This is a genomic window from Legionellales bacterium, assembly GCA_026125385.1.
GTDB lineage: Bacteria > Pseudomonadota > Gammaproteobacteria > JAHCLG01 > JAHCLG01 > JAHCLG01.
Window position 1 is genome coordinate 57,672 of sequence record JAHCLG010000005.1, and the last position, 57,671, is coordinate 115,342.

Annotated in this window: 44 protein-coding genes and 3 tRNA genes (2 of these 47 cut by a window edge); 35 read left to right on the plus strand and 12 right to left on the minus strand. The window is 40.2% G+C overall.

The window, feature by feature from the left end; genetic code table 11:
- A protein-coding gene (locus tag KIT27_03180; protein MCW5588647.1) for an amino acid adenylation domain-containing protein crosses the window boundary here: on the minus strand, positions 1-6,109 show its start. Its footprint begins 10,514 nt before the window's first position; the window shows 6,109 of its 16,623 coding nt (coding positions 1-6,109); the start codon lies at positions 6,107-6,109; its stop codon lies beyond the left edge, outside the window.
- Between the two features lie 75 nt (positions 6,110-6,184).
- A complete protein-coding gene (locus KIT27_03185) occupies positions 6,185-7,570 on the minus strand; it encodes a hypothetical protein (protein MCW5588648.1) in 1,386 nt (461 codons plus the stop codon).
- Positions 7,571-7,728: 158 nt separating this feature from the next.
- On the opposite strand from KIT27_03185, the gene KIT27_03190 reads away from it, so the two are divergent.
- Entirely contained in the window at positions 7,729-8,880 is a 1,152-nt protein-coding gene (locus KIT27_03190) for an ATP-binding protein (protein MCW5588649.1), read from the plus strand.
- Here KIT27_03190 and KIT27_03195 read toward each other — a convergent pair.
- The 3 genes from KIT27_03195 to KIT27_03205 all read right to left on the minus strand — a co-directional run bounded on the left by KIT27_03195 (position 8,856) and on the right by KIT27_03205 (position 11,126).
- Positions 8,856-9,719 (minus strand): DUF2520 domain-containing protein, encoded by an 864-nt coding sequence (locus KIT27_03195; protein MCW5588650.1) that lies wholly within the window; start codon positions 9,717-9,719, stop codon positions 8,856-8,858. The genes KIT27_03190 and KIT27_03195 overlap by 25 nt on opposite strands.
- A 32-nt stretch (positions 9,720-9,751) precedes the next feature.
- Positions 9,752-9,827 (minus strand) — tRNA-Asn (locus tag KIT27_03200).
- A gap of 102 nt (positions 9,828-9,929) precedes the next feature.
- A complete protein-coding gene (locus KIT27_03205) occupies positions 9,930-11,126 on the minus strand; it encodes a pyridoxal phosphate-dependent aminotransferase (protein ID MCW5588651.1) in 1,197 nt (398 codons plus the stop codon).
- Positions 11,127-11,312: 186 nt separating this feature from the next.
- On the opposite strand from KIT27_03205, the gene uvrB reads away from it, so the two are divergent.
- The 5 genes from uvrB (at position 11,313) to lysS (ending at position 17,137) form a co-directional block, all read left to right on the plus strand.
- Positions 11,313-13,322, plus strand: a complete 2,010-nt coding sequence (uvrB, locus tag KIT27_03210) for an excinuclease ABC subunit UvrB (GenBank protein MCW5588652.1) — start codon at positions 11,313-11,315, stop codon at positions 13,320-13,322.
- Positions 13,323-13,360: 38 nt separating this feature from the next.
- Positions 13,361-13,435 (plus strand) — tRNA-Val (locus KIT27_03215).
- Positions 13,436-13,483: 48 nt separating this feature from the next.
- Entirely contained in the window at positions 13,484-14,059 is a 576-nt protein-coding gene (locus KIT27_03220; GenBank protein MCW5588653.1) for a hypothetical protein, read from the plus strand.
- 481 nt (positions 14,060-14,540) lie between these two features.
- Positions 14,541-15,639, plus strand: a protein-coding gene (prfB, locus tag KIT27_03225; GenBank protein ID MCW5588654.1) for a peptide chain release factor 2 whose coding sequence is annotated in 2 segments (ribosomal slippage) — positions 14,541-14,615 and positions 14,617-15,639 — 1,098 coding nt in all. Because the reading frame shifts where the segments join, the coding sequence is not laid out codon by codon here.
- Between the two features lie 4 nt (positions 15,640-15,643).
- Positions 15,644-17,137: a lysine--tRNA ligase gene (gene lysS, locus KIT27_03230; GenBank protein ID MCW5588655.1), complete on the plus strand. Its 1,494-nt coding sequence runs from the start codon at positions 15,644-15,646 to the stop codon at positions 17,135-17,137.
- Between the two features lie 37 nt (positions 17,138-17,174).
- Here the strand turns inward: lysS and nadB are convergent, their stop codons facing one another.
- Both nadB and KIT27_03240 read right to left on the minus strand, forming a co-directional pair.
- A complete protein-coding gene (gene nadB, locus KIT27_03235; GenBank protein ID MCW5588656.1) occupies positions 17,175-18,707 on the minus strand; it encodes an L-aspartate oxidase in 1,533 nt (510 codons plus the stop codon).
- 166 nt (positions 18,708-18,873) lie between these two features.
- A complete protein-coding gene (locus KIT27_03240) occupies positions 18,874-20,781 on the minus strand; it encodes a hypothetical protein (protein MCW5588657.1) in 1,908 nt (635 codons plus the stop codon).
- A 589-nt stretch (positions 20,782-21,370) separates the two neighbouring features.
- Between KIT27_03240 and rpoE the strand changes: the two genes are divergently transcribed.
- From rpoE to KIT27_03300, 12 genes are all read left to right on the plus strand, one after another.
- Positions 21,371-21,952, plus strand: coding sequence for an RNA polymerase sigma factor RpoE (rpoE, locus tag KIT27_03245; GenBank protein MCW5588658.1), 582 nt, complete (start codon positions 21,371-21,373; stop codon positions 21,950-21,952).
- A 2-nt stretch (positions 21,953-21,954) separates the two neighbouring features.
- Positions 21,955-22,293, plus strand: coding sequence for a sigma-E factor negative regulatory protein (locus KIT27_03250; protein MCW5588659.1), 339 nt, complete (start codon positions 21,955-21,957; stop codon positions 22,291-22,293).
- 88 nt (positions 22,294-22,381) lie between these two features.
- A complete protein-coding gene (locus tag KIT27_03255) occupies positions 22,382-23,851 on the plus strand; it encodes a peptide MFS transporter (GenBank protein MCW5588660.1) in 1,470 nt (489 codons plus the stop codon).
- A gap of 298 nt (positions 23,852-24,149) precedes the next feature.
- Positions 24,150-25,943 (plus strand): translation elongation factor 4, encoded by a 1,794-nt coding sequence (gene lepA / locus KIT27_03260; protein MCW5588661.1) that lies wholly within the window; start codon positions 24,150-24,152, stop codon positions 25,941-25,943.
- A gap of 25 nt (positions 25,944-25,968) precedes the next feature.
- Positions 25,969-26,349, plus strand: a complete 381-nt coding sequence (locus KIT27_03265; GenBank protein ID MCW5588662.1) for a DUF4845 domain-containing protein — start codon at positions 25,969-25,971, stop codon at positions 26,347-26,349.
- A complete protein-coding gene (gene rnc / locus KIT27_03270; protein ID MCW5588663.1) occupies positions 26,346-27,023 on the plus strand; it encodes a ribonuclease III in 678 nt (225 codons plus the stop codon). Before KIT27_03265 ends, rnc begins: the two co-directional genes overlap by 4 nt.
- Positions 27,024-27,025: 2 nt before the next feature.
- Positions 27,026-27,916, plus strand: coding sequence for a GTPase Era (gene era, locus KIT27_03275; GenBank protein MCW5588664.1), 891 nt, complete (start codon positions 27,026-27,028; stop codon positions 27,914-27,916).
- Positions 27,916-28,632 carry a DNA repair protein RecO gene (recO, locus tag KIT27_03280; protein MCW5588665.1) on the plus strand — a complete coding sequence of 239 codons (717 nt, stop codon included), beginning with the start codon at positions 27,916-27,918 and terminating at the stop codon, positions 28,630-28,632. The genes era and recO overlap by 1 nt, the downstream gene beginning before the upstream one ends.
- The gene (pdxJ, locus tag KIT27_03285; GenBank protein MCW5588666.1) at positions 28,629-29,366 is read left to right on the plus strand and encodes a pyridoxine 5'-phosphate synthase; all 738 of its coding nucleotides are present in this window, start codon (positions 28,629-28,631) and stop codon (positions 29,364-29,366) included. The genes recO and pdxJ overlap by 4 nt, the downstream gene beginning before the upstream one ends.
- Positions 29,363-30,637, plus strand: coding sequence for an anhydro-N-acetylmuramic acid kinase (locus KIT27_03290; GenBank protein MCW5588667.1), 1,275 nt, complete (start codon positions 29,363-29,365; stop codon positions 30,635-30,637). The genes pdxJ and KIT27_03290 overlap by 4 nt, the downstream gene beginning before the upstream one ends.
- Positions 30,638-30,700: 63 nt before the next feature.
- Complete coding sequence (locus tag KIT27_03295; GenBank protein MCW5588668.1) at positions 30,701-32,911, plus strand: hypothetical protein; 2,211 nt, start codon at positions 30,701-30,703, stop codon at positions 32,909-32,911.
- Positions 32,912-33,065: 154 nt separating this feature from the next.
- Positions 33,066-33,142, plus strand: a tRNA-Asp gene (locus KIT27_03300).
- Between the two features lie 238 nt (positions 33,143-33,380).
- Here the strand turns inward: KIT27_03300 and KIT27_03305 are convergent.
- Complete coding sequence (locus tag KIT27_03305; GenBank protein ID MCW5588669.1) at positions 33,381-34,364, minus strand: DUF2156 domain-containing protein; 984 nt, start codon at positions 34,362-34,364, stop codon at positions 33,381-33,383.
- 149 nt (positions 34,365-34,513) lie between these two features.
- Here KIT27_03305 and KIT27_03310 point away from each other — a divergent pair, with 149 nt between their 5' ends.
- The 8 genes from KIT27_03310 (at position 34,514) to lolD (ending at position 45,732) form a co-directional block, all read left to right on the plus strand.
- A complete protein-coding gene (locus KIT27_03310) occupies positions 34,514-36,406 on the plus strand; it encodes a SurA N-terminal domain-containing protein (GenBank protein MCW5588670.1) in 1,893 nt (630 codons plus the stop codon).
- Between the two features lie 192 nt (positions 36,407-36,598).
- Positions 36,599-36,940 (plus strand): DUF3301 domain-containing protein, encoded by a 342-nt coding sequence (locus tag KIT27_03315; GenBank protein MCW5588671.1) that lies wholly within the window; start codon positions 36,599-36,601, stop codon positions 36,938-36,940.
- A 67-nt stretch (positions 36,941-37,007) separates the two neighbouring features.
- Positions 37,008-39,170: an ABC transporter substrate-binding protein gene (locus KIT27_03320; protein ID MCW5588672.1), complete on the plus strand. Its 2,163-nt coding sequence runs from the start codon at positions 37,008-37,010 to the stop codon at positions 39,168-39,170.
- On the plus strand, positions 39,164-40,141 hold the full coding sequence (locus KIT27_03325; protein MCW5588673.1) for an ABC transporter permease: 978 nt from the start codon (positions 39,164-39,166) through the stop codon (positions 40,139-40,141). The genes KIT27_03320 and KIT27_03325 overlap by 7 nt, the downstream gene beginning before the upstream one ends.
- Before the next feature lie 12 nt (positions 40,142-40,153).
- Positions 40,154-41,554, plus strand: a complete 1,401-nt coding sequence (locus tag KIT27_03330; GenBank protein ID MCW5588674.1) for an ABC transporter permease — start codon at positions 40,154-40,156, stop codon at positions 41,552-41,554.
- Between the two features lie 11 nt (positions 41,555-41,565).
- Positions 41,566-43,608, plus strand: a complete 2,043-nt coding sequence (locus KIT27_03335) for an ABC transporter ATP-binding protein (GenBank protein MCW5588675.1) — start codon at positions 41,566-41,568, stop codon at positions 43,606-43,608.
- 203 nt (positions 43,609-43,811) lie between these two features.
- Positions 43,812-45,065, plus strand: coding sequence for a lipoprotein-releasing ABC transporter permease subunit (locus KIT27_03340; protein ID MCW5588676.1), 1,254 nt, complete (start codon positions 43,812-43,814; stop codon positions 45,063-45,065).
- Positions 45,058-45,732 carry a lipoprotein-releasing ABC transporter ATP-binding protein LolD gene (gene lolD / locus KIT27_03345; GenBank protein ID MCW5588677.1) on the plus strand — a complete coding sequence of 225 codons (675 nt, stop codon included), beginning with the start codon at positions 45,058-45,060 and terminating at the stop codon, positions 45,730-45,732. The genes KIT27_03340 and lolD overlap by 8 nt, the downstream gene beginning before the upstream one ends.
- On the opposite strand, the gene KIT27_03350 is transcribed toward lolD, so the two are convergent.
- Positions 45,724-46,248 carry a DUF2062 domain-containing protein gene (locus KIT27_03350; protein ID MCW5588678.1) on the minus strand — a complete coding sequence of 175 codons (525 nt, stop codon included), beginning with the start codon at positions 46,246-46,248 and terminating at the stop codon, positions 45,724-45,726. The two genes, lolD and KIT27_03350, sit on opposite strands and share 9 nt — an antisense overlap.
- A gap of 79 nt (positions 46,249-46,327) precedes the next feature.
- Here KIT27_03350 and KIT27_03355 point away from each other — a divergent pair, with 79 nt between their 5' ends.
- On the plus strand, positions 46,328-48,577 hold the full coding sequence (locus tag KIT27_03355; protein ID MCW5588679.1) for a DNA internalization-related competence protein ComEC/Rec2: 2,250 nt from the start codon (positions 46,328-46,330) through the stop codon (positions 48,575-48,577).
- Between the two features lie 360 nt (positions 48,578-48,937).
- A complete protein-coding gene (locus KIT27_03360; GenBank protein ID MCW5588680.1) occupies positions 48,938-49,606 on the plus strand; it encodes a murein L,D-transpeptidase catalytic domain family protein in 669 nt (222 codons plus the stop codon).
- Positions 49,607-49,699: 93 nt separating this feature from the next.
- On the opposite strand, the gene KIT27_03365 is transcribed toward KIT27_03360, so the two are convergent.
- The 3 genes from KIT27_03365 to KIT27_03375 all read right to left on the minus strand — a co-directional run bounded on the left by KIT27_03365 (position 49,700) and on the right by KIT27_03375 (position 52,459).
- Positions 49,700-50,437, minus strand: coding sequence for a phosphodiester glycosidase family protein (locus KIT27_03365; GenBank protein ID MCW5588681.1), 738 nt, complete (start codon positions 50,435-50,437; stop codon positions 49,700-49,702).
- A 159-nt stretch (positions 50,438-50,596) separates the two neighbouring features.
- Positions 50,597-50,983, minus strand: a complete 387-nt coding sequence (locus KIT27_03370; protein MCW5588682.1) for a hypothetical protein — start codon at positions 50,981-50,983, stop codon at positions 50,597-50,599.
- Positions 50,984-51,049: 66 nt separating this feature from the next.
- Complete coding sequence (locus tag KIT27_03375) at positions 51,050-52,459, minus strand: flagellar hook-length control protein FliK (protein ID MCW5588683.1); 1,410 nt, start codon at positions 52,457-52,459, stop codon at positions 51,050-51,052.
- A gap of 366 nt (positions 52,460-52,825) precedes the next feature.
- On the opposite strand from KIT27_03375, the gene flgB reads away from it, so the two are divergent.
- The 7 genes in view from flgB to flgH are tightly spaced (at most 44 nt apart) and all read left to right on the plus strand, a layout consistent with a single transcriptional unit that may run on beyond the window.
- A complete protein-coding gene (gene flgB / locus KIT27_03380; protein ID MCW5588684.1) occupies positions 52,826-53,233 on the plus strand; it encodes a flagellar basal body rod protein FlgB in 408 nt (135 codons plus the stop codon).
- 5 nt (positions 53,234-53,238) lie between these two features.
- Complete coding sequence (gene flgC, locus KIT27_03385; GenBank protein ID MCW5588685.1) at positions 53,239-53,670, plus strand: flagellar basal body rod protein FlgC; 432 nt, start codon at positions 53,239-53,241, stop codon at positions 53,668-53,670.
- 44 nt (positions 53,671-53,714) lie between these two features.
- Positions 53,715-54,383: a hypothetical protein gene (locus KIT27_03390; protein MCW5588686.1), complete on the plus strand. Its 669-nt coding sequence runs from the start codon at positions 53,715-53,717 to the stop codon at positions 54,381-54,383.
- A gap of 33 nt (positions 54,384-54,416) precedes the next feature.
- Positions 54,417-55,655, plus strand: a complete 1,239-nt coding sequence (locus tag KIT27_03395; protein MCW5588687.1) for a flagellar hook protein FlgE — start codon at positions 54,417-54,419, stop codon at positions 55,653-55,655.
- Between the two features lie 15 nt (positions 55,656-55,670).
- Complete coding sequence (locus tag KIT27_03400; GenBank protein MCW5588688.1) at positions 55,671-56,408, plus strand: flagellar basal body rod protein FlgF; 738 nt, start codon at positions 55,671-55,673, stop codon at positions 56,406-56,408.
- Between the two features lie 10 nt (positions 56,409-56,418).
- Positions 56,419-57,210 carry a flagellar basal-body rod protein FlgG gene (gene flgG / locus KIT27_03405; protein MCW5588689.1) on the plus strand — a complete coding sequence of 264 codons (792 nt, stop codon included), beginning with the start codon at positions 56,419-56,421 and terminating at the stop codon, positions 57,208-57,210.
- An 11-nt stretch (positions 57,211-57,221) separates the two neighbouring features.
- Positions 57,222-57,671, plus strand: the 5' portion of a protein-coding gene (gene flgH / locus KIT27_03410) for a flagellar basal body L-ring protein FlgH (protein MCW5588690.1). It continues 240 nt past the right edge of the window; only the first 450 of its 690 coding nucleotides appear in the window; it begins with the start codon at positions 57,222-57,224; the stop codon falls past the right edge of the window.

Consider the following 57,671-nt stretch of genomic DNA (forward strand, 5'->3'; position numbering starts at 1 on the left):
GAATGGTTGTGAGCGGTTGCTGTTGGGTTAATACTTCTGCTAATTGCTCAATGGTGGGAAATTGGAAGATCCATTTTAATTCACATTCTTTATGTAATTGATTGCGAATTTGCGCACATAATTTTAAGACTAAAATCGAATGGCCACCGAGTTTGAAAAAATGATCACGAATACCAATGCGTTCGACTTTTAATAATGTTTGCCAAATCTCGCATAGTTGTGTTTCTAATTGATTGCGTGGAGCGACATACTCAGTTTGTGCCGTTATTATAGGTTCGGGTAAGGCTTTGCGATTAACTTTGCCGGTTGGTGAAAGTGGAATGGCATCGATTTTCATGAAATGGGCGGGGATCATGTAATCGGCTAATTGGGTGGCTAAAAATTGTTTTAACAAATTGGTATCGAGAGAATTATCCGCGACATAATACGCCACTAATTGTTTATCGCCTGCAATTAATTTCACCGCGACACAGGCTTGAAGTATCTCAGGATGTTTTTGTAAACACGCTTCAATTTCTCCAAGCTCAATGCGAAATCCGCGAATTTTCACTTGATCGTCAATGCGACCTAAATAATCAATTTCACCATTGGCAAGCCGTCGTACTAAATCGCCACTGCGATAGAGTCGAGCGTTGGGATCGTCAGCAAAAGGATGAGGAATAAATTTCTCTTGAGTTAATTCATCGCGGTGTAAATAGCCGCGCGCTAAACCTTCGCCTCCAATACACAATTCACCGGCCACATTAATGGGAACGGGTTGAAGTTCACTGTTTAAGACATAATATTGGCGATTAATAATCGGCGTACCAATGGTGACACGCTCAAAGGGTTTACACACTTTGCAACTGGAAAAAATGGTCGATTCAGTTGGGCCATAACCATTGACATAATAATAACGCGCCGCCCATTTATCCATTAATTCTTGCGGGCACGCTTCACCGCCGGTGGATAAACATTCTAAATCGGGTAGTTCACACACTTCGGCTGTGGCTAATAAGGTGGGCGGTAAAAAAGTATGCGTGATTTTTTTATTCCGTAAAATATCGGTGATGAGTTGTTGCGGGGGTAATTCATCGGGCGCAAGTAAAATTAAACTGGCACCATGCGCGAGGGTGGTTGCCCATTCTAATACTGAGGCATCGAAATTAATCGAAGCAAATTGCAACATGCGTGCTCGCGGATGAAATTTAAAAACATCAATAATATGCGTGACAAAATCGGTTAATGAATGATGTTCGATTAATGCGCCTTTGGGTTTACCCGTGGAACCTGAGGTATAAATAATATACGCCAAATGTTGAGGATGGATCACGCGATTTAAATTATCATGATTAAACGAGTTTAAATTCAGGGTATCCAGTGCAATAATTTTTTGAGGATCACACGGCAAACTGTGTAATTTTGCGGTAAGTGTTTGCTCGGAAATAATTAATGCGGCATTAGAATCTTCCACCATGAATTGCAGGCGATCGGTTGGATAATTCGGATCGAGTGGTACGTATGCCGCTCCCGTTTTTAAAATGGCTAATAAGCTAATAAATAAATTAAGACTTCGCGGTAAACACACGCCAATCACGGTATCGGGTGCAATAGTGCCTAAGTGTTGTTGTAAATAATGTGCGAGTTGATTGGCTTGTTGATTTAATTGTTGATAGGTTAAATGGTGTTGTTTAATTTCTAACGCAATATTATTAGGAAATTGTTGAGCGTTTTCTTCAAATAAATCAATCAATGTTTTTTGTGAATCATACTCACGTTGAGTTTGATTGCAGTCGTATATTAACCATTGATATTCTGCGGGTGATATAAACTGAATGCGGCTGACTGGCTGTTCCGCATGGGTAATAAATTGCTGCAAAATAATTTGATAATGTTCGGCTAAACGTTGAATGCTTTCTGTTTTAAATAATGCCGTATTAAAATTAAAGGTCCCTGAAAGCGTATTATTACGCTCTTCAATAAAAAGACTTAAATCGTAGAGTGATAAGGGAAAATATTCATCAACAGCAAGGCTTTTTAACTTACTATCTCCAAAATCTAAATGTGGTTCGCCAAAAGTTTGTAGCGTAAATAAGACTTGGAATAAAGGATGACGACTTTGATCTTGGCTTATGTTAAGTGCTTCGACTAAATATTCAAAAGGAATATCTTGATTTAGCTGTGCTTCTAAAATCGTCGATTTGACTTTTTGTAAGAGATCAATTCCACTCTCTTGAGAGAGAATGGTTTGTCTTAATACCAAGGTATTAATAAAACAGCCAATAATATTCTCAATTTGAGGATAATGACGATTCGAGGTAGGGGAAGCAATGAGAAGATCGTCTTGGCGGCAATAATGATAGAGTAAAATATAAAATGCCGTGATTAAGGTCATATAAAGAGTACAACCTTGTTTTTCACTAAATTCAATTGCCAATTGAGTTAATTCATTGGGTAAGACAAAATAATGATAACTGCCGTGGTAGCTAATTTGATTGGGGCGTGGATAATCCGTGGGTAGCGTTAATGTTTCGTAATTAGCAAGTTGTCTGCGCCAATAGGCGAGTTGATCTTGCAATAATTCTTGTTGTAAATAATGCTTTTGCCATTTAGCAAAATCGACATAGCGAATTGGAATTTTAGGTAATTTTAACGTTTCGTGTTGCGCAAAAAATCGATAAAACGCTTGCCATTCTTGCTGCAAAATATCCATCGACCAACCATCAATCGCAATATGATGGATGACTAAAACTAAATAGCGTCGCTGATTAACATGGTAACAGTGAGCAAAAATAGGTAATTCTTGGGATAAATTAAAACAATGCTGAACATCTTGAGTGAAATAGTCTCGAAGTGTTGCCGCACTGACGTGAAATTCGGCAATCGTTAGCGTTTCTTGGGTAATAATTTGATAGACATCACCTTGTTCATCTTCCCGATATATCGTGCGCAGTATCGGATGGCGTTCAACCACGGCATTTAAGGCATTTTGTAAATGGGATATTTGGATCGCTGGTTCAATTTCATAAATATAAGGAATATTATAAGTGGTACTGCGATGTTCGTATTGTTGAATAAACCATAAGCGTTGTTGAGAATACGATAATTCCAATGGTTGATTATCAGCAATTTTAGGAATATTAATGGCTTGTTGTTGATGGGCTATGGCTTTACTTAATTCAGCAATGCTAGGATATTTAAACAAGGTTTTAATATCACATGTTTTTCCTAACTGTTGGGTGATGAGCGAACACAGGCGAATGCCCATGAGTGATTGCCCTCCCAGTGAAAAAAAATTACTTTCCGTTGAAATCTGTGCCATGCCAAACACTTCTTCAAAACATTCGGCAATTTTGCGTTCAGTTTCATTGCGTGGTGGTGTATAAGATTTTTGGCGTAATTCACTCTTGGGTTTGGGTAAGGCTTTGCGATCTACTTTTCCATTAATAGTTAAAGGAATAGAATCTAGGCGAATATAAAAACTGGGTAACATATATTTTGGTAAATATTGTGCGACCCATTTCGTCAAATTTTTTGAGCTGATGGTGTCTTGTGCCACGTAATACGCCACAATGTGTTTGCTATTTCCTTGTTCTTGCACAATAACAATTGCGTGTTCAATATCTTCATGTAACATGAGTACCGATTCAATGGCGCTTAATTCGATTCTAAATCCATGAATTTTGACTTGAAAATCATTGCGCCCGCAATACTCTAAGGTACCATCGGTTTGCCAACGGACTAAATCGCCCGTTTTATATAAATACTGAAAATCAGGGTGATTATCGTGATTAAATGGATTAGGAATAAAACTTTTTTCGGATAACTCGGGTTTATCTTTGTAGCCGCGCGCTAATCCTAAGCCACTTACGTATAATTCTCCAATCACGGCAATCGGGACGGGTTGTAATTTTTCATCTAGTACGTAACAATGTGTTCCCGTCAGCGGACGGCCGATGCAACTGGGTGAATCATCTTGGGTTAAATAATGAAAAGTGCAACAGACGGTCGCTTCTGTTGGGCCATATAAATTTAAAAATCGTGTTTGTTTAGCCCAAAATTGTAAGGTTTCTGCATCACTCGCTTCACCACCGGATTCTAAAACGCGCAAAGCCACTAAAGGTTTTTTGGGTAATAAGCGCATCATCGCGGGCGGAATTAACGCGGTGGTGATGCGATGTTGCGCCATAAATTGATATAAACCTTCCGCAGAAAGCCGCTCGTTTTCACTGATCACATAAATCGCTGCACCTAATGCGAGCGTGACTAAAATATCGGGAATGGAAGCGTCAAAATTCAATGAGCTATATTGTAAACGGCGATCAAAACTGTTGATCCCCACTTCATGACGATAAAATTCAATTAAATTGGCCACACTGTGATGTTCAATCATCACGCCTTTGGGTGTGCCTGTCGTGCCTGAGGTATAAATAATATAAGCTAATGCAGAAGGATTGATGGTTAAATAGTTATTTGTCGTTTTACCATCGCTTTTTTCCGGTAGCGTTTCTAACGCAATTAATTTTTGAGCTTGTGCTTGTAAGGTGATGCGCTTTTCAATAATGGCTTGCTGACTAATGATTAATTTCGCGGCGGAATCTTCAATAATATAATCCAATTGTTTTTCAGGAGTAATGCTGGCAAGTGGAATGTAGGCGGCTTGCGTTTTTAAAATAGCGAGAATTGCAACCACCATCGCCCAATTTTTTTCCGTGCAAATTAACATGGTATCGTCAGCGCTGATGGGACGTTGATAGATTGAATAAAAATGATGAGAGAGGGCTTGTGCCCAGGTATTTGAAAGCTCATCCAATTCGCGAAAAGTAAATGACTTTCCTGAAAAATACAGTGCTTCTGCACTTGGTTGTTGTTGAACTTGATGATAAAAATAATGTAGAAAATCGGGATATGTTAATGAATATTGAATATCGGCATGAGAAAATTGTTGGGTAACTAGCTGATATTCTGTATCCGACATAAATACATGTTCGATGATCGCACGCTCAGGTTCTGCAAAAAGATTATGCCAAAGTCGCGTAAAATAATCTTGCAAATATTGCATATAGCTAGGATTGAAACAATTATTTTTATAATTAAATTGAATTATAAGGCGTTGTTGCTGTTGCTCAATTTCAATATGTAAATCACAACCCGATAGATATGCGCGAGGTTGATAGTAGGGCGCTAGTTTTTCTAAACTCAATGCCGTGTGTCGGGTTATGCCAAAACTTAACCCAATATTAGAAAAACGATCGCTTTGTAAAAATTGCTGGTGGCGTTGCAGTTCTTGCAAAATCTCATGAGTGCTAAAGAGATTATTGATAGTTTGAGAGTGCTGAAATTGTTGTTGGCAGAGTTGCAGGACTTCATGAAAAGAATAGTGATTTTTAATTTGCACATGGCCTGGAAAAAATAAATTTTCAGTGTGAGCGTGCAATTGAAAAGGCAATAATAAATCTTCTTGTCGCGATATCCGCGCAAATAAAATCGACCACGTGGCATAGACCGCGAGGAAAGCATCGTTATTATCGTGGGTTAAATACTGGAGCACAGAGTGAGTTAGCGGGATTTCAAAGCGATGGATGGCATTTTGCAGTGGAGATTTAGCCGGCATCAAAGGGATATCAATTCGTTCTTGCACATCACAAAATTGAGTTGCGCAAAAGTTTTGGAGTGCTTCAGCATGATCGGGGTTAGCATTGGGGCGTGAAGGTTTTAATGCTAACGTCATAATCATAGGATGAAAAACTAAAATTAATTGCGTATCCTCTTCGGTAGTAAATAAGCCAAAGCGATATAAGGGTGCTTGTTTAAGATCAAACGTTCGTTGAATGAATTCATCGATTAATTGCGGACGGCGCGTGTGGTCACACTCCAGAATCATTAATTCAAAGTCAGTTTGTACGGCTTGATAATATAGCTGATGGTGATTTTCATAAAACTGCACTTGCCATTCTGATTTAGAATCCAGCATTTTTTTCAATTCGTTTCCAATCTGAGTGAGATTAAAATCGTTACTCAAAGAATATTGATAAACTAAGTGATGATCGGCAGGTTGCTCGTACCAAAAATAATCGCAATAGGAGGGAGCAAGTTTAGCGACTAGGGGATCAAACGCGGATGACGACATAGAAACTCCAGCTTGATAAGCAATTGCAGGCGCCATTCTAGCGTGTTGCTGAACAAAGTAAAGCCTTTCTCAATCCTAAGATCGATGCCGTAATTGAGTAGAGTCGACAACACTTTGTGTTTTTGCCGCTTGTGGTTCTGCTGCTTGTGGTTCTGCTGCTTGTGGTTCTGCCGCTTGTGGTTCTGCCGCTGGTGGTTCTTCCGCTGGTGGTTTTAACACATCAGCAACTGTTCCAGGCCTAAATGGGACCCCAGTTTGTACTAAAGCGGCACCGCCAAAGGCTAGCGGAATAATATCTTTAGAAAGCGTTTTACTGGGTAAATCAGGCTTTGCAGCATCGGCAACCACCGCCATAATGCCCTCGCGAGTATTAACGCAATTGGAACTGATTACACGTACAACACGCGACAGGGGATTTTCTTCGGTGTCACTTAAATGACTTTCGAACACCCTCTTACGATGATCCAAACAAATTTCTATACTATGCAATAAAATACCTCCGCCTAACAACCGATGTTCCATCAGCGGGTGGTGATTGGTTAATCCCGTTTCAGTCGCAATAATAGCGGGTGGGGAGGCGTATAGTTCTGCAATTTTATCGGCATCAACATCGTCACCTACCTCATATCCGCCAGCAGGGATCACCGGAGTGCGCAGCAGGCGTGCTAATCGAGTTAATAACGTTGCATCTTCTGGCAGGGGACGTGGATAGCTGGGATCAATAGATGAGGGAAAGGTTTTAGCAATCACACTTAATAGCGGTTGTCGACCGCATTGCGCAGAAATTAAAAGATTATGAACAACATCGCGTTCGGGATTATAAACTTGAAAAGTGCCGAGATCGACAATGACATTTTCATGCAAGGACGTCGCGTGATCGCTGATTTCTCCCACAATGGTTTGAAATTCGGGTAATGTCAAAGGACCAAGACTTTTAGGTAACGAAAAGAAAAATTCACTCGTGACAACTACCGCCGCCGTATTGCGCTTATCATCTTTTACCCGTGGTTTATCATCAATTACCTCAATGCATTCTTTGGCAAATCGATGCTGTGCTAGATCCATAATTTGAGTGGCAGTTTGAATCATGTCTCTTTTTTCTTTTGCGCGATCACGCCGCCAAGGTCTTTCTTCAAAACGACCATGGCTCGGCGAACTGGTTTCAGGATCATAATCTGGGGTTACCGTGATGGGCAGAATGGCAATTTCTTCATTACGTCGTAATTGTTCTTCATACATGCGGTTTAAGCGTAAGGCCATTTGCGCTGGCATGTCTTTAATTCCCATTAGTTCTAAACAATGGAAATGTGGCCGAGAAACTCGGGTTGTTAGATCCTCAACTCGGACTCTTGATGCTGCCACAGAAGGAATAATCGCAGCAGAAGATGAGGAATGTGCTTCGCGAAAGGAACGGCTAGTGGTTCTTAGCAAACGAGCAATTCGGCTAGGCGGTACTGTCATAATGCAATCTCTTCAACAAATTTATAAGGATAGCATAAGAATAGCCTAAAAAATCGCGATTGGTATTCGCGATTTTTGCCTAAAATAGAGATTTCTGATTGCGATTTTGAACAAAATACGCTAACTTTATAATCAATACAGGGTCTTCAGGAAATCGTATGTTTACGCGCTTACTTTATCTCGATAAAAACTCTCAACACAGTGTCTTTTTGTTTGGTCCTCGCGGAACGGGAAAAACTTCCTGGTTAAAAGAGCATTTTAAGGAAGCGCTGTATTTCGATTTATTAAATGACGATCTTTATACCGAATTCTCTGCTCGACCAACGCGTTTGAATGACAAAATTCCTTCTTCGTATCAAGGCTGGGTTATTTTAGATGAAGTGCAAAAAATACCAGCAATTTTGAACGAGGTGCATCGCTTAATTGAAGGGCGCGGCTTGCGATTTATTTTAACCGGTTCGAGTGCTCGCAAATTAAAAGCCCAAGGCGTAAATTTATTGGCAGGAAGGGCGCTCACTTATTATCTTCATCCCTTAACCTGTCGGGAATTAGGCGCAACATTTAATCTTCATCAATCGTTGTTGTTTGGACATTTACCAATGGCCATTATGAGCCAAGAAACGCAAAAATATTTATCGAGTTATGTTGCCACTTATTTACGAGAAGAAGTGTTGCAAGAGAGCTTAACCCGTAATATTGCTTTATTTACACGGTTTTTAGAAACCGCCAGTTTTTCGCAAGGTGAAATATTAAACTACACGGCGATCAGTCGTGAAATTGCTAGTAATCGTCATACTGTGACTAATTTTTTTGAAATATTAGAAGATTTATTAATCGCCTATCGTTTACCGGTATTCAATAAACGTGCTAAACGGGAATTAGTAAATTCCCCTAAATTTTATTATTTCGATACCGGTGTTTATCGGACGATAAGACCACAAGGGCCGCTCGATAGTCCAGCAGAAATTGATGGCGCTGCGTTAGAAACGTTATTTTTACAAGAAGCAAAAGCTTACAACGATTATTTTGAATGGGGTTACACAATAAGCTATTGGCGCACCCGCGATCAAAAAGAAGTGGATTTTGTGTTATATGGTAAAAAAGGATTTTTTGCATTTGAAATAAAACGCAAGACACGCCTTGATCAGCATGATTTTAAAGGTTTAAAAATATTCGGCGAAGATTATCCTGAAGCAAGGTTATATTTGTTATACGGAGGCAATGAATCTTATTATGAAGGGGATATTCAAGTATTACCATTTGTGAAAGCGTTGCCCATGTTGGATCAACTATTAGGCTCAGCGAAATAGGCTAATAGTTTTTCTTTTTGTTCTGAATTTAACGCAGTCATTTCAAGCGTAATTAATCCTAAGGCTTGGTAAAAATGTTTGAGTGATGGTGAGAGGGCGGCAAGATGCGCTTTAATGGTTTCTATATCGCCGCGCATTAAAGGGCCAGTCAGCGCCTCGTGCGGATGTTTTGCAGCAGCGAGGTTTTGCAAAGTGCCTTGCATCAGATTCAAGACGATGCGCTGCGCTACGGAGGATTCAATTCCCGCGTTTACTAAACAGGTTAGGCTGGTGTTAAATAAAGTGACTAAATAATTAGAAGCAAACACCGTTCCTGCATGATACAAATGTTTGGTGGCAGCAGAAATTCTAAACGGGATTGAACCAAAGGCGGTAAATAAATCGGTTAATCGCATGAGTGCTTGTTCATCGCCTTCTAGCGCACAAAACGTTCCTTCGTAATTAAGCATACTGCGTTGCGGATCGGCAACACTCCTGATGGGGTGGGCTGAAGCGATAAAAACAGATTGAGTTTTTAACGGCGTTAAAATAGTAGAGGATAAACTGCCACTGCAATGTAACACAATGGTGTTTGGTGCTAGTTGTTTAGAAGAGGCTAATTGTGTTACGCAAGCCTCAATGGCATCATCGTTAGTGGTAATAAAAATAATATTGCAAGAGGGTAGCGTGCTAATGCTTTGGTATGCTTGGCCTTCGCCAATAAATTCAATCGCGCGGTTAGCAGATTCCAGGGTTTGATTATGAATGCCAAGAAGCGTTCCTAGCTTTTTAGAAACGATAAGACGTCCTAACGTTTTACCCAAACGTCCTGCGCCGATGATACAAAATGTGGGTTTCATGCCAATCTCGATGGGAAAATAAGCGATTAATTTGGCTCCCCGAGACGGGCTTGAACCGCCGACCCAGTGATTAACAGTCACTTGCTCTACCGACTGAGCTATCGGGGAACTCATTTCAATCGAGGCGCTATAGTACTGAGCTCACACAATTACGTCAATGATTTTTTTTAGCGCCGATTAAAAATAACGCGCCGGATCAATTTTAATTTCCTATCGAGTAAGCTGTGATAAGCCTTGCTGCAAACGTTGAATGGCATCGGCTAAAGTGGCTTCACTACAAGCAAATGATAAACGAATGCTGCCTGGCATGCCAAACGCGCTGCCTGGGACAATCGCGAGACCTTGATGGTCTAAAAGAAAATTCGCGAAATCGACATCGTCATGGATGGTTTTAGTGTGTTTGATGGCTTCCGTAATCGAGGGAAAACTATAAAAAGTGCCTTGTGAGGGCAAGCAATGAATACCTGCGATCGCTTGCAATTGTGGAATTAAAAAATCGTGCCGTTGTTGAAAGGCTTTGTTCATGGTCTTCACACAATCTTGTGATTCAGATAAGGCGGCAACAGTGGCGGCTTGCGCAATTGAGCAAGGATTCGAGGTGCTTTGCGATTGCATTTTCGTCATGGCGGCAATAATGGCTTCAGGTCCGGCACAATAACCAATGCGCCATCCTGTCATGGCATAGGATTTTGACACGCCGTTGATGACAATGGTGCGATCGTTTAATTCTTCACACGCCATGGCGATATTGATAAAAGGCTCTGCACTCCACAGAATATGCTCATAAATATCATCGCTGGCGATCATAATTTGCGGATGTTCAATTAATACTTCAGCTAAGGCTTGGAGTTCTTGTTGGGTATATACCATCCCTGTAGGATTAGAGGGACTATTTAATATTAATAATCGCGTTTTCGGCGTAATGGCGGCCTCCAATTGATGCGGCTTAATTTTATAGTGCTGCTCGATACCCGCGCTAATAATCACGGGTTCTCCATTCATGCATTTCACAATATCAGGATAAGAAACCCAATAGGGTGCAGGAATAATTACTTCATCGCCAGGGTTAATAAGGACTTGGGCTAAATTAAAAATACAATGTTTCGCACCATTGCTGACGAGAATTTGATTAGGCGTATAGGTTAATTGATTTTCGCGCGCGAATTTATTGACAATCGCCTGTTTTAATTCTGGTGTTCCACCTACCGCGGTATATTTCGTTTTGCCATCATGCATGGCTTTATTTGCCGCTTCTTTGATATGATCGGGCGTGTCAAAATCGGGCTCTCCCACGCCAAGATTAATAATATTATGACCTTGTGCTTGCAGTTGTTGCGCTTTAGCGCTGACCGCTAAAGTGGCAGAGGGTTTAATCCGCGCAACGCGATCGGCAAGATGATAATGCATGATGTTATCCTGTAGGATAGTAGAATAGAGGTTTTGATCATACCGAGTTTTTTTAAGAAGCCAAGATGAAAATTAATAATTTATTTGCTTGACAAGTGAGCGAATTTTATTTTTTAGAGTCATCCCTAAATCGAGTCGTGAATGATATACTCACGCCATGAATAGTCAGATTTTATTTTTTTAACGATGGAAAAATCATTTGCCGTTATTTCTACCTATCAACCTGCAGGCGATCAACCTCAAGCCATTGCAAAATTAGTTAATGGTTTGGAACAAGGCTTAGCTCACCAAACGCTATTAGGTGTGACGGGTTCCGGTAAAACGTTTACGATGGCAAAAGTATTAGAAGCCGTGCAACGACCCGCACTTATCATGGCACCCAATAAAACTCTGGCGGCGCAATTATACGGCGAAATGAAAGCTTTTTTTCCGCACAATGCTGTGGAATATTTTGTTTCGTATTACGACTATTATCAACCAGAAGCCTATGTTCCCAGCAGCGATACTTACATCGAAAAAGATGCCTCCATTAATGACCACATCGAACAAATGCGTTTATCGGCTACAAAAGCCATTTTAGAACGGCGTGACGCGATTATTGTTGCCACCGTTTCGGCGATCTACGGTTTAGGTGCCCCAGAAACCTATTTAAACATGGTATTGCATTTATCGCGCGGTCACACGTTGGATCAGCGTGCATTGTTGCGGCGTTTAGCTGAAATGCAATATACGCGTAATGATATGGCTTTTCAGCGCGCTACCTATCGTGTGCATGGTGATGTGATTGATATTTTTCCCGCCGACAGTGAAAATGAAGCGGTACGAGTAGAATTATTCGATGAAGAAATTGAAAGTCTTGCGCTATTTGATCCACTCACGGGAGAAATTAAACAAAAAATTCCTCGCGTCACTATTTTTCCGAAAACCCATTACGTCACCCCGCGCGATACCTTATTAAAAGCGGTAGACGATATTAAAATCGAATTAAAAGATCGGTTGCAACAATTACATCATCATCAAAAATTAGTGGAAGCGCAACGATTAGAACAGCGCACGCAATACGATATTGAAATGATGGTAGAGCTGGGCTATTGCTCAGGCATTGAAAATTATTCCCGATATTTATCGGGACGGCAAAGCGGAGAACCACCGCCCACCTTAATCGATTATTTACCCAAAGATGCGATCATGATCATCGATGAATCGCATGTCACCATTCCACAAATTGGCGGCATGTATCGTGGCGATCGCGCCCGCAAAGAAACCTTAGTTGAATATGGTTTTCGTTTGCCATCGGCATTGGATAATCGTCCTTTACGTTTTGAAGAATTTCAACAATTAACCGGCCAATGCATTTATGTTTCAGCAACGCCCAGTGATTACGAAAAAAATTGCTCGGGTCAAATCGTTGAACAAGTGGTGCGCCCCACAGGCTTAGTCGATCCCTTGGTTGACATTCGTCCGGTGGCAACGCAGGTTGACGATTTGTTATCGGAAATTAATCTAAGAGTAAATCATCATCAGCGCATTTTAGTCACCACCTTAACCAAACGCATGGCAGAAGATTTAACCGGCTATTTAGCCGAACACAATATTCGCGTGCGTTATTTGCATTCCGATATTGATACCGTAGAACGCGTCGAAATTATTCGTGATTTACGATTAGGCGAATTTGATGTGTTGGTGGGGATTAATTTATTGCGCGAGGGTTTAGATATTCCTGAGGTGTCTTTAGTCGCTATTTTAGATGCCGATAAAGAAGGTTTTTTACGCTCAGAACGTTCGTTGATCCAAACCATTGGCCGCGCGGCGCGTAATATTCATGGTAAAGCGATTTTATACGCCGATACCATAACAGGCTCCATGCAGCGCGCCTTGGCAGAAACTGAACGTCGCCGCAAAAAACAACTGGATCACAATCAGCAAAATAACATCACGCCCACCACCATTCAAAAAGCCGTGCAAGATATTATGGAAGGTGCTTATCGTAATGCGCCGATGACTAGTAAAAAACGCGCTAAGCAACCCGCTGAAGAATTCGATTTTACGCGCGCAAAACCTGGAGAAATTCACAAGAAATTAAAACAGCTTGAAAATAAAATGTTTGAGCATGCGAAAAACTTAGAATTCGAAGAGGCCGCCGAGCTGCGGGACCAAATTTCGCAATTACGCCAAAAATGGTTAATTCAAACTTGATTCTTACCTCAAACTCACCTAGAATCAGCACCCATTGCAGGCACGTAGCTCAGTGGTAGAGCACTACCTTGACATGGTAGTGGTCGGTGGTTCGATCCCACTCGTGCCTACCAATTTTTTAATCGATTCCGATAACAATTATAATAATTAGGAAATATAAAATGGATCTTAAGACATTAGTGTTTTTTCTAATAAGCACAGAAGACTATATCAAGAAAATTCAATCTAAATCACAATACGGGTCTATCAGTTCACCACAATTTTCGCAACTGCACCTTGATACCACTCGACACAAAACGGTGTTTCAAAAATATTCTCAAATTCTGAAGACCGAATTTAGTTCTGCAACCGACGGCGATAAAAAAGTATTGTACGAGTATATTAGCGCAATTGCATCATCTGATTATCCTAATACCTTTAAACAACTACAAACGATTGGGATCCTGCCATTAAACAGTGCTATTAACACAACCATTCAATCAACTGTAAATAATCAGTCAATTAACCACGCAGAAAATAATCCTTATCAAGACATGAGTGAGGATGAGTTATTAGCTCTCCATCAGCAGTTAGTTGCTAGATACCGTATTTTGGACCATTTAATAAAAAGATATAAAAACTTTAAATCCTACATTACAGAGCCCGCGCAAATTAATAAAAATCCCCCAGCCACTGCTATGGATGTGGATGAGCAACAAATATCCGCACCATCGTTTACGCTCTTTAAGACACAGTAATAAAAGGATTTCATTCTGGGCTTGAAATGAGTGCTTCTTCATCGCCAATCCTAACGGATACGGTGAGGCCAGTGAGATCATTATTCTTCCCAATGAACAAAAACAAACTGTCACATTTGTGAGTATGCGTATCCACATGGGGATGAATAGTTTCATCGGGTGTTGTGTGAATGTGTCTGACTATATAGGTGGATATAGCTGTTTGATATACACTTTTTTTCGTTTGAAAAATGTAAGTCAGAACTTGCAGAGAAGCCAACTTCAAGCATATCGACGCCTAGCTCCCATATTTTTGCTATTGTTTTAAGCGTTTGTGCTTTATTAAAAGATACACCGAGTGGCTGAGAGTACCTCTACGAAAAGTTGAATCGATAATTTTTATCTTTGGGTTTTTATAAACTTGTTGCATATCAAATCCAACTCGCATTTACCATTAAATTGAGTATAATACCTTCCTTTATTCCTATAAGATGTAAACACCATGCTTGAAGTTGCGCAATTGCTGAATCAAGTCGAGGATTTGCTCGAACGCACTCTCCACATTCGGAGGTATCTTTGACTTTGATGTCAAAGTGGAACGACTAGAAGAAGTGACTCGCGAATTAGAAGACCCCGCCATTTGGAACGATAAAGAACGCGCCCAAAATTTAGGCCGCGAACGCGCAGCACTCGAACGGCAAGTGCAAACTATTCGGAATTTGCAAAATAATTTAAAAGATTTACCCGAATTAATCGAATTAGCCAGTGCTGAAAATGATGAAGCGGCGGTATTAAGTCTCACGCAGGATATTCTCACCCTCAAAACTCAATTAGAACAACTGGAATTTCAGCGCATGTTTCATGGCGAAATGGATGCGAATAATGCATTTTTAGAAATTCAATCGGGATCGGGTGGCACTGAGGCACAAGACTGGGCAGAAATGTTATTACGCATGTATTTGCGTTTTATTGAAAGCAAAGGTTTTCAGGCAGAAATCATCGAATTATCACAAGGTGAAGTGGCCGGAATTAAAAGTGCTACGGTGAAAGTGGAGGGTGAATATGCGTATGGTTGGTTGCGCACGGAGTCGGGTGTTCATCGTTTAGTGCGTAAATCGCCATTTGATTCGGGTAATCGTCGTCATACTTCTTTTGCCGCGGTGTTTATTTCACCCGAAATTGATGACAATATTGACATTGAAATTAATCCTGCCGATTTACGGATTGACACTTATCGCGCCAGTGGGGCAGGTGGGCAGCACGTGAATCGTACCGATTCAGCGATTCGCATTACCCATTTACCCACAAATATTGTTGTGCAATGTCAAAGCGATCGCTCGCAACATAAAAATCGTGCGCAAGCCATGAGTCAATTGCGCGCGAAATTATACGAATTAGAAATGCGCAAGCGTAACGAAAGTCAGCAAGCCTTAGAAGACAGTAAATCTGATATCACCTGGGGATCGCAAATTCGTTCATATGTGCTCGATGCCTCGCGAATTAAAGATTTACGTACCAACGTTGAAACAGGCAATACCCAAGCAGTACTCGATGGTGATTTAGAACCTTTTATTATTGAAAGTTTAAAAAGTGGAGTGTAACAACATGATTGACGATCAGGATATTGAATTATCCGCAAACGAACAAATCGCGCAGCGCCGCGCAAAATTGGAACTGTTGCGCCAGCAAAAAAATGCTTATCCTAACCAATTTCGTCGTCAAGATTTAGCGCAAGACTTACATCAACATTATGCAGAAAAACCGAGCGAATCTTTTAATGATCCTAAAATTTCAGTGAGTGTTGCCGGACGCATCATGTTACGGCGCTTAATGGGTAAAGCCAGTTTTATTCAATTGCAAGACATGAGTGGCCGCATCCAAATTTACGTGCGTCAAAATGATGTGAGTGAATCTGTTTATGAAGAATTTAAAACATGGGATATGGGCGATATAATTGGCGTCAAAGGCTTTCTCTTTAAAACTAAAACCGGCGAATTATCCATTCATGCAGAGCAGATTGAATTATTAACCAAAGCACTCCGCCCCTTGCCCGATAAATATCACGGTTTAGCCGATCAAGAACTGCGTTATCGTCAACGTTATTTGGATTTATTAGTGACTGAGCAATCGCGCAATACTTTTTTAGCGCGCACTAAAATTATTCAACTCATTCGCCAATTTATGATTGAAAAAAATTATCTCGAAGTCGAAACCCCGATGATGCATCCTTTAGTGGGAGGTGCTGCCGCGCGTCCTTTTATCACTCATCATAATGTATTAGACATGGAATTGTTTTTAAGAATTGCACCAGAATTATATTTAAAACGTTTAGTCGTCGGTGGGTTTGAAAAAGTATTTGAAATTAATCGCAACTTTCGCAATGAAGGCGTGTCAACTCGTCATAATCCAGAATTTACTATGATGGAATTTTACGAAGCCTATCAAGATTATCATGGATTAATGGATTTAACCGAAGAATTAATGCGTTTATTAGCGCGGAATATTAAAGGCAGTTTACAATTTACTTATCAAAACCAAGCACTGGATTTTGCTAAACCATTTCAACGCTTAAGTTTATTTAATGCCATATTGCACTATAATTCTGCGATCACTGCGGCGGAATTAAATGATATTCATCAGGCTCGTCGTTATGCGGAAAATTTAGGAATAAATTTAAAAGAAATCGATGGCCTAGGTAAAATTCAATTAGAAATTTTTGAAAAAACCGTGGAACATCGCTTGCTCGATCCCACATTTATTACCGAATATCCTGCGGAAGTATCCCCTTTAGCGCGACGTAGTGATACGAATCCTTTTTTAACCGATCGCTTTGAATTTTTTGTCGGTGGCCGTGAAATTGCTAACGGTTTTTCCGAGTTAAACGATCCAGACGATCAAGCGCAACGGTTTCAAGCCCAAGTCGATGCCAAAAATGCTGGCGACGCCGAAGCCATGAGTTACGATGAAGATTATATTACCGCCTTAGAATACGGTTTGCCACCCACTGCGGGGGAGGGCATTGGAATTGATCGCTTAGTGATGCTATTCACCGACGCACCCTCTATTCGCGATGTGATTTTATTTCCATTAATGCGCTAACCCTTAATAAAATAAAAACGTGAGTATTTCATAACTCTCACGTTTTTATTTTATAATCCAACGAATAATGCAAACCAATATTTTCCTTACGCGCTAATGCTGCATGTACCATTAATTCAGCGACCACAATTAAATTGCGTAATTCCAATAAATTTTTACTGACGCGGAAATGGCTGTAATAGTCGTGAATTTCTTGTTTTAATAATTCAATGCGATTAAGGGCGCGTTGCAAGCGTTTATTCGTTCGCACAATGCCTACATAATTCCACATGGTGCGTCTGAGTTCGTGCCAATTATGAGTGACAACAATTTCCTCGTCGGAATCGGTGACCCGCGATTCATCCCACGGCTTGATGGGTTTAGGCACGGGAAATTCATTGAAGTGTTGTTGAATATATTGCGCTGCTTCTGCGCCAAATACTAAACATTCTAATAAAGAATTACTCGCCATGCGATTCGCACCATGCAAACCTGTGCAGGCGACTTCGCCAATCGCAAATAAATTATTAATCGTGGTTTTTCCAAAGCGATCAGTTACTACGCCGCCACACGTATAATGCGCGGCTGGTACCACCGGGATCGCTTCGCGGGTAATGTCAATACCATATTGCAAACAACGCTGATAAATCATTGGGAAATGTTGAATAATAAAATCGCGATGGCGATGCGAAATATCTAATAAAACGTGTTCAATTCCCAAACGTTTCATTTCATGATCGATAGCGCGTGCCACAATATCGCGAGTGGCTAACTCGCCACGCGCATCAAATAACTGCATAAATTCAGTGCCATCGGGCAAACGTAATTTTGCCCCTTCACCGCGCAGGGCTTCGGAAATTAAAAAGGATTTGGCTTGGGGATGATATAAACAGGTGGGGTGAAATTGATTAAACTCCATATGCTTGATAGCAGCACCCGCGCGATGCGCCATGGCAATGCCATCGCCACTGGAAACATCGGGATTACTGGTATAAAGATAAACTTTACTCGCACCTCCCGTGGCTAACACTGTGGTACGTGCGCTTAACGCAATCACTTGTTGTTGTGTTTCGTCAAAGGCATAAATCCCAGCAATGCTATTTTCGTGTTTAATTAAATCAATCGCTAAATGATGAGTGAAAATCGTAATATTATTTTTTTGTTTGACTAAATCGACTAAGGTAGTTTCTACTTCACGTCCGGTGGCATCGGCCGCATGAACAATGCGATCGCGCGAATGCCCACCTTCACGCGTTAAATGCAAGGCCGGATGAGCATGTTCACCCAACGCTTGAGTAAAATGCACGCCACAGCGGATTAACCATTCAATACATTCGCGCGCGCGGGTAACGACTAATTCAACAATGGCACGATCACATAATCCCGCACCTGAAATTAACGTATCTTGAATGTGTTGTTCCAAGCTATCGTCATCACCAAATACCGCGGCAATCCCGCCTTGCGCATAAAACGACGATCCTTCTGTGCATTCATCTTTACACACCAAGGCAATATTAAAGGAAGCGGGTAATCGTAGCGCTAAGCTTAATCCCGCCACGCCAGAGCCAATAATTAACACATCATAAATCATAATTGTTTCGATTTTTAAAAGTCACTTGTCGTAGCCTGGAACTTCGCTGCGCTACGATCCAGGAACAGTGAAATTTTAAAACTCCGATCCTGGATCTCCGCTGCGCTTCGTTCCAGGCTACGCTACGCTTCGTTCCAGGCTACGGCAAGTTCCGTTCCAGGCTACGCTACGATCCAGTTGACACTCCAGCATGTAATTTTTTCTGGGCAGGCTGAATTTCCGTCTCATCGAATTGAGTAGCATCTTTTAAATAAGCATGATATAAATTTTTTAACTTCAAACGCAATTTATTTTCAGTATCATGGAGACTATTCTCAATCTTTATAGAAGTCATAATACGCGAGACCGTAGTATCGATCCACTGCGAATATTGTGCTCTATCCGCAAAATTAGTTTCCAGACCCCACCAAACCGCTAAACAAATCTGAGTTGGCTTATCTATTGTGGCAATGTTATGCAATTCAAATAAATGCGCTAAGGTTTTGATAAATCCATTGAACACAAACCAACGTGCTGCAAATGCTAAACCATTAGCACAATTATTGATTTTGGTTAAATGTAAATTTTGTTGCTGAGCTTTTTGAAGATCAGTAAAGGTTACTTTATTCTGTGCTGCGGGTGCAAAAGTACTTACCTCAGTCGTTGGGCTTGAGGATGAACTATCAAGAGGTTGAACTTGAGCTGCCGCAATTTTGGTTAATACTTCTATTTGTTCTGGCTTTAGTTGAGTTATTCGTTTAAACGATGGTACAGCTATGCTGTACTTACGAGCCATATATGCCGCATATACCGATGCCGCAAATAATGTTGCAGAAGACGTTCCAACAGCATAGTGTTTGGTGGGCTCATTTTGGCGTGATACGGGAATATTCTGGTGCAGAATTATACCCACAGGAACTGCTCGTATTAATGCCAGCACGAAATTCATTAGCCACGCGAATCGATCTATCTCGCTGCCATGGAGTGCGTAGGATAATTCTAATTTTTCTTGGCGGAGCTGTTCTTTAGTGAGATTATTAAATGCCTGAATAATCTCTTGATTATTTTTAAGCCCCAAATCGTCAAAAAAAGCCGTTAGATCAGCAGTTAGCACTAAATTTAGTTCTGTGATTTGGTTGTCATTCTCTTGGCTTTTTATTGAATAAGCGTTATTCAATAATGTCTCGAGCTGATAATAAATTTGAAAATTTTTGACGGTATTATTAAATAATTTTAACGCTCTTGAAAATAAGGTATAAATGCCTTGGCCAATGCCAGCACTTATGCAGATCGATAAAACGGAAATATCATCCACTTCACGATCAAGTACAACATTTTCCAATATAGCGGCAATTGCAAAAAATGAAATGGCACGATAAGCAGGATTAGCTAAGAAGGCTCTCATTCCATGATGAAGTCTTAACATGACTTCATCAAAATACTGGCCTTTAAATCCACGCTTTTCTTCAAAGAATTTACGAATCGCCTTAATATGGTCAGCAACCGTACGCAGTGTCATGGTGGTGTAATAGGTTACTCCGAGTAAAGTAGCCGGTATGCCGAGAGCCAATGCAAATGCTTTACCTATGGTACTATCTGGCAATAAGCGCTTTATTGCTATTGCATCTGCTCCAGCACCAAAGACATGACTAAAACCACCTGGACCTAAAACAAGAAACCATTTTAAAGCAATGTCACGGGTTTTTACATCATCAGAAGGCTCAGCAGATGCGAGATCGGCCGCTTCTGTGGCAGGATCGAGTGCCAGTAAATCGCAATATAAATTGCCCATCGCCAACAGAAAGGCAATTGCTTTGAGAGGAACAGTGATACTTTCCGCCAATTCGTAGTCATCAATTTGTTCCCATAGCTGTTGAACAACGAAGGCTGAATAAACAAACTCGAGTAAATTGGCCGCGATAAAAAGAGCACGCAACACTTTGTATTTGAGACTGGCTTTAGGACTTTTTTTTCCTGTGTCTGTGTTAATCTCGGTTATATCTTCTGCATCTACATTAATTATCTTACCGGACACTCCTGATGAAGAGCCATTGTCATTTTCTGTATCAGACAACTTACGGTAACTAGTCTCCACTTCCAAATCTCCTTGAAGGTTGTTATTAAACGTTTTTTCACACTAACATTTTCCCAGCGCGCAATAATATTAGTAATTTTTGATATTTACAAGCGGGTACCAGTGGTAGAATAAAAATATATTTTTCTGGTAGGGGTCGTAGCCTGGAACGGAGCTTGCCGTAGCCTGGAACGTAGCGCAGCGTAGATCCAGGATCAGAACATGAAAAAAACCCCAATCCTGAATTTTACTGTGCTCAATCCTAGATCAAATTTTTTTCATGTTCTAAAATTTCATTGGAAAGTTAGTTTTTTTATTTTTTTAGCGATTAGCCTGGAACTTAAAAAAAAATAAATAATATTTAAACATCACGACTCAATTTTAAAATATGAAAAACCTTTTATCTAGTATCGAGCAAATTAAAATTTAGGAGTGAGGTTTTTTCATGTTCTGATCCTGGATCGTAGCACAGCGAAGTTCCAGGCTACGGCTGCGCTCCGTTCCATGCTACGCTTCGTTCCAGGGTGCTCACTTATGATTAAATTAGTGTCGTCTTTTGATCACAATCGTTATAATAAGGTTTTAGCTTGCAACTTCATAAGCAAACAGCATGCCCAATCCGAAAATCGATGAACGTTTAGTTAAGCGCACGTTAAAAGGCGATAATACGGCATTTGATGTATTGATTTTAAAATATCAGCACAAAGTGGCTAAGCTTATTTCGCGTTACATTCATGACACGCACGAAATTAAAGATGTTACGCAAGAAGTGTTTATTAAAGCCTATCGTGCGTTACATCAATTTCGTGGAGACAGTGCGTTTTATACTTGGTTATACCGTATCGCGGTGAATACTGCGAAAAATTATCATATCGAACACACGCGTCATCTGCCTGAAAGCGGTATCGATATTCTCGATGAACATGGCAATCCACCCAGTAGCAAATTACAAGAAATCGCCAGCCCCGAGCATGAATTATTAACCGAAGAAATTCAGCGTACCGTGATTAATACCGTCGATCAATTACCTGAAGAATTGCGCATGACAATTTTATTACGTGAAATCGAAGGCTTAAGCTATGAAGAAATTGCTAGTGTGATGCAATGCCCAGTGGGTACCGTGCGATCGCGCTTATTTCGTGCCCGCGAAGCGGTAGATGAACGATTAAAACCGTTGTTAAAGGATAAATAACTGTGAACAAAAAAATTAAAGAAGACAATTTTAGCGAAGAAATTTCGTCACTCATTGACGATGAACTCAGTGCTCGCGAGCAACGTCGCTTGTTAAACGCGATTAGCGAATCAAACGCGTTACGCAATAAAATGATGCATTATCAAATGATTCGTCGAGCATTAAAAGATGAATTGGATCAAATCGATTTCGATGTGCGTGACCAAGTTTATGGCGTGATCCGTCAAGAAAAACATCGACGTACGCAAAGAAGTTGGCTCCCTTTAGTGTTTATCCTCTTGCCGATTATTGCGGTGATTCTATTAATTTTATTCTGGCCAAAGATGGCCGCATTACTCTGAATAGATTGATGGCTTAACCGTTAAAAGTTTCAGTTTCTTTTCCATTTATTAAACGCTATACTCCTATGCTTATAACAAGTAGCGAGTCATGTTTATAATGAGAAATACCAGCAAATATCCTCCCGGCATTTTCGTCATGTTCTTTTTGCAATTATTAACCATGATCGGTTTCTCGATGATTTATGCATTGCTCGTGTTATATTGCACGCAGCGTTTGCATTTTACCGACGAAAAAACCTACGCCTTAAATGCGGCTTACAATGCCTTGGTTTTTGCCATTCCCGTGATTGGGGGTTACATCGCCGATCGCTTCTTGGGTAATCGTCCCACGGTGGTATTAAGCTCCGTATTTTCTTTGATTGGTTTATTACTGTTGATGATTCAAAATGTCGTTGGTTTATATTCAGGACTGTGTTTTTTTGCTATTGGTGTGGGTTTCATGGTGCCTTGCCAATACGTATTATTAGGTCGTCTCTATCCACATGGCGCGCCTGGGCGCGACAGTGGTTTCACCATTGTTTATATCGGAATGAATTTGGGTAGTCTTGCTGCCAGTTCGGTGGCTGGATATATCGCGAGCACCTATGGCTATCCTTATGCCTTCTTAATCGGTGCGATTTTCATGTTTTTCTCCACCGTGTTATTTTTAAACTATTACAATTTATATCGCCGTCGTGATGATGAACATCAAGCAGAGCGCATTGCCTATACCAAAAAATCACGCTCAATTGGCTTGATTGCCACTTTAATTTGTATCCCGTCGGTTTGGATATTATTAGAAAATGCGACACTGTGTAATATTATTTTAATCGCTGGTAGCATTCTTTGCGCTGCCTTCATCGTCTTATATGCCGTACGTTTAGGTGGTGATAAACGCAATAAATTATTAGCCTTTTTAATTTTAACCATTGTTTCCGTTGCCTTTTGGTCGCTGTATCAACTCGGCCCATCGGTGATGATTATTTTCATGGAACGCAACGTTGATCGCAGTGTTTTCGGACATTTAATTCCTGCTGCCACGCTCACTTCGTTAAATTCCTTTTTTATTATTACTATAGGACCACTTTTAACTTGGGTGTGGATGTTCTTAGGACATCGTGGCAAAGATTTTTCGGTGCCCACAAAATTTGCCACCGGTGTTATTTTAATGGGTATTGGTTATATCGTGTTGTGGGTGGGTATCCATTTTCACAATACCTTAGGCTTTGTCGCGCTCAGTTGGATTGTCTTGAGTTATTTTTTCCAAACCGTGGGCGAATTATTCGTGGGCCCCATTGGTTATTCGATGGTGGGTTCTTTAGTACCCAAACAAGTTGAAGGGTTAATGTTAGGCATTTGGCAATTAGCTGCGGGTATCGCAGGTTCTATTTCCGAATTTTTAGCCAAGCAAACGGCCACACCCGAGCACGTGATTAATCCTGTCGTCACCGATCCCATTTATCAGCATGCGTTTTATCAGTTTGGTATGGTTACCATCATTATTGGATTATTGGCGTGTTTAATTATCCCTTATTTAAAGAAAGTGATCGGTACCACGGAAATGATCCGCGGTCATTAACCCGAAGAACCCACTGGGTGTTAGCGCCTGTTCAAAGTTTCGAGCTTGCGTCGGAGCGTGTGAATAGGCTCTAAAAAATATATCTATTCGCCATCTCTACTCAAAACAATTGGCTTTTAGGCGAGGCGTTAAGTATAAAGATGCGAAGGAATGTCTACTGAAATACATGACTGAGTAACGTTAACTCGGCAACAAAAATCTTCCTTACAACTCTTGCACCTTCATTCTCTCATAGCGAGCAGGAATAATTTCCGTTACAATAGCGCCACTTATTACATCACCCAAGACTTTGGATTTTATGCAGGAAATTCGTAATTTTTCAATTATTGCTCATATCGATCATGGCAAATCTACCTTAGCCGATCGCCTTATTCAATTATGCGGTGGCTTAAGCGAGCGCGAAATGTCTGCGCAAGTACTCGACTCGATGGATTTGGAACGCGAACGTGGCATTACCATCAAAGCCCAAAGCGTCACCTTATTTTACACCGCGAAAAATGGTCAACGCTATCAACTCAACTTTATCGATACCCCAGGTCATGTCGATTTTGCTTATGAAGTCTCACGTTCATTGGCCGCTTGCGAAGGGGCGTTGTTGGTGGTCGATGCCGCGCAAGGGGTAGAAGCTCAAACTTTAGCGGTGTGTTATACGGCGATTGAACAAGGTTTAGAAGTGATTCCAGTATTAAATAAAATCGATTTACCACAAGCAGAACCTAAACGGGTGTGCGAAGAAATCGAAGATATTATTGGTATCGGTGCGCAAGATGCGATTGGGATTAGCGCTAAAACTGGTTTAGGCGTTCCCGACTTACTCGAACAATTAATCGAAAAAATTCCTGCTCCTCAAGGTGATCCTGCTGCACCCTTGCAAGCATTAATTATCGATTCTTGGTTTGATAGTTATTTAGGCGTCGTCTCTTTAGTGCGAATTATGAATGGCGTGCTCAACACTAACGATAAAATTAAAATCATGTCCACCGGTCGCGTCTTTCAAGCGGATCGTGTCGGAACTTTTACACCCAAACAAGTCGATAAACCTAGCCTAAAAACCGGAGAAGTAGGTTATATTATTGCTGGAATTAAAGAAATTGATGCTGCACCCGTTGGCGATACTATCACTCATGCAAAAAATTCGGCAGAAACGCCGTTGGCTGGATTTAAAAAAGTGCGCTCACAAGTTTATGCGGGTGTTTTTCCGGTGAATTCAGAAGATTATGAATCCTTTCGCGATGCCCTTGCTAAATTACGCATCAACGATGCAGCCTTATTTTACGAACCCGAAAATTCCGAATCCTTAGGGTTTGGTTTTCGTTGCGGATTTTTAGGCATGTTGCACATGGAAATTGTGCAAGAACGTTTAGAACGCGAATACGAATTAGATTTAATTACTACAGCACCAACGGTTATTCACCAAGTGGTATTAAAAGATGGCGATGTGGTCGATATCGATAATCCCTCGAAATTACCCGATCCCAGTAAAATTATGGAAATGCGCGAACCCATTGTCAGTGCCAATATTTTAGTTCCACAAGAATTTGTGGGTAGTGTGATAACGCTATGCGAAGAACGACGAGGTGTTCAGCAAAAAATGCTTTATCATAACAAACAAGTCGAAATTCATTATGAATTACCCATGAGTGAAGTGGTGTTAGATTTTTTCGATAAAATTAAATCGACCAGTCGAGGCTATGCTTCACTCGATTATCAATTCGTGCGTTTTCAACCTGCGCAGTTAACTCGACTTGATATTTTAATTAACGGTGAAAAAGTCGATGCGCTAGCACTGATTGTTCATCGCGAGGTGGCAGAACGTAGAGGTCGAGAAATTGCCGAAAAATTGCGTGAACTCATTCCACGCCAAATGTTTGATGTTGCCATTCAAGCGGCGATGGGTTCGCACATTATTGCTCGCACCACAGTCAAAGCGCTGAGAAAAAATGTGACGGCGAAATGTTATGGTGGTGATATCACGCGTAAACGAAAACTCTTAGAAAAACAAAAAGAAGGTAAAAAACGCATGAAACGATTTGGTAAAGTGGAAATTCCACAATCAGCATTTTTAGCGATTTTAAAGGTCGATAAAAAATAGTCATTATTTTAAAAGGAGTATAGCTATGCAAAAGAAACAACAGGGTGCCTCACTACTAGGATTGGCTTTTTTTATTTTTCTTATTGGCTTTTTGCTTTTTTTTGCTGTTAAAGCGTTGCCACCGTTCTATACCGATCTCAGTGTCACTAAAGCCTTTTCCAATTTGCCTGATCACATGAAAGAGCCGCGTACTAACGCCTTGCCTTTCAAGGACGAAGTTACGCGTTATTTAATTAATTATTTTCGCATTAATAATGCGCGCAGCATTCCCATTGCCAATTTAAAATTTACTAAAAAGCCCGATAATCAAGTTTCGGTGCGCTTAGATTACCAAGTAGAAGAACATTTTTTCCGTAATATTTTTCTGGTTATTAAGTTTGAACATGAGGCCATCGTATCATCGTGAACGCACAACTTCAGCAATTAATGAAACAACTAGGCCATTCATTTCAAGATGAGTCCTATTTGCTGGCAGCACTGAGTCATCGTAGTTTCCAGTTGCAAAATAATGAACGTTTAGAATTTTTAGGCGATTCAATTGTCAATTTTGTCATTGCAGAAGCCCTGTATCAGCAATTTCCCAGTGCACGCGAAGGGGATTTAAGTCGCTTGCGAGCCAATTTAGTGCGCGGAGAAACCTTGGCTGAAATTGCTCAACAATTTGAATTAGGCAACTATTTACTTTTGGGGACAGGTGAATTAAAAAGCGGTGGCAAATACCGTAGCTCTATTTTAGCCGATGCCGTCGAAGCGATCATCGCTGCTATTTATTTAGATGCAGGGCTCGAAAAATGTCGTGCCTGTGTTTTGAGCTGGTTTCAACAAAGGCTCTTACAACAATCCTTGCAAGTATCTTATAAAGATCCGAAATCGCGCTTACAAGAATATTTGCAAGGTAAACAATATTCATTACCACAGTATGAAATTGTTAAAGTTGAAGGCGAAGCACATGCGCAAATCTTTTTTGTTGAGTGTCAACTCAATGAACACAATCTTCGCGCAGTAGCATCGGGAAGTTCAAGGCGGCGTGCTGAACAAGCAGCGGCAGAAATGATGTTAGAAAAATTAGAGATTAAATAACCATGACAACCACTTATTGCGGATTTATTACCATTGTCGGGCGCCCGAATGTGGGTAAATCGACATTTATAAATCATTTATTGGGAGAAAAAATTTGTATTACTTCGCCCAAGCCACAAACTACTCGTCATCAAATCCGCGGCATTAAAACCTATGATCATCATCAATTTGTCTTTATTGATACACCGGGATTGCACCAAGACAACCAACATCAATTAAATCAACTGATGAATAAAGCCAGTTTGCGCAGTTTGCAAGACGATATTAATGCGGTAATTTTTGTCATTGAGGCCATGCAGTGGCTACCTGAGGATGAATGGGTTTTAGAAAAAATCAAACACGTCAAAAAGCCAGTTATTTTATTAATCAATAAAACCGACAGAGTAAAAGATAAAGATCAGCTCTTACCCTTTATTGAAAAAATGGGAAAATACTATCCCTTTGCGGAAATTATTCCGATTTCTGCTTTATATGAAAAAAATCTTGTTAAATTATTTTCTTCCATCCAACCTTTTTTGCCAGCGTCACCTTTTTATTTTTCCGAAGACAATATCACCGATCAACATCAATCCATGCGCCTCAGTGAAATCGTGCGCGAAAAATTGATGCGTACCCTCGAGCAAGAATTACCGTATGCGATTACCGTGGAAATTGAACAAATACAGCATGAAGAAAAGCGCGTGTGCGTGGCGGCGTTAATTTGGGTTGAGCGCGAAGGGCAAAAAGCCATTGTCATAGGTAAAGGCGGCAAAGTTTTAAAAAATGTCGGGATCGCAGCGCGTAAAGATATGCAGAAAATATTGAATAAACCGGTCAATTTAAAATTATGGGTTAAAGTCAAAGAAAATTGGTCGGATGATCTAAAAGCCTTAAGACAGTTAGGCTATGAATAATGCGCGTGCAATTAGCCGAAGCATTGGTTCTTCATACCAGACCCTTTCGTGATACTAGTTTATTAGTGACTTTTTTCACGCGTGATCATGGAAAAATTGAAACTATGGCTAAAAATGCGCGTGGAATGAAATCGCGATTTCGCGGACAATTGCAACCGTTTCAACCGCTATTAATCAGTTTTAGCGGCAAAACAGAATTAATGACCTTAACCCATCTTGAGTTGATAGGGCAGGTGATTATCCTCAGCGAAGAAAGGTTATTCAGTGCTCTTTATCTCAACGAATTATTAGTCAAATTATTACAGCCTCAGGATAGTCATCCTGAATTATTTACAGTTTACGCGAAAACCTTACAAGAATTAACGGAAACCGATTCCATCGAAGTGACCTTGCGTTATTTTGAAAAAAAATTATTACGATTTTTAGGTTATGAATTAAATTTAGATTTCGATGCTCATACCCACGAAAAAGTCGATGCTAAAGCCTATTATTTATTGGATGTGGAAAACGGACCTGTTAAAATTAACACGCTACATCCTAATCATCCGCAACTAATTCGAGGCGAGTATTTATTAGCGTTGCAGCAAGAAACATTAGTCACTAAAGAACATTTAAAAGCGGCAAAATGGATTATGCGCCAAGCATTTAATCGATTGCTCAATGGCAAAACACTCAAATCCCGCGATTTATTTGTGCCGTTTAATAATGAGGAATAATTATTATGGTTTATTTAGGCGTTAATATCGATCATGTGGCAACACTGCGCCAAGTGCGAAGAACAGCGTATCCCGATCCTATTCATTTTGCCTTAGCAGCAGAGCAAGCGGGTGCCGATGGTATCACCTTGCATTTGCGTGAAGATAGACGACATATTCAAGATGAAGATGTGCGAGTATTACGAAAATTACTGCAAACACGCATGAATTTAGAATTAGCGTTAACCACAGAAATGATCGATTTTGCCTGCGCGATTCGCCCGCAACATTGTTGTATTGTGCCTGAAAAACGTGAAGAATTAACTACCGAAGGCGGATTAGATGTCATCCAGCAGCGTGCGAATGTGCAAGCGGCGGTAAAAAAACTACAACAACACGGCATTGATGTTTCCTTATTTATCGATCCTGATGTTGAGCAAATTGAAGCGTGTTTAGCAACGGGTGCTAAAACCATTGAATTACACACCGGTGAATATGCCAATGCAAAATCTTCTTCCCTGCAAGCAAAAGAATTAGCCCGACTTAATCATGCGGGAATACTAGCACAGCAAGCGGGACTCATTGTCAATGCCGGACATGGTTTGCATTATCATAACGTCACCGCCGTAGCCCAATTACCATTTATTAATGAATTAAATATCGGTCATGCAATTGTCGCGCGGGCGTTATTCTCCGGTGTGGAAAAAGCCGTGAGTGAAATGAAACAGTTGTGTCAGCGAGCAGAAACACGATGAAACTGTATCAGGCGATTGGATTAATGAGTGGAACCTCCATGGATGGAGTCGATGCCGCATTATTACAAACAGATGGAAAATTTCATAATCAATCATTGGCACACGTTCATTTGAATTATCATCCACAGTTTCATAAAGCGTTAAAAGCCGCGGAATTTGCTTTACATCAATACCAGGGGTCGCTGACTTTAGCAGAAGAACATTTTTTTCAAATAGTATTACAATTTTTGCGTCAGCAATTAAACGTTGATAACGTTGATCTTCATTTGCATGAATTAGCGGACTATTTTGCTTGTCCTCCTAACGAAATAACACTGACGAAAATAATTCAGCATTCCACACTATTGCACGCGCAGTGTGTCAACTTATTATTACAACAACAAAATTTAACGAGAGACGCCATTGATGTCATTGGTTATCATGGGCAAACCTTATTTCATCGCGCCAACCTTAAAAAGTCAATCCAAGTAGGTAATGCATCGTTATTGGCAGAGTTAACCGATATTGAGGTGGTTTACGATTTTCGCCAACAAGATTTAATGCATGGCGGGGAGGGCGCACCGCTGGCACCGATTTATCATCACGCCTTAGCCGTGCGACATCAGCTATTGCCTTGTGCGGTGATTAATTGTGGCGGGATTGCCAATATTACCGTGATTCCATCTCATCAAACGGCAGCGTTAGTGGCATTTGATATTGGGCCTGGATGTGGATTATTAGATCGCTTCGTGCGTTTGAAAACAGCAGGACGAGAAATGTGCGACCACGATGGCAAGTATGCTTTTAAAGGAAAAATTCATATTGATTTAATCGATGAGTTATATCAACGCTCGGGTGGTTTCGCTACTGAAAATTTTTATCAAAAGCCCTCTCCTAAATCCTTGGACACGCATGACTTGAGTTTGACTTCAGGAATATTAGCCTTAGATCTTAACGATGGTTGCGCGACCCTTGGATTTTTTACCGCTAAACTCTTAGCAGAGACTGTTATACAACAGTCACAAACAGCATTATTAACAACCGTGGTTTTAGTCGGAGGAGGTTTTGACAATCCTTTTATTACCCAACAGTTTAAATCATTATTACCCGCAACAACCCGCTTTTTGACTGCAAGCGATCTTGGTTGGCAATCCCAAGCGATTGAAGCAGAATTAATGGCCTATTTAGCAATTCGGCACCAACAAGGCTTAGCTATCACTTTTCCGACGACAACAGGCGTGATTGAGCCCATGTGCGGTGGGAAGCGCGTGGGCTGCCAGCCAACAGTATAAAATACATATTTCCTTAATAATGGATGGGTATACTATGCGCTTAAAAAATAATGAGAAAAAATCATGTTTACTGCAGAAATTACAAAATTAAAATCGCTGGCCCAACAATCTAAGCAATTTGAAAACCAATTTGATATCTTGTGTAAAACGGGTGAGAAGGTTAGTGTTTATACTGGCTTGCAACATTTATTGCTGGCGTTAGTCACAGGGTTTTTACAACATCCACAAAATCAAAACGAAGCAATGACAAGCTATGAGCTTATTAAGGATAAAATTACCACAGAAATTCGAAGCCAAAAAGAAAAGTTACAAAAAGAGGAAGATTCTAGCTTTTCATCTTCCAGTTCATCCTCTTCATCTAGCTCGTCATCCTCATCGAGTTCATCCGAAGCCTTATCAGCTTTAAGTGAAATTCAAGTAAAAATAAATACCTTTATCTCTGATTGTGAAATATTAATCCCCGATTTATTTTATAATGCCAAACTCGTGAATGATGGAAATTTTCCTAATATTTCTTTCTACCGTGAATTTGAAAAAATCCTAGACACTATTGCCAATAATCGTTTTGATCTTTATGGTAAAGCTGGAATCCAATATTTTGAGCAAATAAAAGCAAATGCAAAAGTTATAAATAATGCTTCTGGAAATGCTGCTAATTTAACAAACCATCAGCAAGTGTCCTCGACTGCTACCTCAGGTATAATTTTGCAAGATAGCGAAAATACTGAAGAATCGAATTCAGGTGAAGTAGCGTTAATGGCCATGAAAAATCAGCTAGATTGGTATCAATATATAATTAATCAGTTTATTCGCGAGGATGAGTTTGAAAAATATCAGCTCGTCGGATTCGGAATTGAAACCAATCACTCTGCATCAGAAACTAATCAACACAACATAAGCGTGGAGTGCACCCGTGAAAAACTAGATTGTAATGTTTTTAGATTTCAAAAAATTAAAAAATGGATTAATTTTGAAATGGCAATAGCGAACTCAAATGCGCCTCTTAATAAAACTGGTGAGTATGGAATCATAAGAAAATATCAAAAGCAGTTGACAAAATACCAAGGAAAACTCTATGAATCTATCTGTTCTTTTCGAGCTCACTATCTTATTTATAATGAAATTATTAAAAATAATGAAACTCGCAAATTAATTTATAATACTCATTATCCTATTTATGGAAAATTGATCCAATTCTGTCTGGAAAATAACATTAAAGAGAAACCTTATGAAAACTCAACTGTAGATTCATCCGCTGATCGCTTAGCGAACTTATGGGCAGCAATTATTATATTCGATTTCACCTATACTAACACAGCCAATGCGGAAGATTATTTTGCTAATAATATGCCAGATTTTATTGATACCTATTTTCCTAATAATTCGTTAAAAGAACAACTCAAACGGAATTGGGCAGCGCTTAATGTTTCACCAACGAACCAAAATAATGGCAATAATCCAATTGCTGTCGTTCTACCCAATGTTTTACCGCAAAACACTCATGCTGTTCAGTCACTCCAACCATCTTTACAAATAGTGTCTAGTTTACTTGCGCAAAATGCTCTTCTACTTGCGCGAAATGCTCAGCTTGAATCTGAATTAAGATTATCTCGCAGTAATAACACTTATTTGACTAGGCAAATTACTCAAAAAAATTCACAAATTGCAGAATTAAGTAATAGCAAAAAGCAAAGGGAGGCTCATACTCATACTTTTCAGCCACCTCGCAAAAAAAGCAATACCGGTTCTCTTTTGTTTAATCATAACTCTAATACTATTCCAAATAATGCTAATAATCAGCCAAGAGAAATGGTTAACGCTATACCAATAATGCCACCTGGTTCAAATCATCATAGATTAACAATGCCTCAAGGTAGAACACCTTCATTTTTTCAACCACCAAAATTACCTTTATCCTTTGGCAATGGATTTAATAACCAACATCTTCAATGCAATTCTGGTACAATCTCCCCAATATTCCCCGCAAGTCCTGATTTTACGGCCATATCGAACGCTGCCAATACACTTGCTACTTTAAGCACTCAGGCAAGTGATGGAACAACAACTGACTCGTCATCCAGTTTTTCTTCACAACCCCCCAATACAATCATGGGTAACAACAGGAAAAGAAAAACCTTTACCCCAGTTATTGTTATGTCTTCTAATATCGAAGCAAACCAGGATTACACTAAAAGCACAGGCGCCACAACTTCTGACTCTGAGAGACATCTGCCATTTAGCACTCCAACTCCTGGAAATTCAAATAATGAATAATAAACTTAACCATAAGCCTTCATCATCCTTTAAACTAAACTGCAATTTAAGGCTAATGATAAACTTGAATTTGGCTCAAAAAAATAATTAATTATAGCTTGCATGAACGTTAGTAGCTGCGTATAATCGCGCCTCATGCTGATTTTGAAAGCTCGGAGCGGTAGTTCAGCTGGTTAGAATACCGGCCTGTCACGCCGGGGGTCGCGGGTTCGAGTCCCGTCCGCTCCGCCACTTCTTATTGTTGCCTTGTCATGTTTAATTGGCTGGATGAAATGTCCAGAATAATTCTACTCTTAATCCATCTGTCCAATCATCAACTGAATCTCTTGTATTGAACTAAGTAATGTAAAGCGCGTCACTCTGACTGTGGTATTAATATTTAACTGTGGATGAGGGCACTACCGTGCTGTAATAAAGTGTTCTTAAGACAGGACTTACGAAAAACTTCGATTTTTACCTGCACTCTTCGTTACGAACCTTGCTGCGCTGCTCGCGACGGTTCGTGCCTCGATTGCAAAAAAAACTCTCGTTTTTCGTAAGTCCTGTAAGATTTAGCAGTATATTTATCGAGATAATGACAAGGATGGTAACTTTGTTTGGCTTTTCGTAAGCCTAAAACGCCCTCATCATTTTCGCGATTAACATAGACTAATTGCGGATTGCGCCTAAGATTATCGACTAAAAAAAATTGATTAATCGCTTGATAAGCACCAGGATAGTCACGCAAGGCTTTTTCAACGTGGATGACCAGCGTATCACTTGTTATGTTTTCACCGAGGGTAAAGGCAATGGGCTGCTGATTAAGGGTGATTACAGCGCCTTCATAGTCCAATTGCGAAAAATGTCGAAAAATAAATTCTACGCCTTGACGTTCTAATAAGAGATTAGGCGTCGAGTTGCTTGCATAAAATAACGATAAATGAGTGTGTAATTGTTCAAGCGAATTTGGGGTTAGTGGCTGATATTGGTAGCCCTGATGGCGTTTAAAACGATTTAATAAATTTCGTTTATCGTGATATAAATTCCCCGGCAAATGAATCAAATCGTTAATACGATAAATATAGTCGGATAAATCTAGGTTGTGGGTGATGATAAAATAATCTGAAAACAACTCTGTTAATGTCTGTTGTTGATCCTGCGTGAGCCAATTAAATGTAAAAGGAAGGTGAGGATGCTGCTGAAAAAAGTCAGTGGCCAACTGGCTAATACCCTTGAGTAAATCGCCATTGCCCAGTGGAAACGCGTAATAAGCGCAGTCATGCTCCCAAAAACGCAAGCAGAGAAAATTTTGAAGGAAACTATATTCTGGTTGATAGCGGAATTGCCATAGCATTAGTTCAGTAAAACAATGTGAAAAAGAGCGCATCTTGACAGTTGCAAAGTATTGGTCAAGTAGGGATTTATCGGCTAATTCAACTTTTTTCCAGAGCATGATGGGTCGTGCAATTACCATAAAATTGTATTGCCGAATCGTAGCGAGAATGCCGGCAAAAGTCACGCGCCCAGTTCAGTGATTTTTTTGCACCGACAACTCGCATTTGTGAGTGGGTTTGGTATATACTCAACTCCATTTTGAAAATGGAGTGGGTTGAAGGGCGAACTATGCTACAAAGTATACAAAAACGGGCACAAGGGGTTATCCTGTGGATTATTGTCATCTTAATTTGCGTGACCTTCGCAATGTGGGGAGTACACAATTATTTAACCACGGCACCCGGGCAAGAAATCGCCGCTAAAGTCAATGGCATCACCATCACTACCCAACAAGTCACCGATCTCTTTAATCGCTTGCAACGTCAGCAGCAAATCCAATTGGGCGCAAATTATAATCCAACCCCAGAAAGCACCAAAGCACTGCGGGAATTGGCTTTAGACAATTTAATCGACGGCACTTTATTATTTGAAAATGCTAAGCAGCATGGTTTACGAATTTCTCAGAATCAACTCGTAGGGATGATTCAAAATATTCCTGCGTTTCAAGTGAATCAATCTTTTTCCAACGAACGTTTTGCAGAGCTTGTGCGCAACATGGGATTTACTCCGCAACAATATTTAGATCAATTGCAAAAGGGCTTATTGATAGAACAAATGCGTAGTATGTTTTTAGCCCCTGTTTTTTCCTTGCCTTATCAAGTTCAGCAAGCGATTAGTTTGGTCACAGAAAAACGTGATTTTTCTTATAAAATTATTCCTGCTAAACAATTCGCGTCACAGGTTAAAATCGATGAAAAGCAATTGCAAGATTATTATCAACAACATAAAAATACTTTCAAAGTCCCCGAGCAAGTCAGTATCAATTATATCGAACTCTCACTGCCAGAGGTGATGAAAACCATTAACGTTAGCGATAAACAATTAAAAGAATATTACGACAATAATCTCGATAATTATACCACGCCGCCGCGCTGGAAAATCGCGCAAATTTTATTGCGCGTTCCCACTCAGGCAACGGCTCAAGAACGGCAAGCAATTAATGAAAAAGCTCAGCAGATATATCAACAAGTGGAAAAGGGCGCTAATTTTGCAAAATTAGCCAAGCAGTACTCTGAAGATCGGGTTTCTGCTAAACAGGGGGGTGATCTAGGTTGGATCGATAATCACACAAAATTACCGCCATCCTTTTTAACGGTAGTGCGACAATTAAATAAAGCTGGACAAGTAAGCAAACCCACTCCCACGGAATATGGCATCAGTATTATTAAACTCCAAGCCTATGAACCGCAAAAAATTGCTTCTTATCCATCTATTTATTCCCAGTTAAAACAGGATTATCTGCAACAACAAGCACAACAACATTTTGCGAATTTAAACGAGCAACTTGCCAATTTAAGTTATGCTAATTCCGATAGTCTTAAGCCTGCGGCTAAGGCTTTAGGCTTAACGATTCAAACAAGTGGCTTATTTTCGCGAGATGGTGGCAAGGATGATTTCACTAAAAATCCCAAAGTCATTAGCGCTGCATTTAGCAACGATGTGTTAACTCAACATTACAATAGCGATCCACTTGAACTCAGTAATAATCACGTAATTGTTTTGCGTATTGCTAAACATTTACCGGCGCGTATTCAAGCTTTTGCTGAAGTAAAAGATAAAATTAAAGAATTATTGGTGCAAAAACACATGCAGGAGCTGGCACAGCAGCAAGGTCAGCAACTCTTAGACACCCTTAAAAAGCAAAATATAGCGAATACTAAAGGTTGGAAATCCGTTAAAGCCATCACCCGCATTGCCAACCAGTTACAACCGGAAATTGTTGCGCATGCATTTCAATTGCGTCAAGAAACACCCTGGCAAGGATTTTCACTGCGTAATGGTGATTATGTGCTTATCCACCTCAGTGCGATTCATCCAGGCAATCTCGATCCTAAAACGGCGAATGCGATTGCCGCTTACCAACTCGAGCTTGAACGTACCATGGGTGGTTTGGATTATGAATTATATGTTTTAGGGCTGAAAAAGCACGCTAAAATTGTGATGATAAGCAAATCTGCATAGCACTGGTGTAAACACGTTAAGAAAGGAGCGCTCACACTAAGTTTCTCCGGTGAGCGGAGAGTACGACTGATACGCGGCGAATAGCTACTCAAAATAATTGGTTTATTAGTAAAGCATCAAGTTAGTAACACTGCAATTTTTGCACGCGCATTCATCTTGCATGCTTATTAGTGCTGAATTACAATAGCCTCCATGATTTCGTTGATATCACTGTTTATTCTCTTTGGATTCGTCTGGTTATGGATGGATTCTTTGCATGCCAAAAAAATTGCCGTGGATGTTTCTAGGCGCGCTTGTGAGCAGCGTCATTTTCAATTACTCGATGATACAGCGGTATTAAAATCAATGAGCTTAAAACGAAGTCTAGCAGGGCATCTGTGTATTGTCCGAACGTATCGCTTCGAATATTTTCAAGAAAATAATTTGCGTTTGGCAAGTACCATCACGCTTGCGGGTAAGCTCGTGGTGGAACTCGGTTTTTCTCGCCCCAATAATATTGTGCAATTTCCTAATTTAAATCAAAGTCATCCGTAATTTTAAATTCCTAAATTGTGATCGCGAGGGTATAATACCCTTCAATGACATAACAGGGATTGGATGTGTGAAACGGATTTTATTCCTCTTAATAACCTTGTTCCTCTTAAATGGCTGTCACGATCGCCCATTGAATAATCCTTATCCGCATAAAGAAAACCAAGCCAATATTCTTTATTCCAGTTTTAGTGAGCGTCCGAAAACGCTCGATCCCGCGCGTTCCTATTCCGTCGAAGAATCGCTTTTTACCAATCATATTTACGAACCTCCCTTGCAATATGATTATTTGCAGCGTCCCTATCAACTCATCCCGTTAACTGCTACCACTATGCCACAACCTCAATATGTTGATAAAAGTGGTAACCCTTTACCCCAAAACGCAGCGGATGAAAAAATTGCGTATAGTATTTATCGCATTCAGATTAAGCCCGGCATTTTTTTTCAAAACCATCCGGCGTTTGCCAAAGATAGTTTCGGGAATTATCGATATCAACATTTAACCTTACCACAACTAGAAAAAATAAATACGCTCTCTGATTTTACCCATACTGCTACTCGCGAACTCACGGCAGAAGATTATGTCTATCAAATAAAACGTTTGGCGAATCCTAAAGTACATTCACCTATTTTAGGATTAATGAGTCAGCATATCGTGGGTTTAAAAGAGTATTCGCAGCGATTAAGCGAAGCATTACAAAAACATCCCGATCAATTTTTAGATTTACGGCAATATCCTTTAGCCGGTGTTAAAGTCATCGATCGCTATACCTATGAAATAAAATTAACTGGAAAATACCCACAATTTATCTATTGGCTAGCGATGCCTTTTTTTGCGGCGATGCCGTGGGAGGCCGATTTATTTTATGCTAATCCTGCATTGAAGGAACATAATATTTCTCTCGACTGGTATCCGGTGGGCACAGGTCCCTATCAATTAGTAATTAATAATCCCAATAAAGAAATGGTATTAGTTCGCAATGCCAATTTCCATCCTGAATTTTATCCGCAGAGCGGAACCACAGAAGATAAACAACGCGGATTACTCAAAAATGCCGGATTGCGTTTACCTTTTATCGATAAAATCGTTTTTACTTTAGAAAAAGAAAGCATTCCGCGGTGGAATAAATTTTTGCAAGGTTATTACGATAGTTCCGATGTCAGTTCAGATAGTTTTGATCAAGCTATTCGCATCGATCAAACAGGCACTCCACATCTCACAGCAGAACTTAGTGCCAAAGGTGTGCAATTACAAACACAAACGGGTTTAAGCACGTTTTATTTAGGTTTTAATATGAACGATGATGTGGTAGGAGGGATGAGTGAACGTGCGCGGAAGTTACGTCAAGCAATTTCCATTGCATTGGATTACGAAGATTTTATTTCGATTTTTTTAAATGGCCGCGGACTTGCTGCGCAAGGTCCCTTACCCCCTGGAATTTTTGGCTATCAACAGCATCAACATGCCTTTAATCCGTATGTTTATGATTGGGTAGAAAATAAACCGCAGCGCAAGAGTCTAGCGGAAGCAAAAAAATTACTAACTGCTGCAGGCTACCCGCACGGTATTAATCCTAAAACGGGTAAACCGCTCATATTACATTATGACACCGTTGCCAGTGGTGGACCCGATGATAAATCACGTTTAGATTGGATGCGCAAACAATTTGAAAAATTAGGGATACAATTAAATATTCGCAGCACCACGTATAATCGTTTTCAAGAAAAAGTGCGTCAAGGCAATGCGCAATTATTTTCGTGGGGTTGGATGGCCGATTATCCCGATCCTGAAAATTTTTTATTTTTATTATATGGTCCTAACGGCAAAGTGAAGCACGGGGGGGAAAATGCCGTCAATTATCATAACCCTGAGTACGATCGCTTATTTGATAAAATGAAAAATTTACCTAATAATCAAGAACGGCAACGCATCATTGAAAAAATGATTGCCATAGTGCAACGGGATGCGCCGTGGGCATTTGGTTTTCATCCCTTAAATTTTGCCTTAAGTCATCAATGGGGCGATGCCGTTAAACTCAGTGCGATGTCTAGCAATACCTTAAAATATAAACGGATTTATCCTGAGGTTCGTGAACTTAAACGCCAACAATGGAATCAACCCATTTGGTGGCCTATATTTTTAATCGTAATTATTCTTATGATCGCCTTATTACCCGTGCTTTGGCACTATTGGCGCAAAGAACATCAGGTTAAAAGGCGTAAACCATGGTAGCTTATATTATTCGACGTATACTTTATGCAATTCCCGTGCTAATTGGCGTAAATATTTTAACGTTTTTATTATTTTTTATTGTCAATTCTCCTGATGACATGGCACGCATGCATCTAGGACAAAAGCATGTGACGCAAGCAGCAATTGATAGTTGGAAAAAAACTCACGGTTATGACGTTCCACTTTTTTATAATGATCATGAAACTGGCATTTCAACGTTGACTGCAACGTTATTTTTTCAAAAATCGCTGCAATTATTTATTTTTCATTTTGGTGTTTCAGATTCTGGACGCAATATTGGTCATGATATTCGCCAGCGTATGTGGCCATCGCTCAGTATTGCTATTCCCATTTTATTGTTAGGATTATTCGTTAACATTGTATTTGCGATGTTAATGGCATTTTTCCGCTCCACGTATTTAGACATCACGGGCGTGATTATTTGCGTCATTATGATGTCGATTTCCAGTTTATTTTATATTATTGGAGGTCAATATTTAGTGGGAAAAATGTTGCACCTAGTTCCTATTTCGGGATTTGATTATGGCTGGAATGGGATTAAATTTATTATTTTGCCGGTTATTATTGGCGTGATTGGAGGAATTGGTGCAGGTTCACGCTGGTATCGCACTTTGTTTTTAGAAGAAATGAATAAAGATTACGTTCGCACTGCACGCGCCAAAGGCTTAGCAGAATTTAAAGTATTATTTAAGCATGTCTTAAAAAATACCTTAATTCCCATTTTAACGGGAGTCATTGTGATATTACCGAGTTTATTTCTAGGTAGCTTGATCATGGAATCTTTTTTTGGGATCCCAGGCCTTGGCAGCTATACCATCGATGCGATTCAACAACAAGATTTTGCAATTGTGCGTTCCATGGTATTTCTGGGTTCGGTATTATATATCATAGGATTAATTTTAACGGATATTTCATATACCTTAGTCGATCCACGTATCCGTTTTCGCTAAAATGAGAGGATGATGGCTTATCAATTTGTGTTACTGTGGACAGATGCATTAATTTATGTGCTGTTAATTAGCATTGTGGTTTTTGCCATGATTGCACGCCGCCATGAGCACCTGCGTGCGCCATGGCGTCAATTTTTACGTAATCGTTTAGGCATGTTTGCCTTGGCAGTGCTGAGTGTTTATATTTTTATTGGCTTATTAGATTCCATTCATTTTTACCCACATGTTGTTAATGCACAGCAAACTCATCAGCAACAGCAGACCACGCAAATGCGCTCGCTATTAGACAGCTTATTATCGCCTTTGGATACTGAATATGAAAAAACTTATTCAGCACCTTTTGCCACCACATTATATGTTAAAGAAAGCAAACTAAATTCCGCAGGAGAATTTATTCAATACTATCCTTCGCTAAATTATCTTACACCCAAACTTAACGAACTTAACACGGAATTTTATCAACGAATAGGGATTGGCATAACTCAGGGAGTTGTTTTTAGCTTCACACTTTTAGTGTTATTTATTTTATTCACTAAATTTAAAACTCATCACTCCTATACAACTATTCTGAAAAAGTTTATTAGCGGGCAAACACCTTATGCCTGGCGCGTTTTATTTTTTACGTATTTATGTTTATTTATCATCATGGGAGTAAGCTATGAATTATCGCGGATATTTCATATTCTAGGTACCGATCAAATTGGGCAAGATGTTTTTTATCAAACGTTAAAAAGCATTCGTACAGGTTTAATTATTGGTACACTGACGACCTTAGTGATGTTACCCTTTGCGGTAATATTAGGCATGATGGCTGGTTATTTTGGCGGCTATATTGATGACATCATTCAATACGTCTATACCACCTTAAATTCTATTCCAGGTGTATTATTAATCGCTGCGGCGATTTTATCCTTACAAATCTTTATGGCCAATCATCCTAATTTATTTCCATCAATTGCCGAGCGCGCGGATGTGCGTTTATTAGCACTCTGCGTTATTTTAGGGATCACCAGTTGGACAGGGCTGTGCCGATTACTGCGTGGAGAAGCCTTAAAATTACGTGAAATGGATTATACAGCTGCGGCCAAAGTATTAGGTCTGAGCAATTTTAATATTTTAATTCGCCATATTTTACCGAATGTCCTTCATATTATTATTATTTCGGTAGTCTTAGATTTTAGTGGATTAGTCTTAGCAGAAGCCGTACTTTCCTATGTCGGGGTTGGCGTTGATCCTACCACGCACAGTTGGGGCAATATGATTAACGCCGCTCGTTTGCAATTAGCGCGCGAGCCGGTCGTGTGGTGGCCACTGTTGGCGGCTTTTATTTTTATGTTTATCTTAGTTTTAGCAGCCAATTTATTTTCCGATGCCATTCGCGATGCGTTTGATCCCAGAATTCGTCAACAATAGGATTTATTTTTATGACGACACCACCATTATTAACGATTAAAAATTTAATCACGGGATTTAATACTCGTCAAGGTTTTGTGCGAGCGATAGATGGCATTGATTTTAATTTGCACCCAGGTGAAACCTTGGCACTATTAGGCGAATCGGGTTGTGGAAAATCGTTAACGGCGTTATCAATTTTACAACTCTTACCCTTAACGGCAGAAATCAGTAGCCGTAGTGAAATCTATTTGCAGCAACACAATTTACTCAATTTATCCGAAGTGGGGATGCGACACATTCGTGGTAATGAAATTGCCATGATTTTTCAAGAACCGATGACATCGTTAAATCCCGTTTTAACGGTAGGTGAACAACTGAGTGAAATATTAAAAAAACAAAACGATCTATCACGACGTCAACAACAGCAACGCCTGCTTGAATTGCTCGATTGGGTAGGAATTCCTGCTGCCAGGCAACGCTTAAAAGAATATCCACATCAATTATCCGGTGGAATGAAACAACGCATCATGATTGCCATTGCGTTGGCTGCAAAACCGCGAATCTTAATTGCAGACGAGCCAACCACCGCCTTAGATGTGACGATTCAAGCGCAGATTTTAGATTTATTAAAACAACTTCAACGCGACACGGGCATGGCTATTTTATTAATTACTCATGATTTGGGCGTCGTGCGAGAAATGGCGCAACGTGTTGCGGTGATGTATGCAGGAAAAATTATTGAAGAAGCCACCAGCGAATTATTTTTTAAACAACCCTTACATCCCTACAGTCAAAAATTATTTAATGCACTTCCCGATTTAACCAAACGTTCACAAGCACTTGAGATTATTAAAGGGCAAGTCCCAGCATTAAAAACGCATTATCTGGGTTGTCGCTTTGCCAATCGCTGTCAAGCAGTGATGGATCAGTGTCACCACATCATGCCTGAATTACAGGTATTTCACGATCAACGGGTAGCTTGTCATTTATATGCTAACCAACAAATTCATTTTTCTCTTGCTGTGCAGGCCGAGGAAAATAGCGTGAGTGCAGGCGTTTTACCGCAAACTCTCGAGACTACGTCAACCCAAACTGTCCATGCCAATGATAATGTTTTACAAGTCAGTAATCTCACCATTCATTTTCCGATTTATCGTGGCTTATTCAAACGTCAAGTGAATGCAGTTAAAGCAGTTGATGGTATTCATTTAGCCTTAGCACGGGGAAAAACCTTGGCATTGGTTGGAGAATCGGGTTGTGGAAAAACCACCATTGGTAAAAGTATTGTGCAGTTACTAACACCGAATGGTGGCATCATTTGCTTAAATGGTAAAAATCTCAATGAATTATCTCGTGGTGATCGTTTTGCTATGCGCAAAGAATTGCAAATTATTTTTCAAGATCCTGTTTCATCAATGGATCCGCGGATGATGGTTGGCGATATTATCAGTGAAGGTCTGAAAGCCTTGAAGCTGGAATCCGATCCCAAAAAAATCGATGCGCGCGTCGATGACTTGTTGCAACAAGTGGGATTAAATCCTGAAGCTAAATACCGTTATCCTCATGAATTTTCCGGTGGTCAACGTCAACGAATTTGCATTGCCCGCGCGCTAGCAGTCAAGCCCTCGGTAATAGTCTGCGATGAACCCACCAGTGCCTTGGATGTGTCTGTGCAAGCGCAAATTTTAAATTTATTAAAATCGTTGCAACAAGAATTTGGCTTAAGTTATTTATTCATTACGCATAATATTTCGGTAGTGGCGTATTTAGCCGATGAAATTGCCGTGATGTATTTAGGTCGAATTGTGGAATATGGTCATGCTGAAAAAATTTTAAATCATCCCCAACATCCTTATACCCAAGCCTTATTACAAGCAGTGCCGAGTATTTCTACTCCAACTCAACCCAGAATTAAATTATCCGGCGAACTGCCATCCCCCATTAATCCCCCGCCAGGCTGTTATTTTCATCCCCGCTGCAAACATGCCTTACCCACTTGCCGAGAATCTTATCCTCCGACTATTCAACAAAACGGCAGTAAAGTAAGCTGTTGGTTGTATCAAGACGGATAATAAAATAATTTCTCTTAACGGATGATTAGAGGTTTAAAATATCAATTTTTTGGTTTTATTGATGAAGGAATTTGTCATAACTCCACCTGGCGATAATGTATTAATATGCTATCTACTATAATTCTTAAATGGACGTCAGTTGGATTGAAAATCTCTGCCAAAGCCCGTATTCTATGCAGCTATTACCTTATCAAGGATAATCCATGTATCGCCCTTTAAGTTTATTTATTGCGTTACGTTATTTGCGTGCCAAACGGCGTAATCACTTTATTTCTTTTATTGCCATCATGTCGATTGCCGGCATTGCTTTGGGCGTAACGGTGCTTATCACGGTGTTATCGGTGATGAATGGCTTTGATGAACAAATTCGCTCGCGTTTATTTGACGTCGCGCGGCAAATCACCATTACTGATGTCAGTGGCGCGTTGCAAGACTGGCAGACACTCAGCAAAAATCTCCACAGCAATAAAGAGATTGTGGCGAGTGCGCCGATGATCGACGGGCAGGGTGTTTTAACCAGTGATATTGGTGGGGTGCATGCCGCAGCCGTGGTGGGGATTGATCCGACATTGGAAAGTGGCGTTTCTGGGATCACTAAAAAAATGATTAAAGGCCAATTAAGTGATTTAAAAGCCGGTCAATTTGATATGATCTTAGGAATTAAATTAGCGCAAAATTTAGGCGTGAGTGTAGGTGATAAAGTTATTTTAATGATCCCGCAAGCGACATTAACCCCAGCAGCATTAATTCCGCGTTATAAGCGCTTTACCGTGGTAGGGCTATTTCAAGTCGGAAATGGTTTTCCTTTCGATAGCCAACTTGCATTTATTAATCTTCACGACGCACAAGCACTCTATCAAATCCCTCAGCAAGTCACAGGGCTGCGTTTAAAGCTAACTGATTTATATCTCGCGCCCAGCATTGCCGCCAAACTCACGCAACAATTGCCCGATCGCTACGTCATTCACGATTGGACACAAGATTACGGTAATTTTTTTGAAGCGATTCGCTTAGAAAAAACCATGATGTTTATTATTTTATTATTAATTATTGCTGTTGCCGCATTTAATTTAGTCGCAACTTTAGTGATGGTAGTTAATGAAAAGCGGGCAGATATTGCTATCTTAAGAACGCTAGGCGCAACACCCACGCGGATTTTAACTATTTTTATTATTCAAGGCGTCACCATTGGTATTATTGGTACGGTATTGGGGTTAATCGGAGGATTATTATTAGCCGATAATGTCACCATGATTGTCAATGGTCTGCAGCATTTATTTAACGTGCAACTCTTTGCTTCTAATATTTATTTTGTTAATTATTTACCGTCAAAAATTGAAATCAGTGACGTTATAAAAATTTGCACGATTTCATTAAGCTTAAGTTTATTAGCGACGATTTATCCCGCGTGGCGCGCCGCACGGACTCAACCCGCAGAGGCCTTACGTTATGAATAATCCAGTATTAGCGTGTCATGATTTACAAAAAACATTTCAAGACGGTCAATTAAATGTGACGGTGTTGAAAGGAGTAAATTTAACCATTCACGCTAAAGATCGCATCGCGATTTTAGGCAGTTCAGGCAGTGGTAAAAGCACATTATTGCATTTATTAGGTGGGCTCGATCAACCGAGTGCGGGCGAAGTGCAATTAAATGGCATTTCATTTTCACACTTATCTGAAAGTAAACGCAGTTTATTGCGTAATCGTTATCTCGGATTTGTTTATCAATTTCATCATTTATTACCCGAATTTAGTGCGCTAGAAAATGTGTGCATGCCATTATTAATGCGTCAGCAAGCGAAAGCTGACATGATTGAAAAAGCGCAGGATGTATTAAATAAAGTGGGACTAAGCCATCGTCTTCAACATCGTCCGGCAGAACTTTCGGGTGGAGAAAAGCAGCGTGTCGCCATTGCCCGGGCGTTGGTGACAGAGCCTTTGTGTATTTTAGCCGATGAACCCACGGGCAATTTAGATACACGCACCGCCTTGCAAGTCTATGAAACCTTTCAGCAGCTTAATGAAAATTTTAATACCAGTGTGGTTATCGTGACTCACGACGAACGCATCGCTAAACAAATGCCGCGTTGTTTCACCATGGAAGATGGGCAATTAAGGTAACGACGTATTACGAACCGCTTGACGTTTTTTCCAGGCGCGCGCCACAACGCAGCGCCACAGCACGCGAATAATAATTTGCCCAACGATGCCGCACACTAATCCACAAATTACACTGCCCAGCAATAACGGTTCCCAAATATAGGCCAATTGGTTCATTAACCATTCCAAGGAAAATTCCAGTTGCACGGGACTAGGGGGTAAACCCAGTAAAAAAGCGCCCACTTTATAAGCAAAATATAACATCGGTGGCATGGTGATAGGATTGGTTACCCAGACTAAAACGACTGAAATGGGAACATTGGCACGGATCACAATCGCCAGTAGTGCTGCCCAAATCATTTGAAAGGGGACGGGCAAATACATGCAAAATAATCCAACCGTAAACGCCCATGCAACCCCGCGCCGATTAAAATGCCATAACAACGGATCGTGCAGTAAACGTCCTAAAAATCGCAAATGTTTATGCTCACGCAAGCTATCGGCATTGGGAGATATTTTTTTAAACCACTTTTTCACGCTTTCGATCCTTTAAAAATTCCCGTACAATTTCCACGGGACGCAGAGAAATTTATCACAGAACTTCAGGTAAGTTAACATGCGTTGCTACTTAATTGCATTTCTTGGCGGAGCTATTTTAGCCACCCAAGTCACGGTTGTCCTTTCTTTAGATGGGTTAGCGCCCTTATTTATTTTAACGTGTGTTAGTTTTTTGAGGATTAAACGCCATTACTGGAGGATATTGCTGAGCTTTTCTAGTGGGGCTTTATGGTTACTGATCAACGTGTCATGGCATTTGCACTGGCAATTACCCTCAAACTGGCAACAGCAGGTTATCACCATCAGTGGCACCATCAGTGAACCTGTCAAACAACAATCTCATTTTTGCAGTTTTATTTTTACTACCCGTGAGATGAATTCACAAACTCTTCACACGCAGTTACATTTAACGTGGTATGAGCCACATCCTTTATTAGAAATGGGGCAAACCTGGAAGTTGCAGGTAAAATTAAAACGTAATCATAGTTATCTTAATGCCGGTGGTTTTGATTATGAAAAATGGTTATTTGCTCATAATATTCACGCCCTGGGTTATGTGACACACGGTCAATTATTATCAATCCAGCATGCAAGTTTACGATCGTATTTTAATAAAAAACTCAATACTTCATTAGCCGGTTTCACGCATGCCAATATGATGAAAGCATTAATGCTTGGCGATCAATCGGCAATTTCAGCATCGCAATGGGACATTTTGCAAAAAACCGGAACGGTGCACTTAATGGTGATTGCGGGTTTGCATATTGGACTAGTGGCCGGTGTGTTTTTTTTCTTAATTAGTTTAATCAGCCGTGGTTTTGCCACGCTCTATCTTTGGCATCCACGACAAGAAATCGCTGGAATAATTAGTTTAATGGCAGTGTTTTTTTACGTTTTGATGAGTGATTTTGCTATTCCTACGCAGCGCGCTTTTTTAATGTTGTTATTATTTTTAATGATTAAAATTTTGCGGAGAAATACTAAATTTATCGACATTTTTACCTTAGGTGCGTTCTTGATTGTCGCCTATAATCCGTTGGCATTATATACCACGGGATTTTATTTATCGTTTTTAACCGTTGCGATATTATGTTTTGCCTTTTGGGGTCGAAAAAATTCTCATTGGCAGTGGGTGCAGATGCAAGGGGTTTTATTGCTGGGAGTTTTTCCGATCTCTTTATATTTTTTTCAGCAAGTTTCGTTAATAAGCCCCTTGGCAAATAGTGTGAGTGTGCCGCTAGTGGGAGGTATTGTCGTCCCTTTATGTTTACTCGCTACTTGCTGTTTATTATGGTCATCAACCGTAGCACACCTGCTATTTTCGATTGCCGATAAATTATTAATTATCGTTTGGCATTATTTAGTGTATTTAAGTCAATTACCGTATGCCGTTTGGAAATTTTCATTAACAAATTTGTATTTATTAATAATCGTAATGTTAAGTATTTTTATTGTCTTATTGCCTCGAGCTTTTCCGGGAAAATTCGCCAGTTTAATTATCATTCTTACTTGTTTAAATTGGCCTGTTCCTCGCATGACATTTGCCGCAATTAGTTTTAGTATCTTAGACGTTGGGCAAGGTTTAGCGAGTGTGGTGCAAACGGCACATCATGTGTTAATTTACGATGCTGGCCCAAAATTTAATAGCGAACTCGATAGTGGTAAAAATATAGTTATCCCCTTTTTATTAAATCAGGGAATTAAAAAAATTGATGCCATGGTCATTAGTCATGGCGATAATGATCATATTGGCGGAGCAGCTAGTATTTTAATGCAATTTCCTACGACAAATTTATTAACAAGCGCACCCGAAAAATTAATTATTTTTCATCCTAAATTGTGTCATGCCGGACAGCATTGGCGATGGGATGGTGTCGATTTTACGGTGCTATATCCTAGTAAAAATTTTTATGGTTTAGATAATAATAGTTCTTGTGTTTTATCAATTACCAACCATAGGGCAACGATTTTATTAACGGGAGATATTGAACATTTGGCGGAAAATGAATTACTCAAAAGCGATCTTCAACAATTGCCAAGTACGATTTTAGTCGCACCTCATCATGGCAGTAAAACGTCTTCGTCAAACCCATTTATTCAAGCCATTCAACCTCATTTTGTGGTGTTTGCTACAGGATATTTAAATCGATTTCATTTTCCAGATGCTACAGTGGTAAGACGTTATCACGCATTAGGTGCTGAGCTTTTAAATACGGCGAATTGTGGTGAAATTCATTTTACGATTAATTCACAAGGAAAAATTACCTCATCATGTTATCGCCATGATCATCCACAAGTGTGGCGCTAATGCGAATAATTATCATGACATCTGTGCGACAAATTAAAAAAATACTTGACCTCAGAAAACTTAGCGGTTATTTTTTCACACTTTGTAGATTTATTTGTAGTGCTGTCATGATGTATTTAATACTTTATTTTTTCCAAAAATCCGTTACAATCAATCCATACCACTTTAGACCTCTTTTGTTTGCAAATGTACTTAAAGCGTTTGAGTTTGAAGCGAGGCGCTGAGCTAAACATGCGAAAGAATATTTATCACGTCGCAGTGTTAATTCAGCAATCCAATTTAAAATTCAAAGGTGAAGAGTATTAAATGCTAAAGCTGTATTGGCTCTATTAAATTTTAATTAAGGGAAGGGGAAAAAAGATGGTAAAACGTTTCTTAATGGCAATCGTGTTATTAAGCTTTTCTTGGACTGCCTTTGCCAATTGGCACGCAACTCCGCAAGCAATTTCTCCGTTATTCAACCAACTTTCACATCAAGCACCCAGCTTAAATAAGCGCGTATTATCGTTAGCACTCACGGCTTATTATCGTGCGAAACAACAAGGCTTAGTGCGTCGCGATATTCTCACCGTCATCGATTATGAATTAGCTTCACACATGAAACGGATGTGGGTATTTAATATTCCGCAACGCCGTTTAGAATTTCACACCTTAGTGGCTCACGGACGTAATAGTGGCTTTGATAAACCCTACCGTTTTTCCAATATTCCCTCGAGTTTACAATCATCGATTGGCGTATTTGCTACAGGGCAAGTGTATTACGGCCATGATGGTATTTCCTTACGTTTACAAGGTTTAGAACCTGGTGTGAACGACCGCGCCTATAATCGCGATATCGTTATTCACGGTGCAAATTATGTCAGTCAACAATTTGCCGCCCGACATGGCCGGTTAGGGCGCAGTTGGGGATGTCCTGCGGTGAGTGAAAAAGTCGCACGCCCTTTAATTGAAACCATTCAAGGGGGTTCGATTGTTTTTGCGTATTATCCCAATCATCGTTGGTTAGGCAGTTCACGCTTTTTAGCGTAGAACTGATTGGCAATTCGCTATGGCTTAGCGTAGCTCGTTGACCTTGAGCACGCGCGCCCAGCTGATACGCCGTAAAGTGAGTAACGAAATTTCTTAATTGGGTAGAACAATAATCGCATCACTCACTTCGCGAAAGCTTGGAATATCCAGGGTAAAATGCTTTATCGTGGCATAGAGTTGTGATGAACTGCCGCCGTCTAAATTTAAAGCGTCGCGACAATTCAATCCTGTTTTATCTTGCATAATTTCTGCTAATTGGGTGGTGCTAAGCGGTGTACCATCACTCACCAAAATAATAATACGATTATCCCCAGTAATGCCGATGGCAGAACGTTCTTTATAACCGTCTTTTAAGGAAGGTATGGCGCCATTGATTAATAAACGAGGTCCCGCTTGCAGCGCAAATTGAATATCAGGTGACAAACGAAAATCTTTTTTAGCAACAATCATGGCTCGATGATGGCGAGTAATCGCAAAAATTCCCCACCAACTGGTATCTTTGAGGGAATTAAGAAGTTTGCCTTGAGTCACGCGTAAACCGAGTGGCTTTAATTCTGGTGAAAAAAAACCGCCATTAATCGCTAACCAAGCACGCGTTTGTAACGCCAGTGATTTGACTGAGGCACTCATTTGCTGTTGATCGCGCGCAAAGACCAGTTGCAGATGATAGTGGGATAAATCAAAACGAAAGGCATGAATGACGGTGTCGCCCTGATTCAGTGGAAAATGCATTTCGCTGTATTCCATTTGTGGCGCAAGCATTTGCCAATGGATGGATTTGGCGGGGAGTAACAGAGGTATGCAGGTAAGCAGCAATATTAAATATTTCATCTTAACTTACTATTTAGCATGGGAAAATTCAAAGTTTAACAGAAGCTAATTTTTGATCTCAAGGAAAATCAAGGAGATTATCTTTAAAAGCATTATCCCGCGAAGAGGGGCGCGGGATAATTTTTTAGTAAGGGTGTGTTCGAGAATTTTATACAGACGCTAAGCCGCCATGTCGTATAGAGTATAAGCCGCCACCGTCACAAACACGGCACATAAGCAAGTAAACAGTGTTTTACCAGCATTAAGGCGATACGTTGGTTGCATTTCATTATCATTAGCGCATCGTACTTTCACATCACCTACCACACCACTTTGAATGGTTTCTTCGACAGGGGCTGCAAATACCGAAGGTTCATTGAAAAAGCCGGCCCACCAGCCTTCTTGCCAATAATGATATTCACGTGATTGTTTTTTATAAGGATTTGAGGCTTCACTAATACCGCGTTGTCCTTGGTCATAACCCTCAAACCAAACATCTTCATAGTCTGGATGAGCAATTTCCATTTGTAATAATAACTCTGGTAAGTAATCGCGATTTTCAGCCATGGTCGTTACCCCATAATGTGTTGTTCTTAAATCTAAGTATAGCTCAAAATAATTAAAAACAAGTGATTACGCGTAATAATCCACTAAGCCATTCATGACGATAGTGTGTTTTGCACTGCTCGTAGAAATTTCTTCCTCAGTTTCAGCAGTCACCATCGCATCAGTGGATGAAGATTGAAAATTTCCTTGATCGGAGTGCTGTTGTTGACGTTGTTGAGTGGCAACAGAAACATCCCCTAAACTCAGCCCAGACTGTGCTAACAATTCACGTAATCGCGGCAAGCTATTTTCTAAGGCATCTTTAACCGCTGAATGTTGAGTGGTAAAACTTAAATCCGCTTGTGTGCCATCCATTTTAATTTTCGCGTGAATAGTGCCTAAATCGGGAGGATAAATTTTAATTTCGGCACTATGCAAATTATTTTTAAGCATCATGACAATTTTATCACCAAAACCATTATTCCAATCCGCCTGACCAAATGGCGTAGTATGATTAATCATAGGAACAGTTTGCGTAGGCAGGTTGCTATAAACTTGATTGGGCATGGTTTGAATCATTTCTTTACCCATAACATTGCCTAGCTGATGCAAATTTAAAAAAAGATTATCTTGATCAAATTGGGTGGCTTGTTGCGTGAAGAGTTGAGCAAAATGCGCATTAAATTTTGCTTGAGTATTTGGCGTGTTGGTGTCTAAATTTGCTTTCGCTTTAACAAAATGCTGAGTGAGCATAAATTCATTTTCTGAGGTATTTTCACTGCTAGAATCTATAACCGCATCGATGTCTTGATTAAGATTCTCTTCATTGCTGAGTGCTGGATTAATGACTTGCTGCGAATTATTGGCAAGTGTAACAGCGGCAGCAGTGGGTTGATGAATTATTTTTTCTGACGCTACCTGTGGAGAGTTCTCTACAGTTTGAGCTGAATTAACAGCGGTTTGAATAGGTTGATTATTATTAATGGTATTGGGATTTTGAGCATTTTCAATCATAGGATCGATAATTGGATCACCATTGACATTCGCATTAGTGGGAGTTGTCGTTGGAGTATTCGTGCTATTAAGATCAGAATAAGCTACTGCATTTAAATCTTCGATGGTTTGATAAGCGATATTGGCAGTGAGAGGTTGGCCGTCTACAGTGGATGCGGTTTCTTGGGTAATTGTTTCAGTCGTTTGTTGGGTTTCATCCTGTTTTTGACTGGTATCCGTTTTAGATTTTTCTTGAGTAGCATTATTTTGTTGCGCTGTTTCATTAGTAGTATTTTTTTCAGGATGATTAGAATTTTTTTCTTTGGCTTCTTCAGTATTTTTTACTGTTTTATCTTGTTTTATTTTTTTTTCTTCTTGATTCATTACTTGAGAAAAGGCTTCTTTATTTTTATCAGTAGTAGAATTAGTTTTGAAATTAACCGATTCCGATTTTGCTGTAATATTTGATACGTTGGCAATTAAATTTGCTGGTAATTGACTCATTGACATACCCTCATTATAGGTTTTTCATTCCTTTGATGTCTCATGCATTAACGTTGATAACGGTTTAAAACGCAAAAGATTACCTTTAGGTATAAATGATAGAAAGGATTTGGCAAGAAAAAACTAAAAAAATAATTAAATCGGCAAATCTTACCTTATTGCTAAGGTAGGATTTGCCGTAAAAATGTCCTAAAAGCTAGGACTAACAGTGTTTTAAGGGTAATCACTTTATTTATCGGCACGAGTTAAGAAAACCTTAATTTTTTTTTATAAAAAAATGGCGAAGTGTGAAATGCATCCTATACTTTTTTCATAAGACAGATTTTTATTAAAGTTTTTTAGAGTTCTGTCGATAAGGAGATACTCATGAATGGCGATACAATTTTAGGAGTGCACGGACAAGCGCTACTACTCCGCGAAAAACGCACCGCCATTTTATCGGCTAATATGGCGAATGCTTCCACGCCTAATTATAAAGCGAAAGATTTTAATTTTTATCAAACCCTACAGCAAACCACGGGAATGACTCCTAATAATGCAGAAAAACCCATTAGCCTGGCAACGAATCGTTCTGATCATCTTGGCAATGAAAGTGAAATTGGCATGATGCAATTAAAATATCGCATTCCTCATTTTCCAGCATTAGATGGAAACACAGTAGATAATGATTTAGAGCAAGGCGCATTTGCCGATAATGCCTTGCGTTATCAAGCGAGTTTAAATTTTTTGCGTAATCGAGTTGCCGGAATTTTAACGGCAATTAAAGGAGAATAAATTTTATGAGCTTGGAAATTGCCATGCGCATAGCGTCTTCGGGAATGAGCGCACAAACAGTCAGACTCAATACTACGGCCAGTAATTTTGCCAATGCAAATGTTTCTTCACGGACTGAAGAAGGAGCTTACCGTGCGCTTAACCCCGTATTTTCTACGGTGATGTCCAATGAAATGTCAGCATTCGATCCTTTGCGTCAAGCTGCGCAAGGAGTAGGGGTCACGCAAATTGTAAAAAGTGATGCGCCGATCGATCAAAAATACGATCCCACCAATGTCAATGCCAATGAAAAAGGTTATGTGTATTTATCGAATGTTAATACGTTTGATGAAACGGCAAATATGCTATCGGCCTCAAAAGATTATCGGATGAATTTAGAAATGTTTGTGACGTTACGGAATATGACGCAACGCGCATTATCAGTTTTAGAGAATTAGGGAAAATTGAACACTAAACAGGGAAATAAAAAACGAGGGTAATTATGGATACAACAAGCGTGCAAGGAAGTAATTTTTTAGCCAGTTTGGCATTGCCCCAAGAAAATAAAAATAAGAATAAAGACTTGGGGCAAGAAGAATTTTTTAAAATTCTCACCACTCAACTGCAAAGCCAAGATCCGCTCAACCCTGAAGGTGGTGCCGATTTTATCGCGCAAATGGCGCAATTTAGTAGCCTTGAAGGTATTAATAAATTAAACGATACCATGAGCAGTTTAAGCAGCAATATTCTTTCAAGCCAAGCGTTACAAGTTTCTTCATTGATTGGAAAATCCATTCAAGTATCAAGTACTTTTGGATCACTCAATGCCAAAGATGGTTTAGCAGGTTCGGTAAATTTAACGGAACCCGTCACGGATTTAACCGTATCTATTACCGATAGTGCGGGTAGTGTAGTGAAAAAATTATATCTTGGTAATCGCAATAGCGGATTAGTGGATTTCAAATGGGATGGAATTACGGATAACGGTATGAAAGCACAAGATGGTAATTATTTTATAAAAGCTGAAGGGATGAGTGCTACAGGACAAAAAGCCTATACCACCAATGCCACGTTCCCCGTTGAAGGTGTGGAATTAAATGGTGCTGCGGGTGCGATTATTAATTTACCCGTAGGCTCCGTCAGCTTTAGCGATGTTGTGAGAGTCATATAAGGAAGTAGCGATAAGGACTTAAGGAGATTAAGGATGTCGATTAATACAACAGCAATTTCAGGACTACGAGCTGCAACCACGCAATTGGAATATACCGGCAATAACATTGCCAACGCCAGCACGTATGGATTTAAACAATCTTATGTGGATTTAGCCGATAGTTTTGCGCAAGGCCGTTCGGGTCGCCAATTAGTGAATGGGGTGCAGGTGCAAAATATTGGCACCGACTTCAGTCAGGGCGGGTTTTCATTAACGTCACGCCAATTGGATTTGGCGATTACCGCCGATGAAAGTTTTTTAGTGATGCGCAGTTCAGTGAATGGTGAAACCTCTTATACGCGTGCGGGAAGAATGCAAGTGAATAAAGATGGTTTGATTGTGAATGCCAATAATGAACGTTTACAAGCGTTTGCCATTGACACTACCACTGGAGTCACTTCGGCGACTTTAAGCGATGCGATTATTCCAACGACCCCTTTAGGCGCTACAGCGACTACTACCGCCAGTTATGAAGTTAATTTAGATGCCAATACAACACCAACAGCGGCGGCTGATCCTTTTGATCCGAACGACCCCACGACCTTTGACTTTAGGAATGACACGATTGTTTACGACAGTTTAGGGATTTCTCACACTTTAGAAACCTATTATCGCAAAAATACCCCTGCTACCAATAATCAATGGAATGTTTACGCATTAATGGATGGAATTGATAGCAGTATCACAGCAGGACCGCCGGCGAATTTAATTGGAACAGTAACCTTTAATAACGCAGGAACTTATGCAGCGACCACCATTCCTGCCACGATTGGTTTTACCCCCACTAATGGCGCGGCAGTTATGAGCATTGCCACGTCCTATCAAGAAGCCACCCAATTCGGTAGCGATAATCAAACTCGTCGAATTGTCACCAATGGTTTCCCCGCCGGTGAAATCACCAGTATCAATATCGATGATGATGGCATTGTTTCCGCGCGCTATTCTAACGGCCAATTACAAAACATTGCTCAACTTGCCTTAGCGGAATTTCCGGCAGTATCCGGCTTACAAAAATCGGGAAACATGTCGTATAAAGAAACCAATGCTTCAGGTCCACCCGTAGTGCAAGTTTCTAACAGTATTGGGGCATTTCAATCGGGTTCGTTAGAAGAATCCAATGTCGATTTAACTCAAGAACTCGTGTCCTTGGTAACCACGCAACGTTATTTCCAATCAAATGCGCGAGTGGTAACAACCGCCGATGAAATTACCCAAACCATTTTACAAATTTAATTAGGAGTTAATTAGATGGATCGTGCCGTTTACATTTCTGCCAATAGTGCCTCACATTTATGGAATGCATTACGAATTAATAATAATAATTTGGCGAATGTGAGCACGACCGGTTTTCGCGAAGAATTAATGAGTCTTGCGAGTCAACCGATTGAAGGTCAAGCGCTACCTGGACGAGTGAATGCGTATATCAGTGGTACCCATTTGAATACCGATACTGGTCCTCTGATCACCACGGGTAATCCATTGGATATTGCTATCAAGCAAAAAGGCTGGATTGGAATTCAAAATAAAATGGGGCAGGAAGCCCTCACGCGAGTTGGAGATTTACATGCCGATGTCAATGGCGTGTTAATGACGAGTGCCGGTTATGCGGTCATGGGCAACTCAGGTCCCATTGCATTACCCCCGCACGATAAAATTTTAATTGGTGCTGATGGTACCGTTTCCATTCAACCGCAAGGCCAACCGCCAGAAAATATCGCCGCAGTGGACAGGATCCGTTTGGTGAATCCACCCGCTAATACCTTATATAAAGGCGATGATGGCTTAATTTATTCTACAGCAGGAGGCGTGAATGCCGATGCGAATGTGCAATTGATTACTGGTGCATTAGAGGGCAGTAATGCCAACGCGGTGGATGGTTTAGTGAAAATGATCAGCATCCAACAACAACTGCAACAAAACTTGGCCATGTTAAAAACGATTGATGAACAAGCGCAAGATTCCGTGCGCATGATCCAAATTCAGTAAGGGGTAACGCATGGAAGCGTCATTATGGACATCTAAAACCGGCTTGGATACGCAACGGCGTATTCTGGAAAATATTTCTCATAATCTTGCGAACGTTAATACTACTGGATTTAAACGCGGTCGCGCCAGTTCTGTGGATTTAACTTATCAAGCGATCCGCGCGCCAGGTGGTCAAGAAAATCAAAATGATATTAATCCCACAGGCATTATGATGGGACGCGGCGCACGCATTGATTCCATTACTAAGAATTTTGAACAAGGCTCCATGATTCAAACGGGTGGTGCAACCGATATCGCCTTAGATGGCCAAGGTTTTTTTCAAATTCGTCAAGCAGATGGTTCGATTGCGTATAGTCGCTCTGGGAATTTTACCATCAATGCCGAAGGCGTTATCGTTACCGCAGATGGTTTACCCATGGAACCTTCCATTACCATCCCTGCTAATACCACTTCAATTTTAATTGGCACCGATGGCTCTGTGAGCGCCCGCGTGGGAAATGCCACGATTCCTACGAATGTGGGAACCATAGAAGTTGCTACCTTCATGAATGAAGGAGGCTTAGAACCCATTGGGAATAATTTATATTTAGCCACAGCAGCAAGCGGCGATCCGCAAACACAAACGCCAGGAACCGAAGGAGCGGGCAACGTTCGTCAAGGGATGTTGGAAGCCTCGAACGTAAATATTGTCGAAGAACTAGTATTACTGCTGCAAGCGCAACGGGCGTTTGAAGTGACGGGTAAAGGTATTGAAGCTGCGAAGGATATTATAGATTACACCACCAGAACGATAGCCTCATAAGGATGAATATTATGTTTAAACATAAAATTAAATTCGTCATATTAACTTCAGTGATTATCTTAAGTGGTTGTCGCGGACCAGAACCGAACGATGTTCGGTTCTCGCCCGTGTATCCCCATGTCGCACAAGCAAGTGCCAATCGCACGGGATCGATTTATCAAGATGCTACCGCTGTCACTTTATTTGCTGACGATAGAGCACGGCGCGTCGGTGATATTTTAACGGTGCGTTTAGTGGAAAATACCACGGGTAAAAAAGAAGCGACGACAAGCACCGAAAACAAAACCAGTATCGATGTCTCCAATCCAACCTTATTAGGCATGTCACCTAAATTTAATAATGGTCGAGGTAATTTAGGTTTTAATATGCAAAAAGATAATTCCTTTGAAGGTACCGGTGAAAGTGAACAAAAAAATAATTTGCAAGGAACGATTACAGTTTCAGTAGCCCAAGTATTGGGT

Excerpts from the sequence above, each read along its gene's own strand:
- KIT27_03330 (MCW5588674.1), top strand. The coding sequence starts at position 40,154 with ATGGCTTATCAATTTGTGTTACTGTGGACAGATGCATTAATTTATGTG.
- nadB (MCW5588656.1), bottom strand. The coding sequence starts at position 18,707 with ATGATTTATGATGTGTTAATTATTGGCTCTGGCGTGGCGGGATTAAGC.
- KIT27_03335 (MCW5588675.1), top strand. The coding sequence starts at position 41,566 with ATGACGACACCACCATTATTAACGATTAAAAATTTAATCACGGGATTT.
- KIT27_03355 (MCW5588679.1), top strand. The coding sequence starts at position 46,328 with ATGCGTTGCTACTTAATTGCATTTCTTGGCGGAGCTATTTTAGCCACC.
- KIT27_03375 (MCW5588683.1), bottom strand. The coding sequence starts at position 52,459 with ATGAGTCAATTACCAGCAAATTTAATTGCCAACGTATCAAATATTACA.
- KIT27_03370 (MCW5588682.1), bottom strand. The coding sequence starts at position 50,983 with ATGGCTGAAAATCGCGATTACTTACCAGAGTTATTATTACAAATGGAA.
- KIT27_03360 (MCW5588680.1), top strand. The coding sequence starts at position 48,938 with ATGGTAAAACGTTTCTTAATGGCAATCGTGTTATTAAGCTTTTCTTGG.
- KIT27_03325 (MCW5588673.1), top strand. The coding sequence starts at position 39,164 with ATGGTAGCTTATATTATTCGACGTATACTTTATGCAATTCCCGTGCTA.
- lepA (MCW5588661.1), top strand. The coding sequence starts at position 24,150 with ATGCAGGAAATTCGTAATTTTTCAATTATTGCTCATATCGATCATGGC.
- flgG (MCW5588689.1), top strand. The coding sequence starts at position 56,419 with ATGGAAGCGTCATTATGGACATCTAAAACCGGCTTGGATACGCAACGG.
- KIT27_03365 (MCW5588681.1), bottom strand. The coding sequence starts at position 50,437 with ATGAAATATTTAATATTGCTGCTTACCTGCATACCTCTGTTACTCCCC.
- KIT27_03255 (MCW5588660.1), top strand. The coding sequence starts at position 22,382 with ATGTTTATAATGAGAAATACCAGCAAATATCCTCCCGGCATTTTCGTC.
- KIT27_03295 (MCW5588668.1), top strand. The coding sequence starts at position 30,701 with ATGTTTACTGCAGAAATTACAAAATTAAAATCGCTGGCCCAACAATCT.
- era (MCW5588664.1), top strand. The coding sequence starts at position 27,026 with ATGACAACCACTTATTGCGGATTTATTACCATTGTCGGGCGCCCGAAT.
- KIT27_03265 (MCW5588662.1), top strand. The coding sequence starts at position 25,969 with ATGCAAAAGAAACAACAGGGTGCCTCACTACTAGGATTGGCTTTTTTT.
- KIT27_03220 (MCW5588653.1), top strand. The coding sequence starts at position 13,484 with ATGGATCTTAAGACATTAGTGTTTTTTCTAATAAGCACAGAAGACTAT.
- KIT27_03390 (MCW5588686.1), top strand. The coding sequence starts at position 53,715 with ATGGATACAACAAGCGTGCAAGGAAGTAATTTTTTAGCCAGTTTGGCA.
- KIT27_03195 (MCW5588650.1), bottom strand. The coding sequence starts at position 9,719 with ATGAAACCCACATTTTGTATCATCGGCGCAGGACGTTTGGGTAAAACG.
- flgB (MCW5588684.1), top strand. The coding sequence starts at position 52,826 with ATGAATGGCGATACAATTTTAGGAGTGCACGGACAAGCGCTACTACTC.
- KIT27_03400 (MCW5588688.1), top strand. The coding sequence starts at position 55,671 with ATGGATCGTGCCGTTTACATTTCTGCCAATAGTGCCTCACATTTATGG.
- recO (MCW5588665.1), top strand. The coding sequence starts at position 27,916 with ATGCGCGTGCAATTAGCCGAAGCATTGGTTCTTCATACCAGACCCTTT.
- KIT27_03190 (MCW5588649.1), top strand. The coding sequence starts at position 7,729 with ATGTTTACGCGCTTACTTTATCTCGATAAAAACTCTCAACACAGTGTC.
- flgC (MCW5588685.1), top strand. The coding sequence starts at position 53,239 with ATGAGCTTGGAAATTGCCATGCGCATAGCGTCTTCGGGAATGAGCGCA.
- rpoE (MCW5588658.1), top strand. The coding sequence starts at position 21,371 with ATGCCCAATCCGAAAATCGATGAACGTTTAGTTAAGCGCACGTTAAAA.
- KIT27_03340 (MCW5588676.1), top strand. The coding sequence starts at position 43,812 with ATGTATCGCCCTTTAAGTTTATTTATTGCGTTACGTTATTTGCGTGCC.
- KIT27_03395 (MCW5588687.1), top strand. The coding sequence starts at position 54,417 with ATGTCGATTAATACAACAGCAATTTCAGGACTACGAGCTGCAACCACG.
- lolD (MCW5588677.1), top strand. The coding sequence starts at position 45,058 with ATGAATAATCCAGTATTAGCGTGTCATGATTTACAAAAAACATTTCAA.
- KIT27_03315 (MCW5588671.1), top strand. The coding sequence starts at position 36,599 with ATGATTTCGTTGATATCACTGTTTATTCTCTTTGGATTCGTCTGGTTA.
- KIT27_03185 (MCW5588648.1), bottom strand. The coding sequence starts at position 7,570 with ATGACAGTACCGCCTAGCCGAATTGCTCGTTTGCTAAGAACCACTAGC.
- KIT27_03305 (MCW5588669.1), bottom strand. The coding sequence starts at position 34,364 with ATGGTAATTGCACGACCCATCATGCTCTGGAAAAAAGTTGAATTAGCC.
- KIT27_03310 (MCW5588670.1), top strand. The coding sequence starts at position 34,514 with ATGCTACAAAGTATACAAAAACGGGCACAAGGGGTTATCCTGTGGATT.
- lysS (MCW5588655.1), top strand. The coding sequence starts at position 15,644 with ATGATTGACGATCAGGATATTGAATTATCCGCAAACGAACAAATCGCG.
- KIT27_03205 (MCW5588651.1), bottom strand. The coding sequence starts at position 11,126 with ATGCATTATCATCTTGCCGATCGCGTTGCGCGGATTAAACCCTCTGCC.
- KIT27_03290 (MCW5588667.1), top strand. The coding sequence starts at position 29,363 with ATGAAACTGTATCAGGCGATTGGATTAATGAGTGGAACCTCCATGGAT.
- uvrB (MCW5588652.1), top strand. The coding sequence starts at position 11,313 with ATGGAAAAATCATTTGCCGTTATTTCTACCTATCAACCTGCAGGCGAT.